The sequence below is a fragment of the Aeromonas sp. S11(2024) genome (assembly GCF_041402345.1).
In the GTDB taxonomy this organism is placed as follows: domain Bacteria; phylum Pseudomonadota; class Gammaproteobacteria; order Enterobacterales; family Aeromonadaceae; genus Aeromonas; species Aeromonas veronii.
On record NZ_JBGLRC010000019.1, the window covers coordinates 1 to 57,113 of the forward strand.

The window sequence follows — 57,113 nt, forward strand, 5'->3', positions numbered from 1 at the left end:
CCACATCAAGGCAGGATGATGGAGGGGCAGACCCCTTACAGCATGTTCAAAAAGGGTCTGAAATTGATACCGAAGGAAGTGCGCTCTAAAGTAGCGTAAACAAGACACCGGTTTGAGGCCGGTGTCAGGTGATAACTAAATAACTGATCCTAATAGTGCTACACCTTCGCTGTGCCATAGCCATTCCCCGGGAAAGGAGACACGGTATCCATGAAGTGTTTCACTCGGGCCAGCAGATTGGCCATTCCTCTGCATTGATGATTGCGCGTGATGGTTTCATGTAACTTGTGCCACAGCCGTTCGATGTGATTAACCCAACGGCTGTAAACTGGCTGAAATACCAAGCAGAACTTGGGGTTCTTCTTCAACCATCGCTCGGTCTGTTGGCTTTTGTGAATGATGTAGTTATCGAGGATCAGCGTGATGGTTTTGGCTCGTCGGTAGTGGCGACGCAGCTTTTCCAGCATGGCGATAAACAGGGATGAGTTTTTCTTTATCCCACTGACGTAAAGCACTCTTCCGTTGCCTGCATGGAGAACGCCTGCCAGGTAATGTTTGGCGTTCTGTCCCGGAGTGACAACCCGCTTTTGTTGCGCTCTGAACATCCAGTCGGCCCCTAATTTGGGATTGAGGTCTATATCGACTTCATCCTCATAAAACACCGGATTAGCGGTATCACAGCGGGCCAGCGCAGCGTCGATATCCGCCATTTTCTCCCGATAAGCTGGGTCTTTTATCCGCAAGGTCGGCACGGGCCTGCGCCAGACAATGTCCATACGCGGTAACCATCGGCGGAGCGTGGAGGCTGCCACATTGAGCCCTGTTAACCGATTGATTTTGATGGCCAATAGCTCAGTACACCAGCGGCTGCGCTGATAACCAAAATCTTGCGGAGAAAACTGCATGAGCAGCACCAATAAGGTGACAATCTTGGCGATAGGTAAAACTGGGGCACGGCCAGCCGGTAAGGCTTCTAGAGCCCCCACACCTTCATCCCGATACCACCGAAGCCAACGGCCGATGGTCGAGCGAGCAGCGCCGGTAAGGTGATGAACATCATTGATCGTGCGTCCTTCATGTAACAGCAAGATGGCCATCAAGCGACGAGCATGCCCTTTATCACGTGTGGCATGGATGAATTTGTGAATGCGGCGCCGTTGTGGTCGTGGCAGGGGGGGTAGGATAGGCATCAACTCAGTCCTTTGGGTGCGGCTTGTTTTGTTTGGCGACTAATGAGATCGCACAAACTGGACTGAGTTCCCTTCCTCCAGTGATCTACTATTCGGAACAGCTATTTAGATCTGTACATTTAGATTACATATTCCTGTATGGGCCCGACGGGCTGTTTATCATCTAGATCGAGCGCAATGTTCGAGCTGCCTATGTGATTTATCTGGGAAAATATCAGTCTCATCAGAAGAACATTTTGATCATATTATTCCGTTGGTTCAAGGGTACATTAATGATGTTACCAATTTACAACTGCTTTGCAGTAGCTTGCAATCTAAAAAAAGTAGCAAAATAATTCAAGTTTCATCAAAGTATGAGGCTTGGTATAGCCATGATATTTAACTTTTTACATGATTTATATCAAAGCTGTCGATCGGATTAGCGGTTTCGATAATAGTGTTCAGTCAGTCCCCATAAAAGCACCTATGAATCCAATTAGAATGGCCCATATTTATCGCTACCATCCTCATATACCCCTTCAAATCTGCTCTGAATCCGGTGGCCTGGGAGGAAGATGGCTGTCCATATATGTTGCCGTTAACCGAGGCTCTCCATACGTCTCGATGTCAAGGATTGTTGCATTGAGAAAAGGTGCTGGTGGTGAAAGAAGAAGGGGGCAAATATTGCCCCCTTTATCCATTACGCCCGTCAGGGCCGATTAACCGCCGATTTAACCCGCCTTGGCCACCATGGCTTTCAACTGCAGGAAATACTGCTCATAGAGGCGGGAGGCATCACCCACATCGGACTGGAACTCCCCCTTGCGCTTGATCTCGTCGCTCGGGAAGACCATGGGGTTGTTGCGAAACGCCGGGGTGAGCAGGGGGATGGCATCCTTGACCGGGGTGGGGTAGCCAATTGCCTCGGCCACCTTGGCGGCCACATCGGGGCGCATCAGGAAGTTGATCAGGGCGTGCGCCTCTTTCACATGCTTGGCCTTGGCCGGGATGGCGAGGTTGTCCATCCAGAGTACCGCCCCTTCTTCGGGGTAGGTCATCTGGATGGAGGGGTATTCGCGCTGGGCGCCGTAGGCCGAGCCGTTCCACAGCATGCCGATATTGACCTCACCGGCGATAAAGGGGTCGGCCGGGTTGTCGGAGTTGAACGCCTTGACGTTGGGCATCAGCTTTTTCAGGTATTCGAACGCTTCGGCAATTTGCGCCTTGTCCTGGGTGTTGGGGCTGTAGCCCAGCTGCACCAGCGCGATATGGAACACCTCGCGGGCATCGTCCATCAGCAGCAGGCTCTCTTTCCACTCCGGTGCCCAGAGCTGCTTCCAGCTGGTCACCGGCTGCTCGATGATGTCGGTGTTGGTGCCGATCCCGGTTGCGCCCCAGATATAGGGGATGGAGTAGCGGTTGTCCGGGTCGTACTCGTGGTTGAGCAGGGTGGGGTCGAGGTGCTTGAAGTTGGGCAGCTGGGCGCGATCCAGCGGCTGCAGCATTCCCTCTTTGGCCATTTTCGAGATGAAGTAGGTGCTGGGCACCACCACGTCATAGCCGTCGCCATGGGTTTTCAGTTTGGCGTAGAGGGTCTCGTTGGATTCGTAGGTGGAGTAGATCACCTTGATGCCGGTCTCTTGCTGGAACTGCTCCAGCAGACCGTCCGGCACATATTCCGACCAGTTGTAGAAGTAGACCACCTTGTCATCGGCCGCGTGAGCGCTCTGGCTCAGCAGCGGGGTGGTGAGGGTGAGGGCGGCTGCCAGCAGGGCGCCGGCCTTGTGTTGGATTGTCATCAACAACTCCTTGGGGTTATGGGGCCTTGCGGCCCACCGTGACAGAGTTCGCCAAAGATGGCGGGGACGAAACGGGCAGGGTCAACCCTGCCGTTTACGCAGTAACAGTTGCGCCAGCAGCACCATCCCGAGGGAGGCGACCAGCATCAGGGTGGCCAGGGCGTTGACCTCGGGGGAGACCCCCACCTTGACCATGGAGTAGATCTTGAGCGGCAGGATCTCGTAGGCCGGGCCGGTAACAAAGGAGCTCACCACCACGTCGTCCAGCGACAGGGTAAAAGAGAGCAGCCAGCCTGCCATCACCGCCGGCAGGGCCAGCGGCAGTATGATGCGGCGCAGGATGATCCACTCGCCAGCCCCCAGATCCCGCGCAGCTTCCAGCATCCGCACATCAAAACCGCACAGCCGCGAGTAGACGGTGATCACCACAAACGGCAGACAGAAGGTGATGTGGGCGATCAGCAGCGACCAGAAGCCGAGCACAATGCCGGTCACTACAAACAGGGTCAGCAGCGAAATGGCCATCACGATATCGGGGGACATCATCACCACAAACAGCATGCCGCTCACGTACTGCTTGCCGCGAAAGCGATAGCGAAACAGCGCCACGGCGGTGAGAGTACCGATCAGGGTGGCCGCGGTGGCGGTGAGGGCGGCGATAGTCAGTGAGTGCTGGGCCGCCTGCATCAGGCTGGCGCTGGCAAACAGCTTCTCATACCAGCCCAGGGTAAAGCCGCGCCAGTCGATGCCATATTTCGACAGGTTGAAGGAGTTGGCGATCAACACCCCGATGGGCACATAGAGATAGCCAAACACCAGCAGCAAGAACAGAGCCTTCAGTGCGCGCATCATGCCAGCTCCCCCTTCTTGCTGAGCAGTTTGCCCGCCCGCCAGTAGCAGTAGACCAACAGCGCCATCAGCACCGTCAGCATCACGCTGATGGCGGCGCCAAAGGGCCAGTCACGGCTGTTGAGGAACTGGGTCTTGATCAGGTTGCCGATCAGCAAGTGCTTGGCACCTCCCAGCAAGTCGGAGACATAGAACATCCCCATGGCGGGCAGGAACACCAGCAGACAACCGGCGATGATGCCTGGCAGGGTGAGGGGCAGGATGATCCGTACCAGCCGCTGCCAGCCGTTGGCGCCAAGATCTCGCGCCGCCTCCAGCAAACGGCCATCCAGCTTCTCGATGCTGGAGTAGAGCGGCAGCACCATAAAGGGGAGCAGCACATAGACCAGCCCGATGATGACGGCCACCTCGGTATACATCATCTGCAGCGGCCGCTCGATAAGCCCCAGATCCAGCAGCCAGCCATTGATCAGCCCCCGGGTGCCGAGCAGCACTTTAAGCGCATAGGTGCGGATCAGGGAGTTGGTCCAAAACGGCACCACCACCAGAAACAGCAGCAGCGGGCGGATACGCGCTGGCAGATGGGCCAGCAGCCAGGCAAAGGGGTAGCCCACCAGTAAGCAGATGGCGGTGGCGAGCAGCGCCAGCCAGAGGGAGTGGAGCAGCACCTCAAAATAGAGCGGGTCCAGCAGGCGGCCATAGTTGCTCAGGGTAAAGAGCGGCGCGATAAGCTCGGACTCATCGCGCGTGAGGAAGCTGACACCGATGATCATCAGGTTGGGCAGGAAGACAAACAGCGTCAGCCAGCCCAGGATCAGCGCGATGGCTGTGTTGCGAAAGCCGTTGTGGGCAAAGCTGTGCGCTACCCGCAGATTAGTGAGGCTCATAGGGCAGCACCACCTCCCAGCTGTCAACCCAGTGGATCGCCACCTCCTGACCCAGGCGATAGTCAAAGTCGGGGTCATCCTCGTCGAAGAACTCGGAGATAAGCAGCTGTTTGCCACTTTCGAGCTCGATCACCGAATCCAGCGTCGCCCCCTTGTAGTTGCGCTCGCGGATATTGCCCCGCAGCGCGCCACTTTGATCGTCATCCTGATCGAGAATGCGCAGATCTTCCGGGCGCAGCAGCACCAGCATCTTGTCGTCTGGCTGGAACGGCAAGGCGGTATGGAGCAGGCATTCGCGCCCCTCGACCTCGGCCTGCCAGATACCGGGCTCGCGCTGGCTGATCAGCTTGCCATCCATCACGTTGATCTCGCCGATAAAGCGGGCCACGAACAGGTTGGCTGGCGATTCGTAGATATCGCGCGGGGTGCCGCGCTGGATGATTTGGCCCCCCTCCATCACCAGGATGCGATCAGACATGGTGAGCGCCTCTTCCTGATCATGGGTGACAAAGACAAAGGTGATACCAAGGCGACGCTGCAGCGCCTTGAGCTCGCTCTGCATCTGCTTGCGCAGCTTGTAGTCGAGCGCCGAGAGGGATTCGTCGAGCAGCAGCAGGCGGGGCTTGTTGACCACGGCGCGGGCGATGGCGACCCGTTGCTGCTGACCGCCAGAGAGCTGATCCGGGCGGCGGTTGGCCAGCTCGGTGAGCTGCACCATGGCGAGGGTCTCCTCGACCCGCTGGCGGATCTCGCTGGCAGGCACTTTCTGCATCTCGAGGCCAAAGGCGACGTTTTCAAACACCGTCATATGGGGGAAGAGCGCATAGCTCTGGAACACGGTGTTGATGTGCCTGTGTTCGGCGGGGATATGGGTGATCTCGTCACCGGCCAGATGGATGGTGCCACCATCGACCGATTCGAGCCCGGCCAGCAGGCGCAGCAGGGTGGTCTTGCCACAGCCGGAAGGGCCCAGCAGGGTAAGAAATTCACCGTCATAGATTTCAAGGTCAAGGTCACTCAGGATCACCTTGCCATCGTATTTTTTGCTGATCTTGTTCAGCGCGACAATTACCTGTGGATTGTTCATCATCCGCCAGTCTCACCCCAGCCAGTGGCCATCGTGTTGAAAGAGGGCCGCATTCTATGCAGCCGACACATGAAATTAAAGGCTTTTTGGCCCGAATTAGCCGCAAGTGCGCAGGAAAAACGGCTACGAATAGCAGACCAAATCGCTATAATGTGCCACCTGATTTGGTCGTTTTCGATATTGGATAGTCAATTGAGTAATAAAATGCGTATTGGCGGCTCCCTTGAGCAGTCTCTGAACCAGGGCTACCGCCTTGATCTGAAAGGGGTCATCCAGGAGGGATGGCAACAGACCCGCCGTACCGGATTTGGCCTGCTGCTGGCGATTGTCGGGGTGACGGCGATCTGGATCCTGCTCAGCAATGTGCTGCTGTTGCCCTATCTGGGGGATGACAGCCAGATGAATGTGGCCATGGTGCTGAGTCTGCTGATGACGGTGGTGATGGCCCCTATGACCAGCTCCCTCGATATGCTGGGGTTGCAGCAGTCGGTCGGGGTGCGCGCCCGCGCCAACCAGGTGTTCGACTTCTTCCGCCACTTTGTACGCCTCGGCATGTTGAGCCTGCTTGGCAGTCTGCTCACCAGCCTGTTTGGCCCGCTATTCGATCTGCTGGGATTGCCCGCCGTACTATCTTTCATCCCCTCGGCCCTGATCGGCATGGGGCTGCTCTTTACCGTCCCATTGGTGCTGGAGCGTGGCCTGACGCCGCCCCAGGCCATTCTGGTCTCTCTCAAACTCTTTGCGCGCGGCTGGCCCAGCATTGTGCTGTTCCACGGCGTGATGACCGCGCTCTTCTTCCTGGCTCTGATCCCCATGGGGTTGGGGCTTATCTGGGTGGCACCGCTCTATTTCAACTGCAAGGGGATCCTCTATCGGGATCTCTGCGGGGTGGGGGTAGAGGTTAACGAGGTGACAGAAGGCCCCAACCATTTCAATGCATGATGCAAAAGGACGTTGAATGACCCGTCGATATGGAGTGACCATGGCTGTGCGCCAGAGTCTGCTGGCCACGCTCTTGCTGCCAGGGCTGGCGCTGGCTGAGCCGGTGCTGGATCTGCAATACAGCACCTTCTACAGCCAGATGAAGACCTTTGCCAAAGGGGAGTTTGGTCACGCCAGACTGGGGTTTTATCTGACCGATCCGCAAAATGGTCAGCGCTGCGGCCTCACCTTTGCCCGGGTTGCAACCGACAGCAAGGAGGTCGCGGGCGAGGTAACGGTCGATAGCGAACTGCGCCTGCCTTTTGATGAGGATCTCAACCTCGACAAGGGGATCGTGACCGTCGGCCTGAAAGAAGAGCACGCCACTTGCGATATGACGGTACAGGTGATGGCCGACGCACCGAATGGCCCCGAACTGCCGGTGGCCGAGCTGGCGGCACGTCAGCAGCAGATGCAGTCGCTGCTCGACAAGATGGCAGGCATGGTCGGCAAGCACTTCTTGCCGAAGATGGAAGGGGTACGCATTACCCTGGTGCAGCAGAGCGGCACTGCTTATTTGATTGATGGCGCCCGTCAGGAAGCGCTGCCCTGGCAGGAAGGCCATCTGTTGCTTAGCAATGAGCAACTGGCCGCGTTCGCTGCCGGGCAACTTCGCCTGCAAGGTGACGTGCTGCGACTGACCCCCTGGCTGCACAAAGGCTGATGCCGATGGTGCTGTCACGTTGGTAAGAGGCAGATCAAGAAAGCAAAAAAGGAGCGATTATCGCTCCTTTTTTATTGCGTGGCGTTTGCCTTGTGAGCGCGGCTTAGCGCACTTCAATCACATCCAGCATGTCCATCTCGTCGATATCCAGCAGCGGCGCCTTTGGCATCTCGGGCGGATCAAACGCCTTGTCGCCACCATCGATGATGCCGGAGTCGCGGTTGATGCTCTTGAAGTCAAACAGCTTGTGGTCGAGCAGGTGGCTCGGGATCACGTCCTGAATGGCGGTGAACATGGTTTCGATACGACCGGGGAAGCGGCGATCCCAATCCTGCATCATCTGCTTGATGGCCTGACGCTGCAGGTTCTCCTGCGAGCCGCACAGGTTGCACGGAATGATGGGGAAGGCTTTGACGTCGGCGTAGCGGATCAGATCCTTCTCTTTGCAGTAGGCCAGCGGGCGGATCACCACGTTCTTGCCATCGTCGCTCACCAGCTTGGGCGGCATGGACTTGAGCTTGCCACCGTAGAACATGTTGAGGAACAGGGTCTCAAGGATGTCGTCGCGGTGGTGGCCAAGGGCAATCTTGGTGCAACCCAGCTCCTGGGCGGTGCGATAGAGAATACCGCGGCGCAGCCGTGAGCAGAGGGAGCAGGTGGTTTTGCCTTCCGGTACCTTCTCCTTGACGATGGAGTAGGTATCCTCTTCGACAATCTTGTACTCGATGCCGAGGGAATCCAGGTACTCGGGCAGCACATGCTCGGGGAAACCGGGCTGCTTCTGATCTAGGTTGACAGCAACCAGATCGAAATGGATGGGGGCGCTGGCTTTGAGGCTCATCAGTATGTCGAGCATACCGAAGCTGTCCTTGCCGCCGGAGAGGCAGACCATGACCTTGTCGCCCTCTTCAATCATGTTGAAGTCGGCAATGGCCTGACCCACGTTGCGCCGCAGGCGCTTCTGCAGTTTGTTAAAACTGTATTTTTCTTTGGCGTTCAGCTCTTCTAGCATGCTCGTAAAACCCGGGACACAAATAAGCGCGTTATTATAGCCATGTCCCGGGGGAGGGCAAGGTGCCAGGCACCTTATGATTGATTGCGACGACTGTCGACCGGGCAGCTGTAGTCCGCCGGTTTGAGGATCAGGATGTCGCAGGAGAGGCGGTCAATCACATGTTCGGCGGTATTGCCGAGCAGAGCTGCAGAAAGCCCGGTACGGCCGACGCAGCCCATGATCATCAAGGTTGCCTTGAGCTCTTCGGCCATATCCGGCAACACCTCTTCCGGTAGCCCCTCTGCTACCCGGGTCCAGAGATGACCGATCCCGAACTTGTCGGCATGGCTGAGCAGCAGGCTTTCGTGGTGTTTGCGGATCGCTTCGTTGTAGGCGTTGGGATCAAACTCCGGCAGCTCGATGGCCACGTTGACCGGGGTGCCCGGGTAGGTGTTGACCAGATAGAGGTTGGAGCCCAGTAGTTCGGCGATGTCGCTTCCCTCCTGGGTGATCCGTTCGTTGAGCAATTTCTGATCCGGATCGTCGCTTGAGCAGTTGATGGCGGCGATGATGTTGCCGCCCCGTTGCCAGTGACCCTCTTTGACTAGCAGCACCGGACAGGGGCATTTGCGCAGCAGATGCCAGTCGGTGGGGGTAAAGATGAAGGTTTGCAGGAAGCTGTGATGGTGAGTGGCTTTGACCACCAGATCGTGGCGCTGCTCCAGCACTTCCTGAATGACGCATTCGAAGGGACGATTGTGCCAGACTACTTTCACTTCGCACTCGATCCCCTGTGCCCGATAGGGGGTCAGGATCTCGTCCAGCCACTCACGTCGCTGTGAAATGACGCCGTCGCGCATCTCTTGCCGCTCGTCCACCGAGAGCATGGCGGTCATTTCATACGAGAAGTCATAGATGGTGAGCAGCAGGGTCAGATGGGCGTTTTCGTCCAGCTCGGCGACTTTGACTGCCCGTTCGAGGGCGATTTGACGCTCCTCTTCTGGATTGATAACCACCAGAATATTCTGATATTTGACCATCTTCTCCTCCTTGGAAAAGTCCAATGACAGCAGAATCTTAGCCATTACAGCTTAGCGCAGGAGGAGGGTATGGGGAACGTACCGGATCACATTCCAGAGGAAAGGATCCGGCAGGGAAAGCAGAAAAAAAACGGTAGGGTAAGCGGAAAAATCAGCCGCAGGGCGGGCGAGTAGCACCGGCCATCATGCCAAGGGCGACCTGATCCAGCACGGTAATGTATTTGCCTTTGACACTGATGAGACCGGACTTCTGGAAGCGGCCGAGCAGACGACTGATGGTCTCGACAGTCAGACCCAGATAGTTGCCAATGTCACCACGGGTCATGGAGAGACGGAACTCCTTGGCGGAGAAGCCGCGCTCGGAGAAGCGTACCGACAGATTATGCAGGAAGGCGGCGAGGCGCTCTTCGGCATTTTTCTTGGAGAGCAGCAGGATCATCTCCTGATCGCCCATGATTTCGCTGCTCATCAGACGCATGATCTGCTGGCGCAGTTTGGGCATCTTGCCGGAGAGATCGTCCAGCACTTCAAACGGGATCTCGCACACCATGGCCGTCTCCAGCGCCTGAGCGAAGGAGGGGTGGGCCTGCTTGTTGATGGCATCAAAACCGACCAGATCGCCAGCGAGGTGGAACGCAGTGATCTGCTCATCCCCTTGCTCGGTGATGGTGTAAGACTTGATGGTCCCGGAACGGATGGCATAGAGCGATTTGAACTCATCGCCAGCCTTGAACAGCTCTTCACCCTTCTGGATCGGCTTCTTGCGCTCGATGATGCTGTCCAGCTGATCAAGCTCGTTGTCGTTCAGAGTGAAGGGAATACAGAGCTGACTGATGCTGCAATCCTGGCAATGAATTGCACAGCCACCGCTCTGGATACGTCTGCCAGGTTTCTTTTCCGGGATCATAGGCTCATACGAATAATTGATTTATATCAAACAAGTTTACCATCAACTCATCCGTTTTGGATAGGGTTTCAAAAGGAAGCAATGCCAATCCAGAAGGTATGCACCCCGAACAAAATGAGCAGCAGGGCCCCGCCAAGGCGCAAACTGCGCAGGGTGAGCCAGTATCTCAGGCGATCAGCGAGTCCCCCCAACGCAAACAGGGTGGGCAGGGTGCCGAGACCAAAAAAGAGCATGGTCAGCGCCCCGCCACTGGCCGAACCCGCCGCTGCGCTCCAGGTCAGCATGGAGTAGACCAGCCCGCAGGGCAGCCAACCCCACACCATGCCAAAGGGCAATGCCTGCAGCGGTGAGGTGAAGGGGAGAAATTTGCCCGCCAGCGGTTTGATACGGGGCCAAAGTCTGGCGCCGAGCCGCTCCAGCAGCAAGATCCCTTGCCACCAGCCCGCCAGATAGAGGCCAAGCGCAATCATCAATAACGCCGCCACCAGGCGTAAGCCGGCAATAGCGTGTTTGCCTGCGCCCAGCTCGCTGGTGGTGGCGAGCAGGCCGCCCACCAAGGCTCCTGCGATGACATAGCTCAGGATCCGGCCGAGGTTGTAGTTGAGCAGATAGGCAAGCCGCCCCCAAAAATGCTGCTTGTTGGCGGGGATCGCCATGGAGAGCGCGGCAGAGACGCCACCGCACATGCCGAAGCAGTGGGCGGAGCCTGCCAGTCCGACCAGCAGGGCGCCGGCCAGATCAAGGTTGTGGGTCATGGTCAGCAGGCTTTACGGGTTTGTGGGCAGGTTGCTCTTCGTCAAACAGGATGTTGGAACCCTGCCGGTCGAGATCTTCAAACTGCTCGGAGCGAATGGCCCAGAAGAAGACGACCCCGGCGATGATCACAAACAGGATAGCGATGGGGATCAGGACAAAAATTATATTCATGGGAGGTACCTTGGCGTTCATCCTTGGCAAGCGTCCCCTATGGTAACCCTGTTCTGGCAGGGGGCCAGCCGCTATCAGTGAGAAATGTGGCCTGCATCGGAGGCAGGCCACATTTTCAGCTATTTTCCGCCACCAGCCTCATCGGTTGAGGCGCATGGAGTTGGTTACCACGATGAGTGAACTGAGCGACATGCCCGCCGCCGCCAGATAGGGGGGCAGCCAGCCGCAGGCTGCCAGCGGCAGCACCAGCAGGTTGTAACCGATGGACCAGGCGAAGTTCTCGATGATGATCTTGCGGGTACGCATTGCCAGCACTCTGGCCTCGAGCAGTCGGCTCAGGTCATCGGCCAGCAGGATGGCATCGGCGCTGTTTTTCGCCAGATCGGTGCCACCGGCCATGGCGAACGAGGCGTGCGCCCCGGCCAGTACCGGCGCGTCGTTGATGCCATCGCCCACCATGATGCTGATATCCCCTTGGGCTTCCCGAGCCTTGAGATAGGCCAGCTTGCCATCGGGCGAGACCCCCTTGGCCAGCTCATCCACCCCCAGTTCCCGGGCAATCTCGTCTGCTTGCAGAGAGCTGTCACCAGTCAGCACGGTAGTTTGCAGACCTGCTGCCTTGAATGCTGCGATCAGCGCCCTGGCATCGGGGCGCAGGGTATCTTCCAGATTGAAGCGGGCCAATACCTGCTGCTCGTCGGCCAGATAGATAGCCAGACCGTGGCCGTGCTCTTGCGCCGGATCCAACCCAAGCCAGCGGGCACTGCCGATGCGGTAGCGCACGCCATCCACCAGCGCCGTGATGCCGTGACCGATGACCGGGGTGATCTCGCGGGCGGATGGCTGAACGGTAATGTTATCGGCGGGCAGCCGGAAGGCGCGGGCAATGGGGTGTTCGGATTGCGCCTCCATGCCCCGGGCGATGGCGAGGCAGTGCGTCTCGTCCATCTCTGCCAAGGTGGTGGTGCCTGTCAGACTGATCTCCCCTGTGGTCAGGGTACCGGTCTTGTCCATCACGATCCGGTTGGCCTTGGTCAGCACGTCCAGCACATGACCACGGCGCAGCAGAATGCCGTTGCGGGTCAGATTGGCGGTGGCCGAGGTTAGCGCCGTCGGAGTCGCCAGCGACAGGGCACAGGGGCAAGTGGCAACCAGCACGGCGAGGGTGACCCAGAATGCCTGATCCGGTTGATGGAAGTGCCAGAAGGTCCAGACGGCGGCGGCAATGATCAGCAGCACCAGAATAAAGTGGCGCGACAGCTGATCCGCCATCTGGGCGATGGCTGGTTTGTCATCGAGGGCATGATGCTGCAGCCGCATGATCTGGGCGATCCGAGACTCTTCGATACGGTGGCTGACCCTGACCTGCAGCGGAGCATCCGTGTTGATAGTGCCGGCATAGACCTGATCGCCGGGCTGTTTGAGCAGGGGCAGCTGTTCACCGGTCAGCATGGATTCGTTGAGGCTGGCTTGCCCTTCGACAATGATGCCATCCGCCGGTAAGGTTGCTCCGGCCAGCACCCGCACCCGATCGCCGACCTGCAAGGTCTTGGCCGCTACCTCATGCTCCCCTTCATCATCGATGCGGGTCGCCATGATGGGCACCAGTCGCGCCAGGTTGGAGCTCGATTCCGACGCCTTGCGTCGGGCCCGCAACTCGAGAAAGCGCCCCAGCAGCAGGAAGAAGACGAACATGGTGATGGAGTCGTAATAGACCTCACCGGTATTGAACACGGTGGCCCACATGGAGGCGATAAAAGCCCCGATCAGCGCCAGCGACACCGACACATCCATCGACAGGTGACCCTGTTTCAGGCTGCGCCAGGCACCCACGTAAAAGGGCTGGGCCGAGTAGATCATGATGGGGGTGGAGAGCAGCAGGCTTATCCACTTGAAGTAGACCATGAACTCATCTTCAACGCTGATGAAGAGATCCATGTAGAGGGCCACGGCGCACATCATCACCTGCATCGAGCCCAGCCCCGCCAGTGCCAGCCGGAACATATAGCTGCGCACCTCTTTGGCGTAGAGCGCCTCCTGTTGATGGGTCTGGAACGGGTAGGCGCGATAGCCGATCTGGGCAAATCCCTTGAGAATGTCACTCAGGGAAAGCTGGTCCGGATCCCACTTGATGCGGGCCCGATGGGTGGTGGTGTTGACGTTGATGTAGCGCAGGCCCGTCAGGGTCATCAGGTGGCGTTCGATCAACCAGGCACAGGCGGCGCAGGTGAGCCCTTCTACTGTCAGCTGGATTTCGCGAAGGGTACCGCTGTCGGTGACAAAATCCTGTTGCACTTCTGCCAGATCGTAGTGGGTGAGGGCGGCCAGCTCCTCGGGCACCAGATCCCCCTTGGTGCCGGGAGCGGTGCGGTGATCGTAGTAACTGGCGAGGCCGCACTCCATGATGGTTTCCGCCACCGCCTGACAACCGGGGCAGCACATGGGGCGAACAATCCCCTTTATCTCGAGGGAATAGCCACTATTAGCGGGTACCGGCTCGCCACAGTGAAAACAGGGGGTCATGCTTTATGTCCCCCTGAATGCAGAATGCAAGCAGCAGGGGCGCTGGCGAGAACCGGCTCGCCACAGTGAGAACAGCCGGTCATGGCTTAGCGTCCTTTCGGGTCGAGTTCGACAGGGGCCAGGGTGGGCAGCTGGACGGTCTCTTGCAATCGCCACTCGTGATCGAAAGCATCGACCCGAATGTGCCACTTGCCGACCAGCGGCTTGTCGAAATGGAGGCGATAGGTGCCGCTCGCATCGGCGGTGATCATGTGTTCGCTGTCCTGACCGGCCAAGGTCGGGTGGAACAATGAGAGATAGAGAGCTTGCCCGGCAGGAATATCGCCGCTGATGGGTTTGAGGGTCAGCTCGTTGCCGTCAACCTCCAGCCCAAAGCGGATATTGAGCGCTTCGGAGCGGTCAAACTTGCTCAAGTCCTGATTGATCTCTTTCCCTTGTTTGTAATAGTCCTCGGCCACCAGATTGACCCCATCCTTGCTGGCGATGATGGCGGTGGCGATGCTGCCAACAACGGCGGCAGTGGGGAGGGCGATGATAAACCAGGGCCAGAATTGGCGATACCACGGTTTGGATAGAGGTTGGGTCATGATTGCTACTGCCATGAAACGAATGATTAACGTGGAAGATGGTTTTTACGCAACACAAGATAACAAAAAGCCTCGAGGAGTCGAGGCTTTTTGCTGTGTAATCACGTGTTTATCACATGTTACAACGTTACGGGCGAACCTTATTTGGCAGACTGTTGATGAGACAGGCTGTAAACGTAGGAGGCCAGCAGGTGAACCTTGTCCTCACCCAGAATGTCTTTCCAGGCTGGCATCACACCGTGACGACCGTGGGTGATGGTTTGTACCACCACTTCGCGGGAGCCACCGTAGAGCCAGGTGTTGTTGGTCAGATCTGGCGCACCGACGGCAACACCGCCCTTGGCATCGGCCCCGTGGCAGGCAGCGCAGATGGCAAAGCGTGCTTCACCTTTCTTCGCTTCCACCAGGTCGACCTTGCGACCGGAGAGGCTCAGCACATAGGAGGCCACTTCCTGAACGCCATCTTTGCCGAGGATTTCCCCCCAGGCAGCCATGATCCCCTGACGACCGCCCATGATGGTGGTCTTGATTTGATCAGGCTGGCCGCCCCATTGCCATTCGCTGTCGGTCAGGTTCGGGAAACCGCGACCACCGCGGGCGTCAGAACCGTGGCACTGGGAGCAGTTCTGCAGGAACAGACGCTGACCCACTTTCAGGGCTTCCGGATCCTTGGCGATCTCGGTGATGGCACGATAGGTTTTGCCATCCGCTTCGTAGGTGAGTTCACGGAATTTGGCGCCGTAGATCTCGTCAGCCTTGGCGACCTCGCGGTCATACTCCACTGCGCGACCTTCGGCCTTGGCCGATTCGGTTGCAGCCTTGGACTCGGCCAGCGAGCGCACGTCCTGGTTGGAACTTTGCCAGCCCAGCAGGCCTTTGAAGTTGCCAAGCCCCGGGAAGGCGACCAGATAGACCAGACCGGTGACGATGAAGAAGAGGAACATGTAAGTCCACCACTTCGGCAGCGGGTTGTTGATCTCCTCGATACCATCGAAGGAGTGACCCATCGATTTTCCTTCTTCAACACCCATCTTGTCCTTGCGGCACCACATCAGCAGCAAGAAGCAGCCGAGGATGGTTCCCAGACTGATGACAGTCACAAAAATGCTAAACAGAGTGCTCATTATTGTTTCGCTCCTGCGTTCTTTTTATCAGCACCGGGTTGCTCATCATCGGCAAAAACCAGATTGGCAGCCTCGTCGAAAGAGGTCTTGCGGCGTTTGCTGTATGCCCAGACGATGATGCCAATCATGATGGCCATCAACAGCAGGGTATACAGACCGCGAAATGTGCCGTAGTCCATCTTCGCCTCCTTATTTCAGGGCATGACCCAGTGATTGCAGATAGGCCACCAGCGCATCCAGCTCGGTTTTGCCCTTGACGGCTTCGCCCGCACCCTGAATATCGGCGTCGGTATAGGGCACACCGAAGTGATCGCGGAACAGCGCCAGTTTTTTGCCGGTCATCTCGCCAGTCAGCACATTGGTATCAAGCCAGGGGTAGGCGGGCATGTTGGATTCCGGTACCACATCGCGCGGGTTGATCAGGTGAACCTTGTGCCACTCGTCGGAGTAGCGGCCACCGACACGGGCCAGATCCGGACCAGTACGCTTGGAGCCCCACAGGAAGGGGTGCTCCCAGACGCTCTCACCGGCGACCGAGTAGTGACCGTAGCGCTCGGTTTCGGCACGGAACGGACGGATCATCTGGCTGTGGCAGTTGGTGCAGCCTTCGCGAATGAAGATGTCGCGTCCTTCCATCTGCAGAGCGGTGTAGGGCTTGAGGCCCTCCACCGGCTCGGTGGTTTGCTTTTGGAAGAACAGCGGAGTGATTTCAACCAGGCCCCCCAGACTGATGGCGAAGATGATGCCGACCACCAGCATGGGAACGCTTTTTTCAAATATTTCGTGACGGTTATTGTTGCTCATGGGTTGACCTCTTCAATCATGCTGGCTGGGCGACAGGTTCCAGAGAACCTTTGGGCGCAGTGATGGTGCGATAGGCGTTGTAAGCCATCAGCAACATGCCGGTGACGAAGAAGCAGCCACCCAGGAAGCGCACGAAATAGAAGGGATAGGATGCCTGCAGCGCTTCAACGAAGCTGTAGGTCAGGGTGCCGTCTTCGTTGACTGCACGCCACATCAGACCCTGCATCACGCCGGAAATCCACATGGCAACGATGTAGAGCACGGTGCCCACGGTCGCCAGCCAGAAGTGAACGTTGATCAGCTTGACGCTGTACATCCGGCCCTGGCCGAACAGGTTCGGGATCAGATGGTAAACCGCACCGATGGAGACCATGGCAACCCAGCCCAGCGCACCGGAGTGCACGTGACCGACGGTCCAGTCGGTGTAGTGGGAGAGGGCGTTGACGGTTTTGATCGCCATCATCGGGCCTTCGAAGGTCGACATGCCGTAGAAAGAGAGAGAGACGATCAGGAAGCGCAGGATGGGGTCATAACGCAGTTTGTGCCAGGCACCGGAGAGGGTCATGATGCCGTTGATCATGCCGCCCCAGGAGGGGACAAACAGGATCAGGGACATCACCATGCCCAGCGACTGGGCCCAGTCAGGCAGTGCGGTGTAGTGCAGGTGGTGAGGACCGGCCCAGATGTAGAGGGAGATCAGCGCCCAGAAGTGCACGATGGAGAGGCGATAGGAGTAAACCGGACGACCGGCCTGCTTGGGCACGAAGTAGTACATCATCCCCAGGAAGCCGGCGGTCAGCAGGAAGCCTACCGCGTTGTGGCCATACCACCACTGCACCATGGCGTCCATGGCGCCGGAGTACATGGAGTAGGACTTCATGCCGGAGAGCGGCACTTCCATGTTGTTGACAATGTGCAGCACCGCAACGGTGATGATGAAGGCACCGAAGAACCAGTTCGCAACATAGATGTGGGAGGTGGTGCGCTTCATCAGGGTGCCGAAGAAGACGATGGCATAGGCAACCCATACCACAGTGATGGCGATATCAATCGGCCACTCCAGCTCGGCATACTCTTTGGCGGAGGTGAAACCCAGCGGCAGAGAGATGGCGGCAGAGAGGATGATTGCTTGCCAACCCCAGAAGACGAAGGTTGCCAGCGGGCCACCAAACAGTCTGGTTTGACAGGTGCGCTGCACCACATAGAAGGAGGTGGCCATCAGTGCACTGACGCCGAAGGCGAAGATCACTGCGTTGGTATGGAGGGGCCGCAGACGACTGTAAGTCAGCCACGGGGTCTCGAAGTTGAGGGCAGGCCAGATCAACTGGGCTGCGATCAGTACGCCAACCGACATGCCGACAATTCCCCAGACAATCGTCATGACGGTAAACTGGCGAACAACGGTGTAGTTGTACTCAGGATGGTTAGTTGTATGGCTCATCGTTATATTCCGCTTCCGATGCTGCTGTTGTTTGGTTTTGTATCCGGAGGACCGGACTGGCTTCATCAGCCACCGCCGACCAGTTGTTAACATCTGTTAACGAAAGGAAAAGCAAAAGATGGCTAAATGAAAACTGCATGGGAATGATACTGAAGTGACAGGTAAAATAACAGTATAAACAGTGATATATTTGGCTCCGTCCGGTCTCGATATGGCAGTTTTTTACCTTGTTCGAGATCACAAAAAACTATTTTAATTGCATCTTAATCGGGCTGTTTTTGATGAAAGAGAGACTTACCGCACGTAAAGTTTTGCACCTCGTACTGGTATTGGTGCTGTTATTGGCGCTGATGGCCTATCGCACCTGGTTTTCGGCCTATCAAAGCGTCTCTGCTGACCAGAAAAAAGATCAGATTTGTGATCTTTCCCACACCCCTTGCAGCGCGCTGATTGGTGACAAGCCGCTGACGGTCGCCATCAAGGAATTACCGCTGCGCGCTGAACATGACTTTGCCATCGCTATTACCGGCGGCGATCCGGTCATCAAACCGGTGAAAGCGACACTCGAAGGCAAAGATATGTTTATGGGCACCATTCCGGTGAGCTTTGAAGAAATAGACGGACAGTGGCAGGGGGTGACCCAGGTGGGGAGCTGTACATCACCCGTCATGATCTGGTTGTTAAATATCGAGTGGAGTAATGGTCAACGCCAGCAATTGGCGCTTTCCGTTGCCCGGGAATAACGGCGCAAGAGGTGGGGAGTGGAAAAAATATTTGAAATTTCCCGGCCAGGCGTTACCTTCCCCAAACCATCAGGGAGTGAAGTTCATTTAATCATGATTGAAAAGCAACCGTTTTATCGCACCCTCAACCAGCAGGCCAAGGCGCTGCTGGAGGGGGAAACCGATCTGATTGCCAATCTGGCCAACCTCTCCGCACTGCTTAATCAGGAGCTGGAGGAGATCAACTGGGTCGGTTTTTATCTGTTGCAGGGCGAGACCCTGGTATTGGGGCCATTTCAGGGCAAACCGGCCTGCGTGCGGATCCCGGTCGGCCGCGGGGTGTGTGGTACGGCAGTGGCAGAGGGGAGAACCCAGCTCATTGACGATGTCCACCAGTTCGACGGTCACATCGCTTGCGATGGCGCGAGCAACTCGGAAATCGTGATCCCGGTGCGCCGTGGTGGCGAGATCATCGGGGTGCTCGATATCGACAGTCCGATTTTTAACCGTTTCGACCAGCAAGACCGGATTGGCCTCGAAGAAACGGTGCAAATTTTGGAAAGCATGCTCTAAGTCATTGCTAGATGGTTCGCAAAAGGCCCCAAGCTCTCTATAATGGGGCCTTTGTTGTGCTCGGGACGTGCCCGTGCGTTTATATGAAAGCCAAGGTTATACATGGAAAACACTGAGAAGCTGAAGAACAGTAAAGAGATCGTTGCCTACCTGGTCGAGAAATTCCCGGCCTGCTTCGTTGCTGAAGGAGAGGCCAAGCCGCTCAAGATTGGCATCTTCCAGGATTTGGCCGAGCGTCTTGCTGACGATGCCAGAGTCTCCAAGACCATGCTGCGTTCCGCACTGCGTCAATACACCTCCAGCTGGCGCTACCTGCACGGTCTCAAAGCTGGCCAGGCTCGCGTTGATCTGGATGGCAACCCGGGCGAGCTGCTGACCGAAGAGCACATCGAGCACGCCAAGCAAGCTCTGAAAGAGAGCAAAGAGCGCGTATTCGCCAGCCGTCGTACCAATACCAAAGAGAAGGATGAGAAGGCCAAGAAGCCCCGTCGTCCTGCTGTGCGCAAAACCGAGAAAGCTGATGTAGCTGCCAAGCCGAAAGCTGCCGCCAAGGCACCGGTCGCTGACGCTCCGCTGGTTAAAGTGGATGCCGCTACGCTGAAAGTGGGCCAGGATGTGCGCGTCGTTATGGGTAAATTCCCGGTTCCGGCAACCATCAAGGAAGTAACCAAGGACGATGTACAGGTCCAACTGCAGACCGGCATGATGGTGCGGGTCAAATCAGAGCACTTGGTTCTCTAAGGAGACAAATGTTGAAGCATGGCGTAATTCGTTTTTCCCTCGTTGCCTGTAGCCTGGCGCTTGCCGGGCTTGCACAGGCCATCGAGCCGGTGCTCAAGGAGAGTGATTTGCCTGTGTTGGCTCAAGAGAGCCAACATGCTACGGCCAGCAAGCGAATTACCAATCTGTTTACCCGCTCGCACTACAAACAGTTCAAGCTGGACGATGCCTTTTCCTCCGTGATTTTCGATAAATATCTGGAGAATCTGGACTACAGCCGCAACCTGTTTTTGGCCTCTGATATCAGCCGTTTTGAAAAGTACCGTAACGGTTTTGACACCGACCTCGAAAGAGGCCGTCTGGCTCCCGCCTACGAGATGTTCAACCTGAGTCAGCAGCGGCGTTATGAGCGGTTCGAATACGCCCTCAAACTGCTTGATACTCCTTTCGATTTTACCCAGACCGACAACTATGTGTTTGATCGGGAAGGGGCGGCTTGGCCCAAAGATGAAGCAGAGCTCAACGAGCTGTGGCGTCAGCGGGTCAAGTTCGATGCCCTGAGTCTCAAGCTCAGTGGCAAGGAGTGGCCCGAGATCAAGGAGCTGCTTGGCAAGCGTTACAACAACGCCATCAAGCGGATGTCCCAGACCGAGAGCGAAGATGTCTTCCAGCTCTTCATGAACTCCTTCGCTCGTGCCATCGAACCGCACACCAGTTACCTCTCACCGCGCAGTGCCGATCGTTTCAACACCGAGATGAACCTCTCGCTGGAGGGGATTGGTGCCGTGTTGCAGGCGGAAGATGACTTTACCGTCATCCGTTCTCTGGTGCCTGGTGGCCCTGCTGCCAAATCCAACCACCTCAAACCCGATGACAAGATAACCGGGGTAGGGCAGGAAGATGGCAAGATTGTCGATGTGATCGGCTGGCGTCTTGATGACGTGGTCGAGCTCATCAAGGGGCCCAAGGGGAGCAAGGTCAAGCTGGAGATCCAGCGTGGCAAGGGCGCAACTGCCAAGACCGAGCAGATCGAGCTGACCCGCGACAAGGTGCGCCTTGAAGATCGGGCTGCCAAGTCCAAGGTGATTAACGCCGAAGGCAAGAAGATTGGTGTCATCGAGATCCCCAGTTTCTACGTCAATCTGCACGATGACGTGATCAAGGAGCTCTCCAGCCTGAACAAGAAGAAGATCGATGGTCTGATCATCGATCTGCGCGGTAACGGCGGTGGCGCCCTGACCGAAGCCTCCGCCCTGAGCGGTCTCTTCTTTGCCAGCGGTCCCGTGGTGCAAATTCGTGATCACATGGGCCGTATCACGGTCAATGGCGATGACGATGGCAACGTCTATTACGGTGGCCCGATGTCGGTGATGATCGACCGCTACAGTGCCTCGGCCTCCGAGATCTTCGCTGCCGCCATGCAGGATTATGGCCGTGCCCTGATCCTGGGTGAAAACTCGTTCGGCAAGGGGACGGTGCAGCAGCATCGCAGTCTCGCCAAGGTCTATGACTTCTACGAGCAGCCGCTGGGTCACGTGCAGTACACCATCGCCAAGTTCTACCGGATCGACGGTGGCAGCACCCAGAACAAGGGGGTTGCGCCGGATATCAGCTTCCCGACACCGGTTGCTCCGGAAGAGACGGGCGAAAGCCGTGAGTTCAATGCGTTGCCGTGGGACAAGATTGCCTCCGCCAACTACGAGAAACTCGGCAACTTCGCCAGCGTACTGCCCAAGTTGCAGGCGGCGCACGATGCCCGGATCGCCAAGGATCCCGAGTTTGCCTATGTGATGCAGGACATCGCCGACTACAAGGAGGAGAAAGACAAGAAGTCAGTCTCCCTCAACGAGGCGGAGCGTGTCGCAGAGCAGGCGAAACAGGATGAGAAAGCGCTCAAACGTACCAACGAGCGTCTGGCACGTCTTGGCAAGCCGGCGGTGAAGAGTCTGGATGAACTGCCCGCTGATTTTGAAGCGCCGGATGAGTATCTCATCGAAGCGGCCAATATCACGGCGGATCTGGCCAAGGTCAGCAAACGCAGCTGACAAGGCACCTCCAATGCACAAGGGCGACTGCGGTCGCCCTTTCTTTTTGTCTGGCGTATCTGACGTAATGCAAATTGTTTGACCCCGCCAGTTGGTTGTGACAGCCTCTTTCTCGCCTTTAACAAGCGTGGAAGCAGACAATAATGACCGATCACTCCCAGGCCATGACGGCCAAATATCGCCAGGATTATCAGGCGCCGCTCTACTGGATCGACACCATCGACCTCGATTTCCAACTGCAGGAGCCGCTGACCCAGGTCACCGCCATCACTCGCATTCGCCGCAACGGTGAGCACAATGCGCCGCTGATCCTCGATGGTGAACAGCTGACTCTCAAGAGCGTTGCCATCGATGGCATTCCCTGTGACCACTACGAGCAAGGCGAGAGCAGTCTGACCCTGTTCAACCTGCCTGCCGAATGTGTACTGACCATCGTCACCCTGCTGGATCCGGCCGCCAACACCGCGCTGGAAGGGCTTTACAAGTCAGGCGATGCCTACTGCACCCAGTGTGAAGCGGAAGGCTTTCGCCGCATAACCTATTATCTGGACCGCCCCGACATTCTGGCGCGTTACAGCACCCGCATTACCGCTGACAAAGCCCAGTTTCCCTTCCTGCTCTCCAACGGCAACAAGGTCGACAGCGGTGATCTGGATGGCGGCCGTCACTTCGTGCAGTGGCAGGATCCTTTCCCCAAACCCAGCTACCTGTTTGCGCTGGTGGCCGGTGATTTCGATGTGGAGCGCAGCCACTACACCACCAAGAGCGGCCGCAAAGTGGCCCTCGAGATCTTCGTCGACAAGGGCAACCTCGATCGCGCCGGTTTTGCCATGGAGAGTCTCATCAACTCCATGCGTTGGGACGAACAGCGTTTTGGCCTCGAGTATGATCTCGACATCTACATGATCGTTGCGGTGGACTTCTTCAACATGGGCGCCATGGAGAACAAGGGGCTCAACATCTTCAACTCCAAGTTTGTGCTGGCCAATCCGGCCACCGCCACCGACAGCGACTACCACGGTATCGAACGGGTGATCGGTCACGAATATTTCCACAACTGGACCGGCAACCGTGTCACCTGTCGTGACTGGTTCCAGCTCAGCCTGAAAGAGGGGCTAACGGTATTCCGGGATCAGGAGTTCTCCTCCGATCTCGGCTCCCGAGGCGTCAACCGCATCAACAACGTGCGTACCGTCCGCGGCCCGCAGTTTGCGGAAGATGCCGGCCCCATGGCGCACCCGATCCGTCCGGATGTGGTGATCGAGATGAACAACTTCTACACCCTCACCGTCTACGAGAAAGGGTCGGAAGTGATCCGCATGATGCACACCCTGCTGGGGGAAGAAGCCTTCCAGGCTGGTATGCGTCTCTACTTCGAGCGTCACGATGGCTCGGCCGCTACTTGTGATGATTTCGTGCAAGCGATGGAGGATGCTTCCGGTGTGGATCTCGGTCGTTTCCGCCGCTGGTACAGCCAGTCCGGCACCCCCGAGCTTACCGTTACCGACGAGTATGATGCCGCCAGCGGCATCTATCGCCTCCATGTGAGCCAGCACACCCCGCCGACTCAGGATCAACCGCAAAAGCTGCCGCTGCATATCCCTCTCGACATCGAGCTTTATGACGAGCAGGGTGCCGTCATCCCGTTGCAGTATCAGGGAAAGGCCATCGGTAACGTGCTCGACGTGCTGGAAGCGGAGCAGACCTTCGAATTCGATCGGGTGCCGGTCAAGCCGGTTCCCTCCCTGCTGCGGGACTTCTCCGCGCCGGTCAAGCTGCACTATGACTACAGCGACGAAGCGCTCGCCTTTCTGATGCGCTTTGCCCGCAACGAGTTTGCCCGCTGGGATGCGGCCCAGATGCTGATCAACAAAGCGGTCATCGACGGGGTGGCGCGGGTCCAGCACGGGCAGGGGCTTGAGCTCTCCCAAACCCTGTTGGCCGCCTTCGTCGCCATTCTGGACGATAGCGAACTGGACTTAGCCCTCAAGGCGGAGATCCTGGCGCTGCCCGGTGAAGCGACCCTGGCCGAGCTGTTCGAGGTGGCCGATATCGATGCCATCCATCAGGTACGAGACGCGATCCACACCCGTCTTGCCGAGGCCTTTGGCGCGCGCTTGGCTGCGACCTATCAGAGTCTGCGTCTGAACGGTTATCAGGTGGTGCGTGCCGATATGGCCAAGCGAGCCCTCAAAGGGGTCGTGCTCGGCTATCTGGCTGCGCTGGATGCGGAGCATGCCGATGCGCTGGTGCGCGAGCAGTATGCAACTGCCGACAACATGACCGACACCTTGGCGGCGTTGCAGGTGGCCAACGGCTATCTGTTGCCATGTCGCGCCGCGCTGCTGGCCGATTTCGAGGGCAAGTGGGCCAAAGATGGACTGGTGCTGGACAACTGGCTGCGGCTGATTGGCAGCAAGCCGGCTGCCGATGTACTGAGCGAAGTGAAACAGGCGATGAGTCACCCCACTTTCAGCATTCGCAACCCGAACCGACTGCGGGCGCTGATCGGCAGCTTCGCCATGAGCAATCAGGTGCAGTTCCATGCGGTGGATGGCAGCGGTTACCGCTTCCTGACCGATCTGCTGATCGAGCTCAACGAGGTGAATCCGCAGGTGGCCTCCCGCCTCATTACCCCGCTTATCCAGTTCAAGCGACTGGATGAGGTGCGAAAGGCCCTGATCCGCGCCGAGCTGACCCGTCTTGCCAACCTTGAGGGCTTGGCACGGGATCTGTTCGAGAAGGTCAGCAAGGCGCTGCAGCAGTAAGTGTCGACGGGGCAGGGGCGTTAACGCTCCTGCCTCCATTGTGTGATTTGTCGTGTGATCAGGAGCAAGCGTGAAGCAGTTTACTTTTCGGCTCTCATTGAATAGCGATGAGGTGATGCTGATGTATCAGGGCCATGCCAGACGGCTGGTGGTGCGCAGCGAACAGGGATTGACCCTGGAACTTGGCATAGAAAAAATACGGCCCTTTGTCGCCATCAATGGTGTGCATGGCTATTTTCGGCTGAAAACCCAGGACGATTACCGCTTTATCAGCCTCGAACGCATAAATTAACAAAAACCGAACAGATTACCGACTTTTTATCTGCTTTATGTCACTATCTATCCGGTAAACTGGCACAAAGGTAGTGGGAATTTCTGTATTTTTGGTTATTTGCAAAATTTCTCACAGTTTAAGCCGTGATCTGCACCTTGTTTTTAACATCTCGTTAGCACCTTTCCTCGCCTTCCCTTAGCCAAGCCATTACACTTCGCAACAACTCTGCACCAGCGGGTAACCAGGGTGGTTGCCTCTGCGTCGGTGGTTAATGTCGTCCGATAAGGAATATAAAAATGGCATTGAAAGACGCCCCTACCTCAGTTCTGCTCGAAAACGTTCTCAGCCTGATCCATCAAAAGTTGCCCAAAAACAGCGCCTCTCTGGTCGAGCGCTTCGTTGCCAAGTTCTACGGCAACATGGCGAGTTCCGACCTGCACGATCGCAATGACAGCGATCTCTATGGCGCGGCCCTGAGCCTGTGGAATGCCCTCAATCAGCGCCGCGGTATCGATCCCTACATCCGGGTCTACAATCCCGAGCTGACCCGTCACGGCTGGCAATCGCCCCATACCATCGTCGAGGTGATCCTGCAGGACTCGCCCTTCCTGGTCGACTCCATCCGGATGGCGCTCAAGCGACTCAATATCACTGCCCACATGATGCTGCACCAACCGCTGCACCTCATTCGTGGTGCGGATGGCAAGATTGACGCCATTCTGGAGCTCGACAACACCGACGGGCAGACCTCGGTTGAAACGGCATTCCTTATCGAGATCGATCACCTCACCAGCGAGGTGCAGATGGCCGCGCTGGCTACCGAGCTCAACTCGGTGGCCGGTGAAGTGGCGCTTGCCGTGGGCGACTGGCAGCCCATGCTGGCCAAGCTCAATGAGATCATCGACGAACTGCCCAAGCGCAAGCACCCGGTCAGCAAGGAGGAGGTGGCCTCCTGCGTTGCCTTCCTCAAATGGGTAGCTGCCCACAACTTTACCCTGATGGGGTATCGTCGTTACGACGTCAAGGCGGTGGAGGGGGATCACGAGATCCTGCCGCAGGCGAGCTCCAGCCTGGGGTTGATGAAAAACTCCATCAAGGAGGTGGGTCAGCGCCTTGGCAACATGCCGGCCAGCGCCCGTCACGCCGCTCTGAGTTCTGACCTGCTGATCCTCACCAAATCCAACAGCAAGTCCCGGGTGCACCGTCCGGCTTATGTGGATTACATCGGCATCAAGCGCTTTGACGAGCATGGCAAGGTGATCGGGGAAGATCGCTTCATAGGTCTCTACGCCTCTTCCATCTACAACACCAGCGCGACCCAGATCCCGCTCATCAGCCATCGTCTCGAACGCATCATGGCTGCCTCCGGTCACGAGAAGGGCTCCCACGCCTACAAGGCGCTGCTGAACGTATTGGAAACCTACCCGCGCGATGAGCTGATCCAGGCCCGCGAAGAGGAGCTGTTGGCCACCGGTCTTGGGGTGCTGGAGATGCAGGAGCGTGACATGTTGCGGCTGTTCGTGCGCCGCGACGTGTACGGCCGTTTCTTCTCCTGCATGGTCTATGTCACCAAGGAGCGCTACAACACGGCGCTGCGGATCAAGACCCAGCAAATTTTGCAGAAATATTTTGGCAGCAATGAAGAGGTGGAGTTCAACGTCTACTTCACCGAGGGCGTGCTGGCGCGGACCCACTACATAGTGCGGGTCAACAACAACAACGTGGATGTGGATGTGAACGAAGTACAGAACAACCTGATTGAAGCGGCCCGCAGCTGGGACGACAGACTCGACTCCGTGCTGCTTTCCCACTATGGCGAGGCCCGTGGTAATGAGCTGCGCCGCCGTTTCAGCACTGCATTCCCTCGTGCTTACAAGGAAGATGTGCTGCCTGGCTCTGCCGTGGCCGACATCATGGCGCTCGATAACCTGAGCGAAGCCGAACCGCTGGGGATGCTGTTCTACCGCGCGCAGGAGGAGGAGAACGATCGTCGGGTACGGCTCAAACTGTTCCATCGCACCGAACCCATTCACCTCTCCGATGTGCTGCCGATGCTGGAGAACATGGGACTGAGGGTGATCGGCGAGACCCCGTATCAGGTACGCACTCCGGCTGGCGATCTGTTCTGGATCCTCGACTTCTCCATGTTGCTGCATGGCGAGCAGCCCTTTGATCTGGCCCAGAGCCAGCAGCGCTTCCAGCAGGCGTTTGCCGCCATCTGGAACAAGCAGCTGGAAGATGACGGCTTCAACCGGCTGGTGCTGGGGGCGGGTCTCACCGGCCGTCAGGTGTCGGTGCTGCGCGCCTATGCCAAATACATGCGCCAGACCGGCGTCTCCTTCAGCCAGTCCTATATCGAAGAGACTCTGACCCGTTACCCCGACATCGCCCAGTTGCTGTTTGCTCTGTTCGAACAGCGGCTCGATCCAGCCGGCAAGCAGGACGCCAAGGTGCCATCGCAAGATGCCAAGGCATCCGCCAAGCTGCACGAGGAGCTTGCCGCCAAGCTGGATCAGGTGGCCAACCTGGACGACGATCGCATCATTCGCCGCTATGTGGAGATGATCGACGCTACCCTGCGCACCAACTACTACCAGCTGGACAAGGCGGGTAACATCAAGCCCTACATCTCCTTCAAACTGGCACCGTCCAGCATCACCGACATGCCGCTGCCGTTGCCGAAATTCGAGATCTTCGTCTATTCGCCGCGAGTGGAAGGGGTGCATCTGCGCTGGGGCAAGGTCGCCCGTGGCGGCCTGCGCTGGTCCGATCGAAAAGAGGACTTTCGCACCGAAGTGCTGGGTCTGGTGAAAGCCCAGCAGGTCAAGAACACTGTCATAGTACCGGTGGGGGCCAAGGGCGGTTTCTACTGCAAACAGATGCCGGTGGGGGCGCCCCGCGCCGTCATTCAGGAGGAGGGCAAGGCCTGTTATCGCCTGTTTATCCGCGGCCTGCTCGATGTGACTGGCAACATCATCGGCGGCGAGGTGATCCCGCCCAAATCCGTGGTACGCCACGACGAGGATGACTACTACCTGGTGGTCGCTGCCGACAAGGGCACAGCCACCTTCTCCGACATCGCCAACGAGATCAGTCTCGAATACGGTCACTGGCTCGGTGATGCGTTCGCCTCCGGCGGTTCGGTCGGTTACGACCACAAGAAGATGGGCATCACCGCCCGTGGTGCCTGGGAGTCGGTCAAGCGCCACTTCCGCGAGATCGGCGTCAACTGCCAGACCACCGACTTCACTTGCGTGGGGATTGGGGACATGGCGGGCGACGTGTTCGGCAACGGCATGCTGCTCTCCGAGCACACCCGGCTGGTGGGTGCGTTCAACCACATGCACATCTTTGTTGACCCCGCTCCGGATGCGGCCAAGAGTTTTGTCGAGCGCCAGCGCCTGTTCGATCTGCCGGGCTCCAGCTGGGATGACTACAACCGCGAGCTGATATCACAAGGGGGCGGCATCTTCCTGCGCTCGGCCAAGTCCATCAAGCTGAGCCCGGAAATGCAGACACTGCTCGGCACCGACAAGGCCAGCATGGCGCCGAACGAGCTGATCAAGGCGCTGCTTTGCCTCAATGTCGACCTGCTGTGGAATGGCGGCATTGGCACCTATGTGAAGAGCGCTCGCGAGAGCGATGCCGAGGTGGGCGATCGCAGCAACGACGCACTGCGAGTCAATGGTCGCGATCTGCGGGCTCGTATAGTGGGTGAGGGGGGCAACCTCGGCTTCACCCAGCTCGGTCGGGTGGAGTACGCCAGTCAGGGCGGTCGCATCAATACCGATTTTACCGACAACGTGGGCGGGGTGGACTGCTCCGACAACGAGGTGAACATCAAGATCCTGCTCAACCAATTGGTGGCCGCAGGGGATCTGACTCTCAAGCAGCGTAACCAGATGCTCTATGAGATGACCGACGACGTGGCGCAGATCGTGATCACCAACGCCTATCGCCAGTCCCAGTCCATCTCGGTCACCAGCTTCCGCGGCTCTGAACAACTCAAAGAGCAACAGCGCTTTATTCAGGGGCTGGAGCGGGAAGGCAAGCTGGACCGTGCGTTGGAGTTCCTGCCATCCGATGAGGAGCTTTCCGAGCGGATGGCGGCAGGGCAGGGACTGACCCGCCCCGAACTGGCGGTGCTGGTGGCTTACGGCAAGATGGTGCTGAAAGAGCAGCTCAACTGCCCGGAAGTGACCGACGAGCCCTTCCTCGCCAACATGCTGGTCACCAGCTTCCCGGCCAAGGTGCAGCAGCAGTTTGGTGCCCAGCTGGCCGATCACCCGCTGCGCGGCGAAATCATCGCTACCCGGGTGGCCAACATGCTGGTCAACGACATGGGGCTCAACTTCGCCAGCCGAATGAAGGACGAGACCGGTGCCTCGGTGGCGGAAGTGGCCTGCTGCTTCGCCATGGCCCGCGAAGTGTTTGGCATGAACCAGTTGTGGCGCGATATCGAAGGGTGCGACAACCTGGTTGATGCCCAGACTCAGCTCGAGCTGATGTTCTACAGCCGCCGCATTGTGCGCCGAGCCACCCGCTGGTTCCTGCGTGCCCGCAATCGCAGCTGGAGCATCAGCGAGAACATCGCCTTCTTCCGTCCGGCGTTCGAGACCCTCGGCACACACCTTTACGAGGTGATGGATGAGAGCGAAGTAGCCGAGCATCGTCAGGCTGTTGCCAAGTGGATGGAGAAACAGGTGCCTGAGGCCATTGCCCGTCAGGTCGCCCATATGAGCAGCCTCTTCTCCAGCCTGGATCTGGCGCAGATTGCCGCGGAGCACAAGACCGATATCCTGCGCGCCGCCAATGTCTACTATCGCCTCGGAGCCAAACTGGATCTGCACTGGTTCCTCGACCAGATCAACCATCAGCCGGTCGGCAACCACTGGCAGGCGATGGCGCGAGCTTCCTTCCGCGAAGATCTTGACTGGCAGCAACGCAGTCTCACTTCTGTGGTACTGGAAGGGTGCAAAGATCAGGGGGAATGCGCTACCATACTGGCTGACTGGATTTCGGAGCATGAGCAACTCTTGTCCCGTTGGACCCACATGTTGGCCGACTTCAAGACCACCAGTACTCACGAGTTCGCCAAGTTCTCGGTGGCCTTGCGAGAGTTGAACCTGCTCCAGTTGAATTGTCGGGCACTTTAATTGCCAGATTAAGGCATGACACCGACATTACACCCAAAGCCCCGGCCAGTTGCTGGGGCTTTCTTTAAGGAGCAAAGATGTTGTACCCCATCGCCAGGCATTTCCTGTTCAAACTCAATCCGGAACAGGCTCACGATCTCTCCATGAAGTATTTGCCCCGCCTTCTCGGTACGCCACTCGATTGTTTCTTCCGCCAGAATTTGCCGAAACGCCCCGTCACTGTCATGGGGCTTTCTTTTGCCAATCCGGTGGGATTGGCGGCCGGTCTGGATAAAGATGGTGAGTGCATTGACGCGCTGGGTGCCATGGGATTTGGCTTTATCGAGGTCGGTACCGTCACCCCCAGACCCCAGAGCGGCAATGACAAGCCGCGCCTGTTCCGGGTTATTCCGGCAGAGGGGATCATCAACCGGATGGGATTCAACAACAAGGGGGTTGATCATCTGGTGGCCAAGGTAAAAGAGGCCAAATATCAGGGGGTCATCGGTATTAATATCGGCAAGAACAAAGACACTCCCATCGAACAGGGCAAGGATGATTACCTGATCTGCATGGACAAGGTTTATGATCATGCTGGTTATATTGCAGTCAATATCTCTTCCCCCAACACCCCGGGGTTGCGTTCGCTGCAATATGGCGAGGCGCTGGATGAATTGCTGGCAGCCCTCAAGGTACGTCAGCAAGAGCTGGCCGCCCAATATAAAAAGTATGTGCCGCTGGCGGTTAAAATTGCCCCGGATTTAAGCCTTGAAGAAATAGATCAGGTGGCCGCGTCGCTGGTGCGTAATGGTATTGATGGGGTTATCGCCACCAATACCACCCTCGAGCGCGAGATGATTTATGACATGCCCCACGCCGGTGAAGCGGGTGGCCTGAGTGGTCGTCCGCTGCAGCATAAGAGTACCGAGGTGATCCGTCATCTGGCCAAGGCGCTCAATGGTGCTCTGCCAATTATCGGTGTGGGTGGTATTGATAGTGCCATGGCCGCCCGTGAAAAATTGGCCGCCGGTGCCAGTCTGGTACAAATTTATAGCGGCTTTATTTATAAAGGGCCGGGGTTGGTCAAAGAGATTGCGACCAATATTTAAGAAATAGATGGCGGAGCCCTTTATTTGACGTTGCTGATTTCCTGCATATGGAATAAAGTCAACTGGTAATTATCAAGTAAGGGCTCCAACATGTTTATCCAACCGACCGATAGCTGGAAATGGCACTATGATGCCCAGAGTGACCGTCTGATGTTGGACCTGTCTGATAACATGTTATTTGCAACCGAGTATAAAGGGCGACAATTGGTGCCCAGCTCATTTGCAACCCAGCCTTTTTGCGTCGATGATGCAGCCCTCTATTATCAGTTGATGGATAAAGCAGCCGAACTTGAGTGGAGTATTCCCCATCAGGTGCAACTGGTGCTTAATGCCATCGCGGTCAGTCGTTTTTATAAACCCCTGATGCCGCAAAGCTGGTTTTTTAGTGAACAGCATCCGCAAGTGATCCCGCAAAACGGTGATCTGGTCTTGATGAATACACCCCATGGCAACGGCGAATTTATGGTCATTGAGGCAGGGGATCAGGCTAGCGTCTGTTTGAACCTCACTGCCGATCTGGTATTGACCACCAGTAAAACATTGCCGCGTTTTGGGGTGATCAAGGTGATGAATAACCGGATGAAACCGCGTATTACCGTGACCGAGCAATATCGTCAGGTCAGTTGATATCTTTTCATCAATTGTTTTATCTCTGTGATTACACCGCTGCTTGTTTTTACTGTTGTCACCTCAATCGCGCTTCGTTTCTGATACTTCATTGATCCGCGAACATCTTGCCCATTCTCATTGATCTTCATGGTTGTGGCTCGGCCTCTCTTGAGGCTTGTTACATCCACTTGCACCTTGTGTTCTGACCCACGCAGTATCTTGGTATTCCGTGCTGTAAGCACGGTACTTCCCTCTGTTTCGCTCTGCTTGCGTAGTGCCTTCACCCCAGTGTCAACACATCACTCACTGCAGCGATTTTCTTCATACGACATTTTATGCTTGAAACGAGAGCTATTCTCACTTACATTTTGTTATAACATAACAAAATGGAGTTGCCATGAAGCCTCATATTCATCCGGATTATCGTTTGGTGCTGTTCCATGACACGGCAGCAGATGCCTTTTTCCTGGTCGGTTCAACCATCAAGAGCGATCGCCGCTATACGTGGCAAGACGGGAAGGAGTATCCCTATGTATCGCTCGATGTTTCCAGTCAGTCGCACTCGTTTTATACCGGCAAGCAGAAGCAGGTATCGAGCGAGGGGAGTGTGGCCCGTTTCAACAAGCGCTTTGGCGCATTTTCAAGCAAGAAGGAGTCCTGAATGCAGGTCGTCTGTTCACTCAAATCCGCAAGGGCGCGTCATCCCGATTGTCAATTGGTGCGCCGTCGGGGCAAATTGTTCGTGATTTGCAAAAGCAATCCCCGTTTCAAGGCTCGTATGAAGTGATCCGCTAAATGATGTCTGGCCCCATGATCCCGCCATCGGATAGTCATGGGGCCTTTTACCTTTTCGCCACCTATCAATCTGTCTCCATCCTGCTGTTTGCGCCGACTTTTGCATGCTCCAGCCCGCCTGATGAGGTATAATGCGGCACTATTTTTATGGGTTCCCCGTGAGCGTGATGAAAGAATTTTTTGCAACCTGCCCCAAGGGGCTGGAAAACCTGTTGGCCGACGAGCTGACCAATCTTGGCGCAGAGCAGGTCCGTGAGACCGTGGCTGGCGTGCATTTCAAAGGCGAACTGGCGATTGGCTACAAGGCCTGTCTGTGGAGCCGTTTCGCCTCCCGTATCGTGCTGGTGCTCTCCGAATTCCAGATGAACGACGATCTGGATCTTTATCTCGGTGCCCACACCATCCCCTGGGAAGAGCACTTCTCCGGTACCGCTACCATCGCGGTGGACTTTACCGGTACCAACCCCGCCATTCGCAATACCCAATATGGCGCGCTGAAGATCAAGGATGCCATCGTTGACCGCTTCACCAAGCGCGGTCACGTGCGTCCGGACGTGGACAAAAAGTCGCCGGATATTCGCATCATGGCGCACCTGGGCAAGGGCAAGGCCAATATCACGCTGGACTTGTCGGGCCCGGCGCTGCACCAGCGTTTCTATCGTCAAGGCACCGGTGAAGCGCCCCTCAAAGAGAACCTGGCCTGCGCCATGATTGCCCGTAGCGGCTGGGCCGGCGAGCCCATGATGGACCCCATGTGCGGTTCCGGTACCCTGCTGATTGAAGCGGCCTTTATCGCCGCCGACATGGCACCGGCATTGCGCCGCGAGCGCTTCGGTTTCGATCGCTGGCTGCAGCACGATAGAGAGCTGTGGCAAAGCCTGATGATGGAAGCGCAAGTGCGAGCCAAACGCGGTATGCAGCGCTGCGAGGTGAAACTGTTTGGTTGTGATGCCGATTCACGTGTGCTGCTCAAAGCCCGGGATAATGCCAAAGCGGCCGGTGTGGCCCATCTCATCACCTTCAAGCAAGCCGATGTCACCAAGCTGGAAAACCCGCTGCCGATGCCTGCCCCTGTTGAAGGGGAAGAAGGTCAAGGAGAGGCCCGCCAGGTCGGTATGCTGATCTCCAACCCGCCTTATGGCGAGCGTCTTGGCGAGTTCCCGGCGCTGCTGGAAGTGCATCAGGCGCTGGGCGATGCTCTGCGTCGCAGCTTCCAGGGTTGGAAAGTCTCCATTCTTTCTGCATCGCCCGAGCTGCTTAGCTGTCTGCGCCTGCGCGCCGACAAGCAATATCGCCTGTTCAACGGCGCCCTCGAGTGTCAGCTGCGCAATTATCAAATCGCACTGGACTCCGTGGCTTCCCAAAAAGAGGTCGCGCAGGACTTTGCCAACCGTCTGCGCAAGAATCTGAAAACCCTCGAGAAATGGGCCAACAAAGAGGGCATCGATTGCTATCGCATCTACGATGCCGACTTGCCGGAATACAACGCCGCCATCGACCGCTATCAGGACTATCTGGTGGTGCAAGAGTATGCCGCGCCCAAGGACATCCCCGCCCAGAAGACCCGTCAACGTCTGCTCGACATGGTGCAGGCCGCCATCAAGGTGACTGGCATGGATGGCGAGAAAGTGATCCTGAAGGTGCGCGAGCGTCAGGAAGGCAAACAGCAGTATCAGAAGCTCTCCGAAGAGCAGCACCGGATGGAAGTGCAGGAGTACGGTGCCAGGCTGTGGGTCAACCTCTACGACTATCTTGATACCGGCCTGTTCCTCGACCACCGTCAGACTCGCCGCATGTTGGGTCAGATGGCCAAGGGCAAGCGCTTCCTGAACCTGTTTGCCTATACCGGCAGTGCCACCGTGCACGCAGGTCTTGGCGGTGCCAGCGAGACCACCACAGTGGACATGTCCCACACCTACCTGAACTGGGCGCAGGACAACATGCGTCTCAACTCGCTGGTGGGCCGTCAGCACAAGTTTGTCCAAGCAGATTGCCTGAAGTGGTTGTCTGAAGCCGATGAGCAGTACGACCTCATCTTCATCGATCCGCCCACCTTCTCCAACTCCAAGCGGATGGACGAGAGCTTCGACGTACAGCGCGATCACCTGTTGCTGATGCAGCACCTGAAGCGCCTGCTGGCGTCGGACGGCACTCTGGTCTTCTCCAACAACAAGCGTCACTTCAAGATGGATCTGGCCGGTCTCGAGGCCACTGGTCTCAAGGCCCAGAACATCACCCAGAAGACGCGACCGAAGGATTTCGAACGTAACCAGCACATCCACAACTGCTGGATCATCACCCATGCGCCGGAGCAAGGCGAGGCGTGATGCTGACCCTGTTTCATACCGACGGTTGCCACCTGTGCGAGCAGGCCTGGGCGCTGGTGGAGGAGGCTGGTCTTGCCACCGCCACCCGCCAGTGCGACATCATGGATGATGAGCAGTGGCTTGCCGCCTATCGGGTGCGCATTCCGGTGCTGCGTGACGAAGCAGGCCACGAGCTCGGTTGGCCCTTCACACTGGCCGAGCTCAAAAGCTGGGCCGCCCGTCAGGGGTGAGAGTGATTTGACGATAAAACGGGGGCAGACCCAGTCTGCTGCCCGTTTTTTTCATATGAAATAAGGAACACACATGGCTCTTTTAACATTGCACGGCGCATGTCTGTCGTTCAGTGATTTCCCGCTGCTCGACAATGCCGAATTGACCATCGAGCGGGGCGAGCGCCTCTGCCTGGTTGGCCGCAACGGGGCGGGCAAGTCCACCCTGATGAAGGTCATTGCCAGCGAATTGCCGCTGGACGACGGGCGTCTGGTGTTGCAACAAGATTTGAAAGTGACCCGCCTTGAGCAGGATCCGCCCGCTTCCAGCGAGCTGACGGTGTTTGACTATGCCGCCGAAGGGCTGGCGGGGGTGGGGGAGCTGCTCAAGCAGTACCACCACATCTCCATGGAGCTGGCGAGCGATCCGTCAGACGCCAACATTCGCAAGATGAGCGAGTTGCAAGAGCAGCTCGACTATCAGAACGGTTGGCAGTTCGAGACCCGCATCAGTCAGGTGTTGACCCTGCTGGGGCTGGATCCTGACGTGACCCTCGACAGCCTCTCCGGCGGCTGGCTGCGCAAAGTGGCGCTGGCCCGTGCGCTGGCTTGCGATCCCGACTTGTTGCTGCTCGATGAGCCGACCAACCACCTGGATATCGAAGCCATCAACTGGCTGGAAGATTTCCTCAAGGATTTTCGCGGCGCCATCGTCTTTATCTCTCACGATCGGGAGTTCATCCACAAGCTGGCCACCCGGATCATCGATCTCGATCGCGGCGCCATCACCTCCTGGCCGGGCAACTACGACGAGTATCTGCAGGGGAAAGAGGAGTGGCTGAGGGTCGAAGAGCTGAAAAATGCCGAGTTCGACCGCAAACTGGCCCAGGAAGAGGTGTGGGTGCGTCAGGGTATCAAGGCTCGCCGTACCCGTAACGAAGGTCGGGTGCGCGCCCTTGAGGCGATGCGGATGGAGCGCTCCCAGCGTCGCGAGTTGCAGGGCAAGGCCAAGCTGCAACTGGACGAGGTCAATCGCTCCGGCAAGCTGGTGTTCGAGACCGAAGGGCTGGGGCTGGACTTTGGCGATCGCACCCTGTTCAAGGGGCTCGATCTGCAAGTGCTGCGTGGCGACAAGATTGCGCTGGTCGGTCCCAATGGCTGCGGCAAATCGACCCTGATCAAGCTGTTGCTGGGTCAGCTTGAGCCAACCCGTGGCACCGTCAAGGGGGGCACCAATCTGGAGGTGGCCTACTTCGATCAGTACCGCGAGCAGCTCGATCCCGAGCAGACCGTGGTGGACAACGTCGGGGAGGGCAAGCAGGAGGTGATGGTGCGCGGCCGCTCCCGTCATATCCTCGGTTACCTGCAGGACTTCCTGTTCGAGCCCAAGCGGGCCCGTACGCCGGTCAAGGCGCTCTCCGGTGGCGAGAAGAACCGGCTGCTGCTGGCCAAGTTGTTCCTCAAGCCCAGCAACCTGCTGATCCTCGATGAACCGACCAACGATCTGGATGTCGAGACCCTGGAACTGCTGGAAGAGCTGCTTTCCGACTACCCCGGCACCCTGCTGCTGGTGAGTCACGATCGTCGCTTCATCGACAACACAGTGACCGGCTGCTGGCTGTTTGAGGGGGATGGCCGCATCAGCGATTACGTGGGTGGTTACGCCGATATGATGGCGACCCGCGAGCAGCAGAACGCTCAACAACAGGCCAAGAGTGCACCGGTCAAGGCGCCCGAGCCGGTCGTTGCCGCCGCGCCAGAAGCGCCGAAGAAGAGCAAGAAGCTCTCCTACAAGCTGCAGCTTGAACTGGAAGGGTTGCCTGCTCGTCTTGAGCAGCTGGAAGCCGAGCTGGATGCGCTGCAAAGCGAGATCAACCAGCCCGGGTTCTTCTCGCTGCCGGCAGATAAAACCCAGCCGAAACTGGATGCGCTCAATGCCGCTGAAGCCGCGCTGGAGCAGGCATTTGCTCGCTGGGAAGAGCTGGAAGGACTCAAAAATCAGGAGTAAGTTCCCTGTAATTAAAACTTAATCCAGTTCAGTGCCTTGTGTCACATAGCCCGGTTAGGGTGGAAGTTTTTGTTTGACCGAGTGCGCTCGCAGGAGTAAAGATGAAAGCGACCGATGCAGAATTGGTCGCTTTTTTTGTTCCACGAAGAGGGTCGTAGATGATGAAGAGACAGAAGCGGGACCGTCTGGAAAGAGCTCGTGCTCGTGGTTATCAGGCTGGCGTGGTCGGCAAACAGAAAGAAGCGTGTCCGTATCAATGCCTGGATGCCCGAGGGCATTGGCTTGGTGGTTGGCGTGACGCCATGGAAGGGCGGGGCTCAGGCCTCTTCATGAAGTAGCAGCTACTTCATCACTCATTACAAAAGGAAAGGGGCCGTTGTGGCCCCTTTGCGTTAATGCTGTTTTACTACCAATCAGAGAGATCAGAATGCGGTGGTATCTTTAAACAGGCCCACTTTCAGGTCGGTGGCGCTGTAGATCGGACGGCCGTCGACTTCGACCACACCATCAGCAATCCCCATCACCAGCTTGCGGTTGATGACGCGCTTGAAGGTGATCTTGTAGGTAACTTTCTTAGCAGTCGGCAGGATCTGGCCGGTGAATTTCACTTCACCTACGCCCAGAGCACGACCCTTGCCGGGGCCACCTTTCCAGCCAAGGAAGAAGCCAACCAGCTGCCACATGGCGTCCAGACCGAGACAGCCAGGCATCACAGGATCACCCGGGAAGTGGCAATCGAAGAACCAGAGATCCGGAGTAATGTCGAGCTCAGCCAGGATCTCACCCTTGCCGTGTTCGCCGCCGTTGTCATTGATCTTGACGATGCGGTCCATCATCAACATGTTGGGGGCAGGCAGCTGACTGTTACCCTCACCAAACAGTTCGCCACGGCTGCAAGCCAGCAGCTCTTCACGGGTAAAAGAGTTCTTGCCCTGTTCGCACAGGGAAAGGCGGGCTTCCATGGTGGTATTGTCTACGGTCACGCGGTATTTCCTTCAAATGGGTCAAAGCCGGGCCAATTTAGCTTACAGTTGTTCGCTAAACAACTCCGATCACTTCATCAGCGGCCAAACAGGCGCCCCAGCAGGGATTGCAGCAGTCCGACTTTGGCAGTGGAGCCGTTCAACTCGTCCAACCGCTCCTGAATACGGCCAAACAGGGTATCAGGCATATCAGGCTCACCGGCGACACAGCCAGTCAGCAACTCGATGGCCTCTTCCACATGATCCACCGGGTGGATGTGGAACTGGCCTGCTTCAACCGCTGCAATCACCTCGTCAGAGAGGTTCAGCTGCTGGATGTTGGTGCCCGGCAAAATGATCCCTTGCTTGCCGGTGATGCCGTGGATTTTGCACACCCGGAAGAAGCCTTCAATCTTCTCGTTGACGCCACCCACGGCCTGCACATTGCCAAACTGATCGACCGCACCGGTCACGGCGAAGTGCTGATAGATAGGCTGGCGGGCGAGGGCAGAGAGCAGGGCACACAAGCCGGTCAGGGATGCACTGTCGCCATCAATTTCGTGGTAAGACTGCTCGAACACAAGATTGGCCGACAGGGGGGAGGGGTTCTCTGCACCAAATTTGTTGGAGAGATAGCCGTGGATAATCATCATCGCCTTGGCGTGGATATGACCGGCCAGCTCCGCTTTGCGCTCGATATCCGCCACATCGCCATCACCAAGGTGTACGGTAGCAGTGAGGCGCACCGGCTCGCCGAAGTCATAAGGGTGACCGGAGACCTGAATGACAGACAGGCCGTTGATCTGGCCAATCTCTTCGCCATCGGTTTGCAGCAGGATCTGGCCGTCGATAACACCCTGATCGGACTGCTCAACCAGATAGTTGAGGCGGTAATCCTGCTCCTCCAGTGCGCCGCGGATATGCTCGTCGGTGACCACATCAGATTCCAGCTCCCGGGCCAGACTGTCAGCCATCCGCATGATGGCGGAGAGTTGCACTTCGGAGAGCGACAACCACTCCTGATGGTCACAGAGGCGGCTGGCATGACGACAAAGGGCGGCGAGGGCGGCTGGCGTGAAGTCCAGCAGGCTCCAGCGCTGGCGCAGCCAAGCCAGGTATTGCAGAAATTCCTGCAGATCCTCTTCAATATTCACCTCTGACACCAGATCCGCGCGCAGGAAGATGCGCTCGGACATATCGCGATCCAGCATCTGGAACTCGGCCACGTCGAGTCGGTCACCGACCAGGATCAGCTTGAGCTTGATGGGGGTCGCTTCAGGCGCGAAGAAGGGGGTCAGGGTTTTCCCTTCCTGATAGGCGTTCCAGTCCAGCTCGCCTTTTTGCATGGCATTTTTCAGTTTGAACCAGAGGTGCGGCTGATCCAGCAGCTCGTCCAGTTGCAAAATGAGGTAGCCGCCGTTGGCTTCGCGCAGCAAGCCAGGCTCCAACAGGTGCTGGTTAGCATACACAGAGCCTTGCTCGGTTTGGTAGTTGATGGAGCCAAACAGGGTATCCCAGTTGAGATCACGGCCATAAATTACCGGCGCTTCCTGCGCTTCGTGGTGGATCAGCAGGTTGATCAGAATGGGGTGCTGGAATTCCAGACCCAATGCCACGTGAGCCGCCAGATCGGAGAGGAAATCATCGATTTTCGGATCATTGTTCTGCTTGCGCATGATGCGGGTCACGATGCGTTCGGCATCGAGATGGTGGCTCAACAGCTTGAGCAGCTCGCCAACCATTTCGCAAAACTCGACGCCGGTGCCCGGTTGCAGGCGCAGCCAGATAGGCTTGTAGGGGTTGTTCAGATTCTCGGTGTAGCAGAGATCAAACAGGTCACCATCCTTGCCATTAGAGTCGGCAATCAGCGTCTGGCAAACGCCTTCGTAATCTGCGCCGGGGAATCCGTTGAGCAGCATGACCGGACAGTCACCATCAAAACTGGCAAGACGTTTGATGCCGGAAATGGCTCTGGGTTGCAGCGCAGCAAAGGGGATAGGTTCAAGCTCGCTAAGCTTGGAGAACTGTTCAATCGCAAAAGCGGGTTTTAATTGTTCTGATGTTAATTCAGCCACTTAAGACATCCGGTCGAAGATAGGATCAATTGTTGCCATTATACACAGTTCAATAAGTGGTGACAGGAAACAAGATACATGATTTAACATAATATACATTATGCGCAATGACGGGTGCGGGAGGGAGCCGCTTTGATGTGGCTGACGTCTTGGCCACTGAGGCCGACATGGTTGCCTATCTGTTGGCAGCTCTTGAAGATGGTGATCCGGCGCTGCTGACAGCGGCGTTTGATGATGTGGAGCGTGCTCGCGCTAAACTACGTGGCAAACCGCGCTACACACTGGAAGAACTGCTGGCTCAGTGTGACCCCAATGCTATGTCACTAGGTGAAATGGATTGGGGCCAATCAGTGAAGAAAAGCGAATAAATGCTACTTAACCAAGGACCAACTTTTACCCCATTCGGTTACAGTTTTCCCGCTTCGGCTCTTTTGCAGCGGATAGAACATTCTTTGATACTTTTTGCCTTCAAACTCAACAATCTCTTTGCTTGATGCATAAGGAAAAGCAGCATCAAGTCTGGCGGAAAGCTGCTCTGATTCAGACATGGATAGCAAACCATCAGCTTTCAATTGGTCTTTGATCATCCTAACCATGGCTTTAGCCTGCTTTAGGGAAGAGTCATATTTGTTCGGGTTGTTACCATCATAGTTATCGGAACGGCGTTGCCAATCCTGCAAGTCGGATTCGGCTTTTTTTAAGTCTTCAAGAGTATACATAAATGCACCAATTATCAGAGATGCCGATAAATAGGGTTATCGGCATCATTGTGAGAGATAACAAGCCTTGTTGAAAGCAGTAGTCCGCAGCTTTTCCTTAGCTTAAAGGTTCGGAAATCGATCAGGAGCGAGGCTACATACAGACCTCCTGCGATCTGACTGGCCAAAGCAGAAGGACAATATCTGGTTGATTCCTCCTGCAGATGCTCTTGCAACGACAACAGAATAACACAGTCAACCGCCCTGCCCCTCACACCGAAATGTCCCATTTTAAGATAAGAGTTCACTATTAAATCAGTACGCCGCGCTGGATTCCCCCTCACCAATGGAGCGTTAAGTTTGATTGGCACCGTTATAACCAACGTCATTACCGTGAATATTCTTAGAAATATCTGTCCCCTACCTGAGAGGTCTCTCTCTGGAAATATTGATACTCCTTTTTGTAAAACAGCCATAAAAATGCCGATTATCGCAATAGATTCCCCTCCCCTTAATCCTCACGGCTTATTGTTGTGGCTAGAATGATTGCGGCTTGAAGAGTATTCGCCATTTCTTTTTGGAAGTCGGGTCAATTCATATTCAAGGCACGTTTGGCGATGGCCAATGTGGGTGGCTGGCAGGTCAAGTAGAGGTTGCTGTTGAATTGCTGCAATATGCGTTTGAGCTCGTTCATATCATCGGGATGGAGGGTTAAGGACCAGAGTGCTCTGGGCTGGCCGTGATGGAGGCCATTGGTATAGATAATGGTGCAATCTTCGATACGCAACTCTTTGCAGTGGGCCTCCATCTGCAGGCCCACATCCGGAAACCAGATATGCAGCGTGCCTGAAGAGATAAAGGTGAACTGGGCTATGAGCGACCCTTTGCCAACGATCCTGAAGGTCTTTTCCACCACTGCCACTTGCATACCCGCTCCTTGGTATCTCGTCAATATTGATATCAATATCACCAATGATGACTGGATATGCAAGTGTGATAACAAGGCGCTGTTCAATCCGAATATGATTGCTTCCGGCATGTTACTTAGCTTTCGGCATCGGGTGGTCTCGGTGTTTCAACAAGCAATTTTGTTTTTTGCTTCTCTGCTACGGGATAAATATGTATGCCGCAGATGGCAAGGAGCCTGTTCTGAATCATCCATGTGAGCCAAAAATATTTCCTGAACCGATTGCGATCCAGAGAAGTACAAAATCGCCGCACCAACTTCTATGACATCCCAAACAAGCCATTCTGTGTTCTAAGAGCAGTCAATACAAATCAGGGTCATGTCACGTTGTTCGTTAGTTCTTGTGAATGTTATCTCTCACATGTTGGTTCAATCGGTCCAGCGGCTTTTGCTGGGCGCTCTCATGTCGTTCACTGTTGCTGGTGTGCAGGTATTTCGAAGTGGTGTCGATGCTGTCATGTCCTGCATCGGCCTGTACGTGGGAAAGCGGTCTCCCATGCAGGTTGATGTCATGGGTGATCCCGGTATGGCGGATCGCATGGGGAGAGAGTTGCCGCATTTCGGCCGCATCCTGGACAAATCCATCCTGCTCTGCCAATTCTGCGCCTTTACCGATGATCACCATGATCAAATCCCGTAACTGGCGAATTCCAAGGTTGGCGTTGAGTTCCCCCTGATCGCGACCATGTGCTGCCGCTTTATGGCGAACGAACAGTGGCGTCTGTTCATCCGGTGTCGGCAAGGGAGAGAGACCGAGGAAACGGCGGTAGCGTTCGAGTGCCGCCAACAGCGCTTGGGATACCGCCACGGTACGCCGTTTACCCCCTTTGCTTTGCGGAATAAAGTAGCCCCAGACGCCGGTTTTGCGATCCCGCCTGAACTGCCCCATCACAGGTGTAAAGCCCGGCCGGGCAGCAACCTCAGAGATCCGCAGATAGCAGGCGTACATCAGAATGGTGAGAAAACGGCTGCGCTCATGCTGCTCCGGATGGTCGTTGGCAAGGGTATCGGCAGCTTGCATCACGTATGACCACTGCAACTCGCTGAAGGCCTGCACCTGATCATCGGCCTCCTGCTGTTGCGGCCGTTTGACCCGCTGCAGTAGCAGAGCGGGATTCCTGTCCATGTACTCCTCCTGGATCAGGAACTGGAAGAAGGCCGACAGGATGGCCAGTTTGGTCTTCATCGCCTGCTCGCTAAGACGATAGGGCAAGGTGCGGCCTAGCTCCCGCTTACCGAGAAACGGTCGCCATTGTGGATTGGGCAACCGCTCTCCCCACTCCTTGTCGAGGACAAACTGCGCCACGTTGCGATAGGCGATCAACTCGTCAGGGGGGGACTGACAGTAGTCGAGATAGCGGATCATGATGCGGCGAGTGAGATCTTTCGGGCTGATGGCCGCCTCGCGAAAGCACCAGTGCAAAAAAGTGGTCAGTTCGCTGCGATAGGTTTTGTAGTTGTTTTCGCTGTTGCGCTGCTCCAGCAGCCAATCGACCGCCAGCTCGTAAACCAGCCCTGCATCGGGCACATCGTTGAGGCTGAGGTTGGCAAGGTACTGATTGACCTGCGGGTTACCGGCCTCCAGATAGATAAGGCTGTCAAACAGCGGCATAGCTGGCGGCAAGGATAATAGTTGTTGAGTCATGGTGTTGCTTGTTGATGCTGAGATGAATCGATATGAGCCTGTGAGCCGAGTTGATAGAAAAGGGCTCGTGATAGATGAATGCGGCTTCTATTGGGATTGGTACTGCCTCTTGTTGTTACTGATTAAGGTAACCGGGAGCGATCTGGATAACGTTCTCTCCACTGTTTGCTCATTATTTCCTCATAGATCTGGCTGATGTCGCTCAGTGGTGCACGCTATTCAGTTATGCATAGGATATGCAGCATGGTTAAAAAATTCTCGGGGTAAATAGCCGTGAAAATGGTTTTAAATGCAAATAAAGTGAATGCGTTGAACCATTTATCCCGAGAAATAAGGTCTGTGCCATCAGGCCACCTGTTTGAGTGGCTTCTCCTTGCGCTTGGCTGCTGGAGTCTCTTCCTCTTTCGTGCCAGCCTGAACCTTGCCGCCACGCAGCAGGGTTTGCAGCACATCGCGCTGCTCTGCCAGGTAGAATGCCAGACTCTCTTGCTGCTCTGGCGCCAGCTCGATCGGGGCGCCAGCCAACAGGGTCATCAACTCATCGGCTGTATCCAGCAGCTTGTCATAGGCATCGGCCTCTTTTTTGCTGGCAAAGGTCATTTTTTCCACTCCCCCACGAACAACCACATATTTGATCTCGACAGCCATGATGGCCTCCTCTTGGTGATGATGGATAGAGTATATGTATGGATATACAGTATTGCAAATAACCTCACCGGAAAAGAGTTCGCCGGGGTTTAGCGACAAAAGCCGCGCTGGATCAAGCTGTCTCAAAGCGCCATTTGACTTCCACGCCTGACTGGTCGGATCATGGCCTTATGACGATCGTAAGACACCTGTTTATCCTGCTGATGGTAGAGGTGCTGCTCCTCGGGAGTATCGCCCACTTGGTCGTGGGACTCCCTTGGCTGCTGACCCTGCTGTTTGTGGTGTTTACCCTGCTTGGGTTGCGCTGTCTGGTGGTGCTCGGCAGCTGGCTGTTTACCCGTTTCTACCCCTCCCCGGCTATCGGCCCCTGGCGCAGGGTGAAGATGATGGCGCAGGAGATGCTGGCCTACCTCTACACCTTCACCTGGTTGCTGCCGTTCGAGCCTTTGCTGATGGCACCCGATCGGCTGCGGCCATGCCAGCGCCCCATATTGCTGGTGCATGGTTACGGTTGCAGTCGCGGGATCTGGCACACCCAGCGCGCCCGACTGGAGGCTGCAGGCCATGTGGTTGCCACCATTACCCTGATGCCACCATTTGGTCATATCGATGACATGGTGCCGCTGCTGGCCACCCGGATTGACGATGTGTTGGCGCAGACCGGGGCTGACAAGCTGGTGCTGGTCGGTCACAGCATGGGGGGGCTGGTCTGCCGCGACTATCTGGCTATCCATGGTGGTGACAAGGTCGCGCACCTGATCACCCTGGCTACGCCTCATCAGGGCAGTCAGCTAGCCGCCCTTGGGCTTGGGGCCAATGCCCGCGAGATGGAACCCGGTTCCGGCTGGTTGCAGCGTTTTGCTTCGGTGCCGCTTTGCGTGCCCGGCATCTCGGTGCGCACCAGTCACGACAATGTGGTGATGCCGCAAGAGCGGCAACGATTGGCGGGAATGGAAGATATCGAGTTGCCTGCGATTGGCCATCTCTCTCTGCTCTACTCCCGCCGCACGACTGATCTGCTGATTGAGTTGTTGTCCCGAGTCTGACCCTCCTTATTCGTCCTTCAACTGCTATTCCAAATAAAACAGGGGCCTGATTGCTCAGGCCCCTGTTGATCTCTTTATCGCATCACCCGGTTAGAAGTGTATCCCCTTGATCAGGGTCGAGACGGCAACCTGATCGGCGGTCGCCTTGGATTTGTCGCCATCCTTGGGATCGGCAAAGGTGCGGAAGCTGGTATTCATGATCACCTGCGCAACACGAGGTGCCAGGGCATGCACCACCTGACCGAACACCCCGAGGCGAGTGGCCAGACGAACGTGCTTGTTGATGATGGTATCGCACACCAGATCGGCCGCCTCTTCCGGCGTCATCATCGGCACCTGCTCATAGACCTTGGTCGGTGCGACCATCGGCGTTTTCACCAGCGGCATATTGATGATGGAGAAGCTGACCCCCTTGTCAGCAAACTCGGAGGCGGCGGTACGCACCCAGGCATCGAGGGCCGATTTGGAGGCAACATAGGCGGAGAAGCGCGGCGCATTGGTCAACACCCCGATGGAGGAGATGTTGATGATGTGCCCTTTTTTCTTCTCAATCATGGTGGGCAGCACCCCCATGATCACCTTGAGCGCACCAAAGTAGTTGAGCTGCATGGTGCGCTCCAGATCGTGGAAGCGATCGAAGGAGTCCTCGATGGAGCGGCGGATGGAGCGGCCGGCATTGTTGACCAGAATATCGACGCCGCCGTGATCGGCCACGATGCGAGCGGTGATCTCCTCGGCCTGCGCCAGATTGGAGAGATCCCCCTGATAGATCTCGATGGTCAGCCCCAGCTCGGCAAACTCGGCTTTAGTCTCGGCAATTTTCTGCTCGTCGCGAGCGATGGTAACGACGTTGGCCCCCGCACCCGCCAGCTTGCGCGCTGTTGCACGGCCGATACCAGAGGTGGCTCCGGTCACCAGCACCACCTTGCCTTCTACCCGACCACGCAGGGAGCGATCGATGAAGAGCTCTGGGTCGAGGTGGCGCTCCCAGTAATCCCATAACCGCCAGGCGTAGCTGTGCAGCGGTGGCACTTCGATGCCTGTCCCTTTCAGTACCCGCTGAGTTTCGCGACTGTCGAAACGGGTGGGGTAACTGATAAGGCGGAACACATCCTTGGGTAGACCCAGATCGGCGATGGCGGCATCGCGGATACGGCGCACTGGCGCCATGGTCATCAGCATGGCGGTCAGGTGGCGGGGAATGAAGTTAAAGAGAGAGGCGTTGATGCGGATAGCAGGCTCTGGCGCATGGGCGGCGCGGGAGAAGGTGCTCAGCATGTCGCCAACCCGCATCGGATTGGGGTCGGTCAGGTGGAAGGTTTTGTTCTCCTCGCCCTCTTGATGGGCGATATGCACCATGGCATCGACCACAAAGTTGACCGGCACGATATTGATGCGCCCGCCCTCAACTCCGATGGCGGGCATCCAGGGCGGCAGCAGACGACGCAGCTTCTGGATGGTCTTGAAGAAGTAGTAAGGGCCGTCGATCTTGTCCATCTCGCCGGTGTTGGAGTCACCGACAACTATCCCCGGTCGATAGACTCGCCACGGAACTGTGCACTCATTGCGCACAATCCCTTCCGCTTCGTGCTTGGTCTGGAAGTAAGGCATGTCGAGGTGCTCTGCCTCATCGAACATATCCTCGCGAAACAGACCGTCGAACAGGCCCGCTGCAGCGATGGAGCTGCAGTGATGGAACTGCGCCGTCCCCAGCCGCTCGGCAAGTTGAACGGCTTGACGGGTCCCTTCGGTGTTGACCTGCTGCTGGATCCCGGCCTTGGCGTTGAGGTCATAGATGGCAGCCAGATGGAAGAAGTGGTCGATCTTGCCGATTAACTGCTCCTGTATCTCGACCGATACCCCCAGCAGCGGTTGCGTCATGTCGCCAAAAACCGGGACTGCGCGCGATTCATCCACATTCCAGAATGCAAATAACTCCGGCAATTTATCCTGATGAGAGGCGCGCATCAGAAAATAGACGATACAGTCAGGATGCTGTTGGAATAACTTTTTGATCAATCGACGCCCGATAAAACCACTACCGCCAGTAATGAAATAGTTCATAAAGAGAATCCTGCTACTGATTAGGGTGTTACTAGGTTGTTAGATATATCACGATTCATATGGGAATCCGCAATTTGATTGTCGGTTCGTGAGCAAACCCTAATTTCGGTGGTGTGCCTGTTCCGTTATTAGGTAGAACCCTCTATTTTTTCTCCCTAGACTGAAGTTGAAAAATCAGTAATGCCACAACCCGATTGCAGTTTCGTTGTCGCCATTACATTTAACTGTCGTTATTCAAGGAGAAGATCATGGCTAAGAAATTGAAAGCGCTGGCAGGGTCAGTGACCGACAACCAACTAACCTCCACCATCAAGGAGTCCACCCAGCAGATCTGGTTGGCGGGTCTGGGTGCCTATGCCAAAGCGCAGGAAGAGGGTGGCAAGATCTTTGAAGCCCTGGTGCAGGAAGGTGAAGCGCTGCAAGCAAAAACCCGTCAGAGCGCAGATGAGAAGATTGCCGCTGTGACCGACAAGACCGCCAATACCTGGGGCCGTCTGGAGCAGGTGTTTGAAGATCGCGTGGCCCGCGCTGTGGCCAGCCTCGGCATTCCGACCCGCAAGGATATCGACAAGCTCTCCAAGCGCATGGCCGAGCTGACCGATGTGGTCCAGCAACTGCTGGATGCACAGGAAGAGGAAGCCCCGGCAGCAGAAGCCAAACCGGCTGCCGCCAAAAAGCCCGCTGCCCGCAAGCCTCCGGTAAAGAAGGCGCCGGTAGCCAAGGCTAAAGAGGCCGTTGTTGAGCAGGCCGCCGATCTCCTCTCCGCCGCTGAAGACGCGGTGAAAGAGGTGAAGGCCAAAGCAGAGAGCGTCCTGCCCTGATCCCTCGCGGTGACGGAAGGTGATTGATACCGGCCCATGCCCTGCGCTGGGCCGGTCTTGTCATGGTGAATGTCATGGATAGGGAGGCAACGCTATGAGTACCATCGCAATTGCCCTTGCTGGCGGCGGGCCGCTCGGCGGCATCTACGAGATCGGTGCCTGCGCAGCCCTCTCTGACAGCATCAACGGCTTGCGCCTTGACCATGCCGATATCTATGTTGGCGTCAGTTCGGGGGCCGTGGTGGCATCGGCGCTGGCCAACGGCATCTCGCCAGCTAAGCTGGTGCGGATCCTGCTCAGCGATGATTCGGGGGAGATGTTTGACCCGGCTACCTTGTTGCGACCCGCCTTTCGTGAATATGCCGACCGCCTGACCTCGATCCCGCCACTGGCGTGGCAGAGCCTGACCTACTATTTGGCGGCGCCCTGGAAGCGCAGCCTGTTTGAGTCGCTGCAGGGGCTCTCCAAGGCCATTCCGACCGGACTGTTCGACAACCGCGGAGTGGATCGCACCCTGACCCAGTTTTTCTCTCGTCCCGGCCGCAGCAATGATTTTCGCCAGCTGCGCAGCAGACTATTTGTGGTAGCCACCGAACTCGACACCGGTCATCCGGTTGCCTTTGGTAGCCCGGGGCTCGATGATGTGCCCATCTCGGCGGCGGTACAGGCGTCAGCCGCCCTGCCCGGTCTCTTTCCGCCCTCCTTGATCAACGGTCGTTACTATGTGGACGGGGCGCTGATCAAGACTCTGCACGCTTCGGTAGCGCTGGAAGAGGGGGCGGATCTGGTGTTCTGCATCAATCCGCTGGTGCCCTATGATGCGGATATGGCCGCCGGCGCGCCCACCAATCTGGTGGACAGCGGTCTGCCGGTGGTACTGGCCCAGACCTTTCGCGCCATCATCCACTCCCGTATGCATGTGGGGATGGATCGCTACAGACACCAATATCCCGACGCCGACGCCCTGCTGTTTGAGCCCTCTTCTGCCGATGGCGAGATGTTCTTCACCAATGTGTTCAGTTACCGGGATCGTCGTCGCCTCTGCGAGCACGCTTACCAGCATACCCGCCGCGATCTCTGGCAGCGTCGTGACGAGCTTGCGCCGGTGCTGGCCAAGCATGGCCTCGAGCTCAATCTGGCCGCGCTGGCCGATGAAGATCGCACCCTGCTGGCCCCCGGCATTGGCTCGGTCGCCGCCCTCGACAAGTCGCTGGAGCAGTTGCAGCACTGGCTTGCCAAACGCTATCGCCACGGCGTGCGCCGTTCATCACCAAAGGAGTAGCATGGATCGCAAACCCAAACGTCGTACCCGGGAGCGGATCCTGACCACTGCCCTCGCCTGCTTCAATCGACAAGGGGAACCCAGCGTCACCACCTCGGCCATTGCGGCCGAGATGGAGATCAGCCAGGGCAATCTCTACTACCACTTCCACAACAAGGAGGAGATCGTCAATGCCCTGTTCTGCGAATTTGAACAGCAGATGGATCGCCTGCTGGAGGCGGTCAGCACCCCGTCAGATGAGCCAGAAGATATCTGGCTCTTTCTCCACCTGATGTTTGAAGCCATCTGGCAGTACCGTTTCCTCTACTACGATATCGCGACCCTGATGAGTGGTTATCATCAGGTGGAACAGCGCTTTTCCGCCCTGCTGCGCCGCAAGGAGCAGACCGCCATCGCCATTTGCAACCATCTGCAAACAGTCGGGCTGATGGAGGGCACGGCGCAACAGATGCGCACGCTGGCAGCCAATGTGGCGCTGGTTGGCACATTCTGGATCTCTTACCAGCGGGCACTGCACCCCAAGGCGGACGCCGATATCGCCCTCGGCGTCTTTCAGGTGATGCAGCTGGTCGCCCCCTATTTGCGGGCCGATGCCCGCGCTCATCTGGGCGCCCTCGCCCACCACTACACCGACAAGGTTTGATTCACATGCTACAGGGAGAACAAGCATGACCACTTCACAACTCGAATTTGTCCCCTTCCCCTACGCGGATGCGGCCTATGACTATGCTGGCCAGAAGCTGGCGGACAACTGGGATCGTCTCCATCAGGGGGATGCCGAACCCTGGCCCGAAGATGAACAGGTACAGGATGCCTGGCGGGCCTATCATGCCGGGGATTTTGCCCGGGCCGTCGCCCTTGGCGAAGCGGCCGGTGAGGCAGGCCTCAATGTGGCGAACAAAGCGCTGGTGATCCATGCCAGCTATCTGCTGGAAGACAAGTATGCCAAGCGCGCCGCCTTCGAGCGGGCGGCCAGCCATGCCGAGAAGCTGCAAAAACGCCAGCCCAAGAATGCAAATGCCTGGTATTTCCACGCGCTGGCCCTCGGTCGCTACAGTCAGGTCATTTCCATCTCCAAGGCCCTCTCGCAAGGAATTGGCGACAAGATCAAGGCAAGCCTTGAGAAGGCGCTGGAGCTGGCGCCAGATCACGCCGAGGCCCATATTGCCTTTGGCGCCTGGCACGCCGAGATCGTCGACAAGTTGGGGGCCATGATCGGCGGCCTCACCTATGGCGCCAAGAAGGAGGAGTCCGAGCGTCACTTCAAGGAGGCGCTGGCGCTGATCCCCGAATCGGCTATCGCCCGCATGGAGTACGCCAACGCACAGGTGATGCTGCACGGCAAGAGCCGCCTGAAAGCAGCCGAAGCCCTCTATGCCGAAGCGGCCGAATGCGAACCCATGGATGCCATGGAACGTCTCGATGTGGAGGCGGCGCGGGAAGAGTTGGAGGATTAACCACCACTCTTGCCACGGATAGATAACAAAACAAGAGGCCAACCCGCGGGTTGGCCTCTTTTATGATGGGGCACACCGGCTGGCTACGCCGTCACCGGTCGCTCAAGTGCACACTCAACCGAGCAGCGCATCCAGTCCGTTGGGGTCAAACAGTAGCTCCGGCTCCATCAGCACCAGCAACAGCAGTTGCTCGAACTCCACCGCAAACCGCTCGACCACCCGATCCGGGTCCGGTACCAGCTTCTTGTCGGTGATTAGGCCCAGTTGCACCTTGTGATCGTAAGAGAGGATGGAGACGCCGACGCCGATATCCCCCGATTGCGGCACCCAGAACAGCGGCTGACGCAATTTTGCTCCAGCCAGATAGAGGGTCTGCTGCGGGCCAGGCACATTGGTGATCACCGCGCTGGCCTTTGCCGTGAGCAGCTCGACTGCCTGCTGCTGCACCGCATTGGGGGCCATGCCAAGGGCATGTAACAGGTTGAGCACTACCACGGGTTGCAGCGAGGTGCGTAGCGCCTGCATCCGGTCACGCACGGTATAGAGCCGCTGCAACGGGTGTTCAACATCCAGTGGCAAGTCCAGGGCCACCAGCCCGAAGCGATTGCCCAGCGCCCCCTCATCGTCCGGTGCACGCATATTGACTGGCACCAGGGCGCGGATCTTGACCTTGTTGGCATCATCCCCCTTCTCCTGCAGGTAGTGGCGAAACGCCCCTGCGGTGGCGGCGATCAGCAGATCGTTGACCGAGCAGCCCAGAACCTTGCCCACTGCCTTGATATCCGGCAGATCAATTTGCTCCGACCAGGCCACCCGCTTGGTGCTGGTGGTCTTGCCACGCAGGCGGCAGGGTGAATCATCACCGAGGGTGGCGATATTGCACAGCTCGCTCGCCACATCCCGCCCGGTCTTGAGGTAATCCACCGCCTTGGTGGGATGGGTGACCACTTCGACATATTTGGACCAGAGGCTACCGGTCAGCTTGAGGCCGGCCCGCACCAGACGGCTGCCCTGGTGGCAATCCTCATCATCCTCGTCATCGCTGTCATCCAGTGGCTCCGGTGACGGTGGTCGCGGCGCCCCTTCCGGTGTGTTATCCATCATGGTCAGCATGGCCCGCACCAGCGAGAAGCCATCGCCCATGGCGTGGTGAATGCGCACCACCAGCGCTTGCCCACCCAGCGACGTGTCGGTCAGGTGCATATCCCACAGGGGGCGCTGGTGGTTGAGCGGCGTCGAGGCGAGATCGGCCACCAGCTTCTCCAGCTCCAGCTTGCCCGCTTCACCCGGCAGGATCACTCGCTTGAGGTGCTGATCGAGATCGAAATCGGGATCATGGCGCCAGTAGTAGGCGCCCCCCTCCAGCACGGCCCGCTGGTGGAAGCGGGGTTGCACCGAAATGGTATGGCGCAATCCGGCCCGCAGACGCGCTTCATCAAGCTCTCCTTCAAACATCAGGACACCGATGATCTGCATCAGGTTGTTGGGTCTGTCCATGCGTAACCAGGCGGTATCGACGCAGGAGATAAATTCACTCAGTGGCATGGTTGTTTCCCTACAAAATGAATTTACCGAGGCGGCAAATTGCTCCTACCCTCATATACGGATGAAGGCTTGATGCAATCAGAATGACATTAATGAGTGCCGACTCGAAATATGAAATAAAGATGAAAAATTACTTACAAATAAAATCGAGGCCTCGCCGGATAATAAATATGACAAACCTTATGGCTTGCAATCTTATTTCAAACAGCCATCGTTTACAGCTGGTTTATTTAAAGCCAGTGCAACGAAAAGTTTCAAACACGTTTGGGGCAAGGTAAGCGATTGTCGACATAATCGAGGATCTCTTGCTCCAGTACGCTGCGTACCGGCAACAGCATTAAACCAAGATGCACTTCCAGTTCCAGGGTATCTTCGTCCAGGGTGAGAGTGCCATGTACCCCTGAGCCGCGAAAACGAAGCTCGGTCTCCTCTTCATCTGCCCATTCGCAATCGAGTTGATAGCTCTCGCTCATGTCCGCAGCGATGGCTTCGGCCGCGATCCGGGCGGCGGCCAATCCCAGCGGATGCTGACGGCTGATCTGGATGGTAGAGAGTGCGCTGCTGCCAGCGAGCGAGTTGAAGAACATGGTCGTTACTCTGGGTCATAAGTTAGTTATTGATATTAAACACATGTTCACAATAAATGAAAGGATGGTTCACATAAATGGGACTCACTTAACAGAGTCGAGAGGGATGCAGGCCATCAGCGGGGCATGGCATTTATTCCCTCCCTCGTGCGCGCTACACTTGTCACGGAACGGTCAGTAAAAGCTGCTTGTTTTTCATTCACTTGTATCTTCGTATCACCCAATCCCCATCAATGGGCCCAAGGCCAGAGAGCTGTAGATGACGCATCAAGAACATGCCCACGACGACGATAGCACCCTGGGTCGGCTATACCGCCAGCTCAAGCGGGTTGCAGCCTTGCGCGAGCAGATGCGTGCCCACCCGGAAGATCAGCAGGATCGGGATCGGCTACGCCAGTGGCAGGCCGATCGACTCGGGCGAACCCATCGAGATCTGCTGGAGAGTGACCGCTACGGCCCTGCCGCCGAGTTTTTCCTGACCGACCTCTATGGCCCGGGGGATTGCGCCCGCCGCGATGCAGATGTGATGCGGGTGATGCCGACCGCCGAGCGGCTGTTGCCGGAGTCCGGCCTCAAGGTGGTGGCGCAGGCGATCGAGCTTGATGCTCTCTCCGAAGAGCTGGATTACCTGATGGTGGTGGCGCTGCGGCGCATTGATGGCATTGATCCCATCACGCCGGACCATTACACCATCGCCTATCGTGCCGTGGGTGAACAGGCGCGCCGGGAACATCAGATTGCGCTGGTGAGCGAGCTTGGGATGACGCTGGACAGGCTGGCGAGAAAACCGCTGCTGGGGGCAACCCTCAAGCTGGTGTCAGGGCCCGCCCATCTGGCGGGGCTTGGCGAGCTCTTCTCCTTTGTCGAGCGTGGTTATCAGGTGTGTCATCAGATGGGGCGTGCCAACGAGTTTCTAGAAACCATCGCCAGTCGCGAGACGGCCATCATGACGGCGCTCTTTAACGGCGACAGCAGTGCGCTGGGGTGAGGCTTATCGAGGGATAAGCCGCCAGAATAACAAAGCGGGCCGATGAGCCCGCTTTTCGTTTATCACTGTTTGCTGATATGTTGGCCAATGCAAGACCGGTCAGATCACCAGCAGATCCATAAAGGCGTGTACCGGGGTGGCGGCAAGCCGTGACCCATCCTGACAGAGGGCCAGAATGTCGCTGACCCGTTTGGCCGGGAAGCGGGTGGCCAGATTGTGCTGGAATTTCTCCACCAGCAGCGGGATCCCCTCCTCCCGACGGCGACGATGGCCGACCGGGTACTCCACCTCCACCTTGGCGGTGTGAGTGCCGTCCTTGAAGAAAATCTGGATGGCGTTGGCAATGGATCGCTTGTCCGCCTCCAGATATTCGCGGCTGTAGCGTTTATCCTCCTGCACCACCATCTTGCCGCGCAGCCCATCGATGCGGGGATCGGCGGCGACATCGTCCTCGTAATCCTCGGCAATGAGGCGACCGAAGATCAGAGGCACCGCCACCATGTATTGCAGGCAGTGATCCCGATCGGCCGGGTTGTTGAGGGCGCCGACCTTGCTGATGATGCGAATGGCCGACTCATGGGTGGTGAGTTCGATGCGGTCGATCTCCTCCAGACGCCCCTTCACCTGACCGTGCAGTTTCATGGCGCACTCTACCGCGGTCTGGGCATGGAACTCGGCGGGATAGGAGATCTTGAACAGCACGTTCTCCATCACATAGCTGCCGTACCCCTGATGCAGGGCGAACTGATTGCCCTTGAACAGCACGTCGTAGAAGCCCCACTTGGGCGCGCTTAGTACGCCGGGATAGCCCATCTCGCCGCTCATGGTGATAAGGGCGAGGCGCACCGCGCGGGAGGTGGCATCCCCCGCCGCCCAGCTCTTGCGGGAACCCGCATTGGGGGCATGGCGGTAGGTACGCAGGCTTTGCCCATCGACCCAGGCCTGGGAGACCGCATCGATCACCTGATCACGGGTGCCACCCAGCATGTGAGTCACCACGGCGGTACTGGCGACCTTGACCAGCACCACGTGATCGAGACCCACCCGGTTGAAGGAGTTCTCCAGCGCCAGCACCCCTTGAATTTCGTGGGCTTTGACCATGGCCACCAGCACATCTGCCATGGTGAGCGGCGCCTTGCCCTCGGCCACGCTAGTACGGGAGAGCCAGTCGGCGGTGGCCAGAATGCCCCCCAGATTGTCGGATGGGTGACCCCACTCGGCGGCCAGCCAGGTGTCGTTGTAATCGAGCCAGCGGATGATGGCGCCGATATCCCAAGCAGCCTTGACCGGGTCGAGGCATAGCTGGGTACCGGGCACCCGGGTGCCGTGGGGTACGAGGGTGCCGGGGACGATGGGGCCAAGGTGTTTGGTGCACTCGGGAAAGCGCAGGGCCAAGAGGCCACAGCCCAGCGTATCCATCAGGCAGTAGCGGGCGGTGTCGAGAGCCGCCTTGCTGGTAATGGGGTGGTTGCAGACATAATCGGCAATATCGACCAGCACCTGATCGGGGTCTGGTCTGTGGTTGACGTCGACGTTGGCGGACATCGTGACTTCCTTATCGTTGTTGTAGAGAGACAAAGTGACGGGGGGCCGGGCCGACATAATCGGCACTCGGGCGGATGATCCGGTTGTGCTCGCGCTGCTCCATCACGTGGGCGCACCAGCCGGTGACCCGCGAGCAGACGAAGATGGGGGTGAACAGCTTGGTCGGGATCCCCATGTAGTGATAGGCGCTGGCGTGGAAGAAGTCGGCGTTGGGAAAGAGCTCTTTCTCCTCCCACATCACCTTCTCCGCCTCACAGGAGACGCGATAGAGGCGATCATCACCCACCGCCTCGGCAAGCTTGGCCGACCACTCCTTGATGATGACGTTGCGCGGATCCGAGGTGCGGTAGATGGCGTGGCCAAAGCCCATGATCTTCTCCTTGGCCGCCAGCTTGGCCAGCAGTTCGCGCCTTGCCTGCGTCTCGTCTTGCCAATGTTCGATCATCGCCATGGCCGCCTCGTTGGCGCCGCCGTGGAGCGGGCCGCGCAGGGTGCCGATGGCGGCGGTGATGCAGGAGAACATGTCAGAAAGGGTTGAGGCGCAGACTCGCGCGGCAAAGGTGGAGGCGTTGAACTCATGCTCGGCGTAGAGGATGAGAGAGACATGCATCACCCGACGCTCCAGCTCGCTTGGCGCCTTCTGATGCAGCAGCGCCAGAAAGTGGCCGCCGATACACTCCTCGTCGCTGTCGAGGGCGATGCGAACTCCCTCGTGGCTGAACTTGTACCAGTAGATCAGAATGCCCGGAAAGGCGGCCAGCAGCCGATCCGCCACTTCATGCTCATGCTCGAAACCATCTTCCGGCTCCAGATCGCCGAGCATGGAGCAGCCAGTGCGCAGCACATCCATCGGATGAGCATCGGCGGGAATGCGCTCCAGCACCTCCAGCAGCGCCGCCGGCAACGAGCGCAAGCGGCGCAGCTCGCGTTTGTAGTCGGCCAGTTGCTGGTTACTCGGCAATTCTCCCTTGAGCAGCAGATAGGCGACCTCCTCGAACTGGGCGCTATCGGCCAGCTCCTTGATGTCGTAACCGCGATAGGTAAGCCCGGTGCCGCTCTTGCCCACGGTGCAGATACTGGTCTCCCCCGCACTCTGCCCGCGCAGACCGGCCCCGCCCAACGGTTTTTGCTGTCCCATAAGCTGCCTCCTATTCCTTGGCTGTAAACAGACGATCCAGTGTCTGCTCGTAGTGATGATATTCGAGGAAGTCGTAGAGTGACTCCCGGGTCTGCATGGTCTCCACGACGGCTCGTTGATGGCCATCCTGGCGAATATGGTGATAGACGTTGAGGGCGGCCTGATTGGCGGCCCGGTTGGCACTCAAGGGGTAGAGCACCATGTCAACTCCGTGCGCGGCCAGTTGCTCTTTGTCAAACAGCTCGGTTTTGCCGAACTCGGTCATGTTGGCGAGGATCGGCACGTTGGCCGCTTGCTTGAACTGGTCGTACTGGGCAAGCTCGGTCACCGCCTCGGCGAAGATCATGTCGGCACCGGCGGCCACATAGGCGGCAGTGCGTTCAAGAGCCGACTCCATCCCTTCCACCGCCAGTGCATCGGTGCGGGCCATGATGACGAACTCGCTATTCTCGCGGGCATCCACTGCTGCCTTGATGCGATCACACATCTCCTCAAGCGACACCACCGCCTTGTTGGGACGGTGGCCGCAGCGCTTTTGGGCCACCTGATCTTCCATATGGACGGCGGC

Annotated in this window: 53 protein-coding genes (1 of these 53 running past the window's edge); 25 read left to right on the forward strand and 28 right to left on the reverse strand. The window is 57.3% G+C overall.

Annotation, left to right across the window (positions count from 1 at the left end):
• Positions 1-158 precede the first annotated feature (158 nt).
• Positions 159-1,190, reverse strand: coding sequence for an IS630 family transposase (locus tag ACB040_RS14760; RefSeq protein ID WP_371155386.1), 1,032 nt, complete (start codon positions 1,188-1,190; stop codon positions 159-161).
• A gap of 130 nt (positions 1,191-1,320) precedes the next feature.
• Between ACB040_RS14760 and ACB040_RS14765 the strand changes: the two genes are divergently transcribed.
• Positions 1,321-1,572 (forward strand): HNH endonuclease, encoded by a 252-nt coding sequence (locus tag ACB040_RS14765; RefSeq protein ID WP_371155416.1) that lies wholly within the window; start codon positions 1,321-1,323, stop codon positions 1,570-1,572.
• A 328-nt stretch (positions 1,573-1,900) separates the two neighbouring features.
• On the opposite strand, the gene ACB040_RS14770 is transcribed toward ACB040_RS14765, so the two are convergent.
• From ACB040_RS14770 to potA, 4 genes are all read right to left on the reverse strand, one after another.
• Positions 1,901-2,968, reverse strand: a complete 1,068-nt coding sequence (locus ACB040_RS14770) for an extracellular solute-binding protein (protein WP_005345409.1) — start codon at positions 2,966-2,968, stop codon at positions 1,901-1,903.
• A gap of 81 nt (positions 2,969-3,049) precedes the next feature.
• Entirely contained in the window at positions 3,050-3,820 is a 771-nt protein-coding gene (potC, locus tag ACB040_RS14775) for a spermidine/putrescine ABC transporter permease PotC (protein WP_111808207.1), read from the reverse strand.
• Entirely contained in the window at positions 3,817-4,704 is an 888-nt protein-coding gene (gene potB / locus ACB040_RS14780) for a spermidine/putrescine ABC transporter permease PotB (protein ID WP_052200020.1), read from the reverse strand. The genes potC and potB overlap by 4 nt, the downstream gene beginning before the upstream one ends.
• Entirely contained in the window at positions 4,691-5,794 is a 1,104-nt protein-coding gene (potA, locus tag ACB040_RS14785) for a spermidine/putrescine ABC transporter ATP-binding protein PotA (protein ID WP_371155390.1), read from the reverse strand. The genes potB and potA overlap by 14 nt, the downstream gene beginning before the upstream one ends.
• A 201-nt stretch (positions 5,795-5,995) precedes the next feature.
• Here potA and ACB040_RS14790 point away from each other — a divergent pair, with 201 nt between their 5' ends.
• Positions 5,996-6,733, forward strand: coding sequence for a hypothetical protein (locus ACB040_RS14790; RefSeq protein ID WP_005351939.1), 738 nt, complete (start codon positions 5,996-5,998; stop codon positions 6,731-6,733).
• Positions 6,734-6,749: 16 nt separating this feature from the next.
• On the forward strand, positions 6,750-7,436 hold the full coding sequence (locus ACB040_RS14795) for a DUF2987 domain-containing protein (protein WP_257691602.1): 687 nt from the start codon (positions 6,750-6,752) through the stop codon (positions 7,434-7,436).
• A gap of 103 nt (positions 7,437-7,539) precedes the next feature.
• Here the strand turns inward: ACB040_RS14795 and ttcA are convergent, their stop codons facing one another.
• From ttcA to ccoN, 11 genes are all read right to left on the reverse strand, one after another.
• Positions 7,540-8,448, reverse strand: a complete 909-nt coding sequence (ttcA, locus tag ACB040_RS14800; protein WP_005336634.1) for a tRNA 2-thiocytidine(32) synthetase TtcA — start codon at positions 8,446-8,448, stop codon at positions 7,540-7,542.
• 74 nt (positions 8,449-8,522) lie between these two features.
• Complete coding sequence (gene uspE, locus ACB040_RS14805; RefSeq protein ID WP_005345417.1) at positions 8,523-9,470, reverse strand: universal stress protein UspE; 948 nt, start codon at positions 9,468-9,470, stop codon at positions 8,523-8,525.
• Positions 9,471-9,621: 151 nt separating this feature from the next.
• Positions 9,622-10,377, reverse strand: coding sequence for an FNR family transcription factor (locus tag ACB040_RS14810; RefSeq protein ID WP_005351934.1), 756 nt, complete (start codon positions 10,375-10,377; stop codon positions 9,622-9,624).
• Between the two features lie 68 nt (positions 10,378-10,445).
• The gene (locus ACB040_RS14815) at positions 10,446-11,132 is read right to left on the reverse strand and encodes a sulfite exporter TauE/SafE family protein (RefSeq protein WP_338774936.1); all 687 of its coding nucleotides are present in this window, start codon (positions 11,130-11,132) and stop codon (positions 10,446-10,448) included.
• A complete protein-coding gene (gene ccoS / locus ACB040_RS14820) occupies positions 11,116-11,304 on the reverse strand; it encodes a cbb3-type cytochrome oxidase assembly protein CcoS (protein WP_005336630.1) in 189 nt (62 codons plus the stop codon). The genes ACB040_RS14815 and ccoS overlap by 17 nt, the downstream gene beginning before the upstream one ends.
• 138 nt (positions 11,305-11,442) lie before the next feature.
• Positions 11,443-13,827, reverse strand: a complete 2,385-nt coding sequence (locus tag ACB040_RS14825) for a heavy metal translocating P-type ATPase (protein ID WP_371155394.1) — start codon at positions 13,825-13,827, stop codon at positions 11,443-11,445.
• Between the two features lie 86 nt (positions 13,828-13,913).
• On the reverse strand, positions 13,914-14,414 hold the full coding sequence (locus ACB040_RS14830) for a FixH family protein (protein ID WP_043820362.1): 501 nt from the start codon (positions 14,412-14,414) through the stop codon (positions 13,914-13,916).
• 140 nt (positions 14,415-14,554) lie between these two features.
• Positions 14,555-15,538: a cytochrome-c oxidase, cbb3-type subunit III gene (ccoP, locus tag ACB040_RS14835; protein ID WP_021230094.1), complete on the reverse strand. Its 984-nt coding sequence runs from the start codon at positions 15,536-15,538 to the stop codon at positions 14,555-14,557.
• A complete protein-coding gene (locus ACB040_RS14840; RefSeq protein ID WP_005336620.1) occupies positions 15,538-15,717 on the reverse strand; it encodes a CcoQ/FixQ family Cbb3-type cytochrome c oxidase assembly chaperone in 180 nt (59 codons plus the stop codon). The genes ccoP and ACB040_RS14840 overlap by 1 nt, the downstream gene beginning before the upstream one ends.
• A gap of 10 nt (positions 15,718-15,727) precedes the next feature.
• The gene (gene ccoO, locus ACB040_RS14845) at positions 15,728-16,342 is read right to left on the reverse strand and encodes a cytochrome-c oxidase, cbb3-type subunit II (protein WP_021230095.1); all 615 of its coding nucleotides are present in this window, start codon (positions 16,340-16,342) and stop codon (positions 15,728-15,730) included.
• Between the two features lie 16 nt (positions 16,343-16,358).
• Positions 16,359-17,783: a cytochrome-c oxidase, cbb3-type subunit I gene (ccoN, locus tag ACB040_RS14850; protein WP_005360548.1), complete on the reverse strand. Its 1,425-nt coding sequence runs from the start codon at positions 17,781-17,783 to the stop codon at positions 16,359-16,361.
• A 281-nt stretch (positions 17,784-18,064) separates the two neighbouring features.
• Here ccoN and ACB040_RS14855 point away from each other — a divergent pair, with 281 nt between their 5' ends.
• The 15 genes from ACB040_RS14855 (at position 18,065) to rmf (ending at position 37,415) form a co-directional block, all read left to right on the forward strand.
• Positions 18,065-18,526 (forward strand): hypothetical protein, encoded by a 462-nt coding sequence (locus ACB040_RS14855; RefSeq protein WP_167567489.1) that lies wholly within the window; start codon positions 18,065-18,067, stop codon positions 18,524-18,526.
• A gap of 93 nt (positions 18,527-18,619) precedes the next feature.
• A complete protein-coding gene (locus ACB040_RS14860) occupies positions 18,620-19,078 on the forward strand; it encodes a GAF domain-containing protein (protein ID WP_005336610.1) in 459 nt (152 codons plus the stop codon).
• Between the two features lie 102 nt (positions 19,079-19,180).
• Positions 19,181-19,819, forward strand: coding sequence for an RNA chaperone ProQ (gene proQ / locus ACB040_RS14865; RefSeq protein ID WP_005351923.1), 639 nt, complete (start codon positions 19,181-19,183; stop codon positions 19,817-19,819).
• Positions 19,820-19,827: 8 nt separating this feature from the next.
• The gene (prc, locus tag ACB040_RS14870) at positions 19,828-21,843 is read left to right on the forward strand and encodes a carboxy terminal-processing peptidase (protein ID WP_005351922.1); all 2,016 of its coding nucleotides are present in this window, start codon (positions 19,828-19,830) and stop codon (positions 21,841-21,843) included.
• Positions 21,844-21,986: 143 nt separating this feature from the next.
• On the forward strand, positions 21,987-24,611 hold the full coding sequence (gene pepN, locus ACB040_RS14875; protein WP_338774933.1) for an aminopeptidase N: 2,625 nt from the start codon (positions 21,987-21,989) through the stop codon (positions 24,609-24,611).
• 70 nt (positions 24,612-24,681) lie between these two features.
• Positions 24,682-24,903 carry a DUF2835 family protein gene (locus tag ACB040_RS14880; RefSeq protein ID WP_005351919.1) on the forward strand — a complete coding sequence of 74 codons (222 nt, stop codon included), beginning with the start codon at positions 24,682-24,684 and terminating at the stop codon, positions 24,901-24,903.
• Between the two features lie 278 nt (positions 24,904-25,181).
• The gene (locus ACB040_RS14885; protein ID WP_371155401.1) at positions 25,182-30,041 is read left to right on the forward strand and encodes an NAD-glutamate dehydrogenase; all 4,860 of its coding nucleotides are present in this window, start codon (positions 25,182-25,184) and stop codon (positions 30,039-30,041) included.
• Between the two features lie 77 nt (positions 30,042-30,118).
• Positions 30,119-31,129, forward strand: coding sequence for a quinone-dependent dihydroorotate dehydrogenase (gene pyrD / locus ACB040_RS14890; protein ID WP_257686951.1), 1,011 nt, complete (start codon positions 30,119-30,121; stop codon positions 31,127-31,129).
• 90 nt (positions 31,130-31,219) lie between these two features.
• Positions 31,220-31,756 carry a cell division protein ZapC gene (locus ACB040_RS14895; protein ID WP_257686950.1) on the forward strand — a complete coding sequence of 179 codons (537 nt, stop codon included), beginning with the start codon at positions 31,220-31,222 and terminating at the stop codon, positions 31,754-31,756.
• A gap of 379 nt (positions 31,757-32,135) precedes the next feature.
• Positions 32,136-32,399, forward strand: coding sequence for a type B 50S ribosomal protein L31 (locus ACB040_RS14900; RefSeq protein ID WP_005336598.1), 264 nt, complete (start codon positions 32,136-32,138; stop codon positions 32,397-32,399).
• On the forward strand, positions 32,400-32,525 hold the full coding sequence (ykgO, locus tag ACB040_RS14905) for a type B 50S ribosomal protein L36 (protein ID WP_005336596.1): 126 nt from the start codon (positions 32,400-32,402) through the stop codon (positions 32,523-32,525). It abuts the gene before it with no gap.
• A gap of 139 nt (positions 32,526-32,664) precedes the next feature.
• Positions 32,665-34,860: a bifunctional 23S rRNA (guanine(2069)-N(7))-methyltransferase RlmK/23S rRNA (guanine(2445)-N(2))-methyltransferase RlmL gene (gene rlmKL, locus ACB040_RS14910; protein ID WP_371155405.1), complete on the forward strand. Its 2,196-nt coding sequence runs from the start codon at positions 32,665-32,667 to the stop codon at positions 34,858-34,860.
• Complete coding sequence (locus ACB040_RS14915; protein WP_005360505.1) at positions 34,860-35,090, forward strand: glutaredoxin family protein; 231 nt, start codon at positions 34,860-34,862, stop codon at positions 35,088-35,090. The genes rlmKL and ACB040_RS14915 overlap by 1 nt, the downstream gene beginning before the upstream one ends.
• 73 nt (positions 35,091-35,163) lie before the next feature.
• Entirely contained in the window at positions 35,164-37,077 is a 1,914-nt protein-coding gene (locus ACB040_RS14920) for an ABC transporter ATP-binding protein (protein WP_101530563.1), read from the forward strand.
• Between the two features lie 158 nt (positions 37,078-37,235).
• Positions 37,236-37,415 carry a ribosome modulation factor gene (rmf, locus tag ACB040_RS14925; protein ID WP_005315693.1) on the forward strand — a complete coding sequence of 60 codons (180 nt, stop codon included), beginning with the start codon at positions 37,236-37,238 and terminating at the stop codon, positions 37,413-37,415.
• 84 nt (positions 37,416-37,499) lie between these two features.
• Here the strand turns inward: rmf and fabA are convergent, their stop codons facing one another.
• Both fabA and ACB040_RS14935 read right to left on the reverse strand, forming a co-directional pair.
• Positions 37,500-38,039, reverse strand: a complete 540-nt coding sequence (fabA, locus tag ACB040_RS14930; protein ID WP_196783564.1) for a 3-hydroxyacyl-[acyl-carrier-protein] dehydratase FabA — start codon at positions 38,037-38,039, stop codon at positions 37,500-37,502.
• A gap of 98 nt (positions 38,040-38,137) precedes the next feature.
• The gene (locus ACB040_RS14935; RefSeq protein ID WP_021230104.1) at positions 38,138-40,114 is read right to left on the reverse strand and encodes a Lon protease family protein; all 1,977 of its coding nucleotides are present in this window, start codon (positions 40,112-40,114) and stop codon (positions 38,138-38,140) included.
• A 167-nt stretch (positions 40,115-40,281) separates the two neighbouring features.
• Here ACB040_RS14935 and ACB040_RS14940 point away from each other — a divergent pair, with 167 nt between their 5' ends.
• Positions 40,282-40,482, forward strand: coding sequence for a hypothetical protein (locus ACB040_RS14940; protein WP_335837127.1), 201 nt, complete (start codon positions 40,282-40,284; stop codon positions 40,480-40,482).
• Positions 40,483-40,485: 3 nt separating this feature from the next.
• Here the strand turns inward: ACB040_RS14940 and ACB040_RS14945 are convergent, their stop codons facing one another.
• The 4 genes from ACB040_RS14945 to ACB040_RS14960 form a co-directional block, all read right to left on the reverse strand.
• Positions 40,486-40,833, reverse strand: coding sequence for a hypothetical protein (locus ACB040_RS14945; protein WP_335837128.1), 348 nt, complete (start codon positions 40,831-40,833; stop codon positions 40,486-40,488).
• A 568-nt stretch (positions 40,834-41,401) separates the two neighbouring features.
• Positions 41,402-41,740: a hypothetical protein gene (locus ACB040_RS14950; RefSeq protein ID WP_021230116.1), complete on the reverse strand. Its 339-nt coding sequence runs from the start codon at positions 41,738-41,740 to the stop codon at positions 41,402-41,404.
• A gap of 373 nt (positions 41,741-42,113) precedes the next feature.
• On the reverse strand, positions 42,114-43,424 hold the full coding sequence (locus ACB040_RS14955; RefSeq protein WP_371155407.1) for a tyrosine-type recombinase/integrase: 1,311 nt from the start codon (positions 43,422-43,424) through the stop codon (positions 42,114-42,116).
• 345 nt (positions 43,425-43,769) lie between these two features.
• Positions 43,770-44,072, reverse strand: coding sequence for a YebG family protein (locus ACB040_RS14960; RefSeq protein WP_042055032.1), 303 nt, complete (start codon positions 44,070-44,072; stop codon positions 43,770-43,772).
• A 170-nt stretch (positions 44,073-44,242) separates the two neighbouring features.
• Here ACB040_RS14960 and ACB040_RS14965 point away from each other — a divergent pair, with 170 nt between their 5' ends.
• Positions 44,243-45,118, forward strand: a complete 876-nt coding sequence (locus tag ACB040_RS14965) for a triacylglycerol lipase (RefSeq protein WP_236400011.1) — start codon at positions 44,243-44,245, stop codon at positions 45,116-45,118.
• Between the two features lie 90 nt (positions 45,119-45,208).
• Here ACB040_RS14965 and ACB040_RS14970 read toward each other — a convergent pair whose 3' ends face one another.
• Positions 45,209-47,182 carry an SDR family oxidoreductase gene (locus ACB040_RS14970; protein ID WP_129504065.1) on the reverse strand — a complete coding sequence of 658 codons (1,974 nt, stop codon included), beginning with the start codon at positions 47,180-47,182 and terminating at the stop codon, positions 45,209-45,211.
• A gap of 248 nt (positions 47,183-47,430) precedes the next feature.
• Here ACB040_RS14970 and ACB040_RS14975 point away from each other — a divergent pair, with 248 nt between their 5' ends.
• From ACB040_RS14975 to ACB040_RS14990, 4 genes are all read left to right on the forward strand, one after another.
• Positions 47,431-48,003 carry a phasin family protein gene (locus ACB040_RS14975; protein WP_005333118.1) on the forward strand — a complete coding sequence of 191 codons (573 nt, stop codon included), beginning with the start codon at positions 47,431-47,433 and terminating at the stop codon, positions 48,001-48,003.
• Positions 48,004-48,097: 94 nt separating this feature from the next.
• The gene (locus ACB040_RS14980; RefSeq protein ID WP_075114813.1) at positions 48,098-49,285 is read left to right on the forward strand and encodes a patatin-like phospholipase family protein; all 1,188 of its coding nucleotides are present in this window, start codon (positions 48,098-48,100) and stop codon (positions 49,283-49,285) included.
• A 1-nt stretch (position 49,286) separates the two neighbouring features.
• Positions 49,287-49,928: a TetR/AcrR family transcriptional regulator gene (locus ACB040_RS14985; protein WP_005345492.1), complete on the forward strand. Its 642-nt coding sequence runs from the start codon at positions 49,287-49,289 to the stop codon at positions 49,926-49,928.
• Positions 49,929-49,953: 25 nt separating this feature from the next.
• The gene (locus ACB040_RS14990; RefSeq protein ID WP_111901103.1) at positions 49,954-50,742 is read left to right on the forward strand and encodes a hypothetical protein; all 789 of its coding nucleotides are present in this window, start codon (positions 49,954-49,956) and stop codon (positions 50,740-50,742) included.
• Positions 50,743-50,856: 114 nt separating this feature from the next.
• Here the strand turns inward: ACB040_RS14990 and ACB040_RS14995 are convergent, their stop codons facing one another.
• Both ACB040_RS14995 and ACB040_RS15000 read right to left on the reverse strand, forming a co-directional pair.
• On the reverse strand, positions 50,857-52,287 hold the full coding sequence (locus tag ACB040_RS14995) for a wax ester/triacylglycerol synthase family O-acyltransferase (RefSeq protein WP_371155408.1): 1,431 nt from the start codon (positions 52,285-52,287) through the stop codon (positions 50,857-50,859).
• A 254-nt stretch (positions 52,288-52,541) separates the two neighbouring features.
• The gene (locus ACB040_RS15000) at positions 52,542-52,874 is read right to left on the reverse strand and encodes a polyhydroxyalkanoic acid system family protein (RefSeq protein ID WP_100645872.1); all 333 of its coding nucleotides are present in this window, start codon (positions 52,872-52,874) and stop codon (positions 52,542-52,544) included.
• A 259-nt stretch (positions 52,875-53,133) separates the two neighbouring features.
• Here ACB040_RS15000 and ACB040_RS15005 point away from each other — a divergent pair, with 259 nt between their 5' ends.
• On the forward strand, positions 53,134-53,862 hold the full coding sequence (locus ACB040_RS15005; protein ID WP_371155409.1) for a hypothetical protein: 729 nt from the start codon (positions 53,134-53,136) through the stop codon (positions 53,860-53,862).
• A gap of 99 nt (positions 53,863-53,961) precedes the next feature.
• On the opposite strand, the gene ACB040_RS15010 is transcribed toward ACB040_RS15005, so the two are convergent.
• The 3 genes in view from ACB040_RS15010 to prpB are tightly spaced (at most 10 nt apart) and all read right to left on the reverse strand, a layout consistent with a single transcriptional unit that may run on beyond the window.
• Positions 53,962-55,407, reverse strand: coding sequence for a bifunctional 2-methylcitrate dehydratase/aconitate hydratase (locus ACB040_RS15010; RefSeq protein ID WP_371155410.1), 1,446 nt, complete (start codon positions 55,405-55,407; stop codon positions 53,962-53,964).
• Between the two features lie 10 nt (positions 55,408-55,417).
• Positions 55,418-56,545 carry a 2-methylcitrate synthase gene (gene prpC / locus ACB040_RS15015; protein ID WP_371155411.1) on the reverse strand — a complete coding sequence of 376 codons (1,128 nt, stop codon included), beginning with the start codon at positions 56,543-56,545 and terminating at the stop codon, positions 55,418-55,420.
• A 10-nt stretch (positions 56,546-56,555) separates the two neighbouring features.
• Positions 56,556-57,113, reverse strand: the 3' portion of a protein-coding gene (gene prpB / locus ACB040_RS15020; RefSeq protein WP_371155417.1) for a methylisocitrate lyase. It continues 330 nt past the right edge of the window; 558 of the gene's 888 nt are visible here — the last part of the coding sequence; its start codon lies off the right edge, out of view — the gene reads right to left on this strand; the stop codon is at positions 56,556-56,558.

What these genes read in the sequence shown, in the direction of transcription:
- ACB040_RS14760 (WP_371155386.1), bottom strand. Translation starts at nt 1,190, where the DNA reads ATGCCTATCCTACCCCCCCTGCCACGACCACAACGGCGCCGCATTCAC.
- ACB040_RS14770 (WP_005345409.1), bottom strand. Translation starts at nt 2,968, where the DNA reads ATGACAATCCAACACAAGGCCGGCGCCCTGCTGGCAGCCGCCCTCACC.
- potC (WP_111808207.1), bottom strand. Translation starts at nt 3,820, where the DNA reads ATGATGCGCGCACTGAAGGCTCTGTTCTTGCTGCTGGTGTTTGGCTAT.
- potB (WP_052200020.1), bottom strand. Translation starts at nt 4,704, where the DNA reads ATGAGCCTCACTAATCTGCGGGTAGCGCACAGCTTTGCCCACAACGGC.
- potA (WP_371155390.1), bottom strand. Translation starts at nt 5,794, where the DNA reads ATGATGAACAATCCACAGGTAATTGTCGCGCTGAACAAGATCAGCAAA.
- ACB040_RS14790 (WP_005351939.1), top strand. Translation starts at nt 5,996, where the DNA reads ATGCGTATTGGCGGCTCCCTTGAGCAGTCTCTGAACCAGGGCTACCGC.
- ACB040_RS14795 (WP_257691602.1), top strand. Translation starts at nt 6,750, where the DNA reads ATGACCCGTCGATATGGAGTGACCATGGCTGTGCGCCAGAGTCTGCTG.
- ttcA (WP_005336634.1), bottom strand. Translation starts at nt 8,448, where the DNA reads ATGCTAGAAGAGCTGAACGCCAAAGAAAAATACAGTTTTAACAAACTG.
- uspE (WP_005345417.1), bottom strand. Translation starts at nt 9,470, where the DNA reads ATGGTCAAATATCAGAATATTCTGGTGGTTATCAATCCAGAAGAGGAG.
- ACB040_RS14810 (WP_005351934.1), bottom strand. Translation starts at nt 10,377, where the DNA reads ATGATCCCGGAAAAGAAACCTGGCAGACGTATCCAGAGCGGTGGCTGT.
- ACB040_RS14815 (WP_338774936.1), bottom strand. Translation starts at nt 11,132, where the DNA reads ATGACCCACAACCTTGATCTGGCCGGCGCCCTGCTGGTCGGACTGGCA.
- ccoS (WP_005336630.1), bottom strand. Translation starts at nt 11,304, where the DNA reads ATGAATATAATTTTTGTCCTGATCCCCATCGCTATCCTGTTTGTGATC.
- ACB040_RS14825 (WP_371155394.1), bottom strand. Translation starts at nt 13,827, where the DNA reads ATGACCCCCTGTTTTCACTGTGGCGAGCCGGTACCCGCTAATAGTGGC.
- ACB040_RS14830 (WP_043820362.1), bottom strand. Translation starts at nt 14,414, where the DNA reads ATGACCCAACCTCTATCCAAACCGTGGTATCGCCAATTCTGGCCCTGG.
- ccoP (WP_021230094.1), bottom strand. Translation starts at nt 15,538, where the DNA reads ATGAGCACTCTGTTTAGCATTTTTGTGACTGTCATCAGTCTGGGAACC.
- ACB040_RS14840 (WP_005336620.1), bottom strand. Translation starts at nt 15,717, where the DNA reads ATGGACTACGGCACATTTCGCGGTCTGTATACCCTGCTGTTGATGGCC.
- ccoO (WP_021230095.1), bottom strand. Translation starts at nt 16,342, where the DNA reads ATGAGCAACAATAACCGTCACGAAATATTTGAAAAAAGCGTTCCCATG.
- ccoN (WP_005360548.1), bottom strand. Translation starts at nt 17,783, where the DNA reads ATGAGCCATACAACTAACCATCCTGAGTACAACTACACCGTTGTTCGC.
- ACB040_RS14855 (WP_167567489.1), top strand. Translation starts at nt 18,065, where the DNA reads ATGAAAGAGAGACTTACCGCACGTAAAGTTTTGCACCTCGTACTGGTA.
- ACB040_RS14860 (WP_005336610.1), top strand. Translation starts at nt 18,620, where the DNA reads ATGATTGAAAAGCAACCGTTTTATCGCACCCTCAACCAGCAGGCCAAG.
- proQ (WP_005351923.1), top strand. Translation starts at nt 19,181, where the DNA reads ATGGAAAACACTGAGAAGCTGAAGAACAGTAAAGAGATCGTTGCCTAC.
- prc (WP_005351922.1), top strand. Translation starts at nt 19,828, where the DNA reads ATGTTGAAGCATGGCGTAATTCGTTTTTCCCTCGTTGCCTGTAGCCTG.
- pepN (WP_338774933.1), top strand. Translation starts at nt 21,987, where the DNA reads ATGACCGATCACTCCCAGGCCATGACGGCCAAATATCGCCAGGATTAT.
- ACB040_RS14885 (WP_371155401.1), top strand. Translation starts at nt 25,182, where the DNA reads ATGGCATTGAAAGACGCCCCTACCTCAGTTCTGCTCGAAAACGTTCTC.
- pyrD (WP_257686951.1), top strand. Translation starts at nt 30,119, where the DNA reads ATGTTGTACCCCATCGCCAGGCATTTCCTGTTCAAACTCAATCCGGAA.
- ACB040_RS14895 (WP_257686950.1), top strand. Translation starts at nt 31,220, where the DNA reads ATGTTTATCCAACCGACCGATAGCTGGAAATGGCACTATGATGCCCAG.
- ACB040_RS14900 (WP_005336598.1), top strand. Translation starts at nt 32,136, where the DNA reads ATGAAGCCTCATATTCATCCGGATTATCGTTTGGTGCTGTTCCATGAC.
- ykgO (WP_005336596.1), top strand. Translation starts at nt 32,400, where the DNA reads ATGCAGGTCGTCTGTTCACTCAAATCCGCAAGGGCGCGTCATCCCGAT.
- rlmKL (WP_371155405.1), top strand. Translation starts at nt 32,665, where the DNA reads ATGCGGCACTATTTTTATGGGTTCCCCGTGAGCGTGATGAAAGAATTT.
- ACB040_RS14915 (WP_005360505.1), top strand. Translation starts at nt 34,860, where the DNA reads ATGCTGACCCTGTTTCATACCGACGGTTGCCACCTGTGCGAGCAGGCC.
- ACB040_RS14920 (WP_101530563.1), top strand. Translation starts at nt 35,164, where the DNA reads ATGGCTCTTTTAACATTGCACGGCGCATGTCTGTCGTTCAGTGATTTC.
- rmf (WP_005315693.1), top strand. Translation starts at nt 37,236, where the DNA reads ATGATGAAGAGACAGAAGCGGGACCGTCTGGAAAGAGCTCGTGCTCGT.
- fabA (WP_196783564.1), bottom strand. Translation starts at nt 38,039, where the DNA reads ATGGAAGCCCGCCTTTCCCTGTGCGAACAGGGCAAGAACTCTTTTACC.
- ACB040_RS14940 (WP_335837127.1), top strand. Translation starts at nt 40,282, where the DNA reads ATGGTTGCCTATCTGTTGGCAGCTCTTGAAGATGGTGATCCGGCGCTG.
- ACB040_RS14945 (WP_335837128.1), bottom strand. Translation starts at nt 40,833, where the DNA reads ATGTATACTCTTGAAGACTTAAAAAAAGCCGAATCCGACTTGCAGGAT.
- ACB040_RS14950 (WP_021230116.1), bottom strand. Translation starts at nt 41,740, where the DNA reads ATGCAAGTGGCAGTGGTGGAAAAGACCTTCAGGATCGTTGGCAAAGGG.
- ACB040_RS14955 (WP_371155407.1), bottom strand. Translation starts at nt 43,424, where the DNA reads ATGACTCAACAACTATTATCCTTGCCGCCAGCTATGCCGCTGTTTGAC.
- ACB040_RS14960 (WP_042055032.1), bottom strand. Translation starts at nt 44,072, where the DNA reads ATGGCTGTCGAGATCAAATATGTGGTTGTTCGTGGGGGAGTGGAAAAA.
- ACB040_RS14965 (WP_236400011.1), top strand. Translation starts at nt 44,243, where the DNA reads ATGACGATCGTAAGACACCTGTTTATCCTGCTGATGGTAGAGGTGCTG.
- ACB040_RS14970 (WP_129504065.1), bottom strand. Translation starts at nt 47,182, where the DNA reads ATGAACTATTTCATTACTGGCGGTAGTGGTTTTATCGGGCGTCGATTG.
- ACB040_RS14975 (WP_005333118.1), top strand. Translation starts at nt 47,431, where the DNA reads ATGGCTAAGAAATTGAAAGCGCTGGCAGGGTCAGTGACCGACAACCAA.
- ACB040_RS14980 (WP_075114813.1), top strand. Translation starts at nt 48,098, where the DNA reads ATGAGTACCATCGCAATTGCCCTTGCTGGCGGCGGGCCGCTCGGCGGC.
- ACB040_RS14985 (WP_005345492.1), top strand. Translation starts at nt 49,287, where the DNA reads ATGGATCGCAAACCCAAACGTCGTACCCGGGAGCGGATCCTGACCACT.
- ACB040_RS14990 (WP_111901103.1), top strand. Translation starts at nt 49,954, where the DNA reads ATGACCACTTCACAACTCGAATTTGTCCCCTTCCCCTACGCGGATGCG.
- ACB040_RS14995 (WP_371155408.1), bottom strand. Translation starts at nt 52,287, where the DNA reads ATGCCACTGAGTGAATTTATCTCCTGCGTCGATACCGCCTGGTTACGC.
- ACB040_RS15000 (WP_100645872.1), bottom strand. Translation starts at nt 52,874, where the DNA reads ATGTTCTTCAACTCGCTCGCTGGCAGCAGCGCACTCTCTACCATCCAG.
- ACB040_RS15005 (WP_371155409.1), top strand. Translation starts at nt 53,134, where the DNA reads ATGACGCATCAAGAACATGCCCACGACGACGATAGCACCCTGGGTCGG.
- ACB040_RS15010 (WP_371155410.1), bottom strand. Translation starts at nt 55,407, where the DNA reads ATGTCCGCCAACGTCGACGTCAACCACAGACCAGACCCCGATCAGGTG.
- prpC (WP_371155411.1), bottom strand. Translation starts at nt 56,545, where the DNA reads ATGGGACAGCAAAAACCGTTGGGCGGGGCCGGTCTGCGCGGGCAGAGT.